This window comes from Flavivirga aquimarina, assembly GCF_030540835.1.
Classification (GTDB): Bacteria; Bacteroidota; Bacteroidia; order Flavobacteriales; family Flavobacteriaceae; genus Flavivirga; species Flavivirga aquimarina.
In genome coordinates this window covers 1-44,633 of record NZ_JAUOEK010000161.1, presented here as the reverse complement: position 1 = coordinate 44,633, position 44,633 = coordinate 1, and the positions used below count along the sequence as shown (strand labels likewise).

Below are 44,633 nucleotides of genomic sequence, written 5' to 3'. Positions count from 1 at the left end.
AGAAGTCACTTCGAGTGAAATTCTGGAAGAATTTTGTATCGAGAAGCTTTTTTAGTCGAAAATTTATTGGTTTTCGATACGATTTTTTGCAAGAATCACTCAAACTGACATAAATTTTCTTATCCGAGATTCACGTTATTTTAGGATGAGACACAATAATAAAAAAAGCCAAAATAAATATTTTGGCCCTTTTACTCTATTATAAAAAAACTAAACTAATTAAAAATAATCTTTTTGGTAAGCACCTCATTCATTTCTGTTCTTAAACATACTACATAGGCTCCGGTTGATATATTATTAAATTTAAAACCATTCTGTAAACTTTCTGTTGGTACATTTTCGACTTCTAAAACGGTTTGTCCTCTCATATTAATTAAAGACAGCTTCTTAACTCCGCTATTTAACTTTTTAGCAAATAAGGTGTTTGTTTTATTTTGATAATAAATATAATTTTCGGTAAAAGTTGCTTCTTCTGCACTCAGGGTTTTGGCTTCATCTTGAAAAACAATTTCAAATCTACTATTAAACTTGCCTTGTTCTGAGTTAAAACTGTATACTTCCTTATTTGTTAATTCAAAATAGTCTCCTGTTAAATTATCTCTTAAATAAACTTCTTGATCTTCGTCTAGGTTTTCTATTTCTGTAATTTTAATTTCAAACGAATTATCTCCTGACGATTTAAAGTTTAGAGGTATTGTTTTATCTATAGTAATAGGTCCATAAGCCTGTATATTCATATTCTTGCCTTCTAAACTTAAATTAAAATCGTTGTTATTAGATTCATCACATTCTGCATCATACCCATAATCATATCCATCTGTAGTTGTTTCACTAAACCCTAAGAGTAACTCTCTTCTTGTTTTTGGTCCAGATGTCGAATTAAATTCCAAACGAATTTTCTGCATGTCATTATTATCACTGTTATCTCCACTTTCTTTTCCGCTAGTACTGTTTTTAGATTTTGTATTACTGGATTTAAGAAATGAAGCTCCATTATTATATGTACCGTCTGCGTCTGACTCTTTAATGAATATACGCTGACCATTATTAAACTCAACCGTTCCATCTGCAATAATTTCTGTAATAAACCCTTGCCCTACTGGAAGATATCTTGAAGGCGTTATTGTTCCGTCTTGAGATCCATTATGAGCTCCTTCAATACCTACAAATTGATAGGCTCTTGTAGACCCTAGCTTATTTACTTGTGCATAGCCTCCTTTATATTCATTAAGGTAGTGTGAATCTCCAGCCCATTGTTGCCATAATTGTAATGTACCATCTATAACACCTACATTATCATCAATAAATTTATGAATATCTAAAGCGGATGGATATGGGTTTCCTAACAAATACTCTGTTTTTGATTCTGAGGCGACTGATCCCGGTCCTCCTGTATCTGTTACATTTACTAATATAGTTCCATTATTTGGTTTGCCCTCGAAAATATATTGTTGCTCTGTACCTGCATTGCCTGTTCCTTTCTGTGTATAGCCTACACCTACTTCCAGTCCTGTATTTGGTGACAGAGATGCCCAATCCCAATATGTTACACCATTTTTAAAAGTGTATAGCCAATAGGTACTAATTTTCCCTACTTCGTCATAAGCAGAAGTGAATGATAAATTAATTCCAGACTCATCTTTTATCATATCTAAGCTAAAGGGCGTATTATTGGTGTTGTTTGTTGAGGCATTATTATCTGTTAAATTGGAAATACCTGTAGCACCAACTGGTGATGACCAGTAGTTATATCTATATACATTTGAGGTACCTTCTTGACGCCTTAAAAGTTTTCCTGTTGCAGAAGTAACTAAATCACTATTCTCGGTCTGAATTAATTGACAATCGTCTTCCAAATCTAAAGTCCCGTTTAATTCTAAATACCATGAGTTTTCAACAACATTTTCGCTGTGAACCGTTAGCATACTTCCTGACTCAATTACTAAACCAGCTGTATTAATTGTATGACAAGCAGATACATCACTAGCTATTTTAACTATACTCCAATCTTTATTGGTAGCAATAGTTTCAATATCCCAAACATCACCGTGTTGCCATGTTGATTGTGTCGTCCAATCTCCATTATTTGAAGATGTATAAGGCATTGGCGCTGTTTGATCTTGTATGGTTGTAATATAATTTATATACAATTCTTTATCGTAACTTGAATAATCGGACGTTGTTCCTGTTACAATGTTAGTCATTGGATAATAAGCGATTAAATTAGCCCAAGGCACTACATTACTTGTAGCTGTATCATCTATATCTTTCCCTACAATAGCCCCTATGGTATTCCCCGAATTATTTTCAATTTCCTGATACACCATCTTTTTAATTTGCTCGGTTGTAAGGGCTATATCAAAAACTCTTACTTCATCAATATCTCCTTTAAAATACTCCTTGCTAGTAGTTTCATTAGAAAATCTACCAACTTCAAAATTCCCGTTAGAATCCTCAGTATTCTCAATGACTGCTCCGGTACTTCCAACATTTGTTGAACTCATCAATTCACCATCTATATATAACGTCATAACTCCTGTTGCACTTGAATAAGTCCCTGTTATATGATGCCATTCGTCATAATTAATGGCTGAGCAACTTGTGGTAGCTGCAGAGTTTCCTGATGTTGTAACAGTAAACATAGGTGTGTTGCCGTTTTGCAACCATATTTTACATCCTGTGTCTTCTCCTACTACAGTCATATTTGTAGTATTTCCAGAATCGGATTTTACCCATGCCATTAAAGTTACATGGTTTAACCCATCAATAAACGAAGCTCTGGATAAGTAATCATCTACGCCATCAAAATCTATAGATGCTATTGTTGGTGGATTTATATCAAATAAATCTCTATAATCTAGATCTCCGCCTGAAAATAAATCACTATCTGCATCTGGTAAAATGGTTAAGTCTGTAGGGTCTTCTATATCTTCATTTACATCAAAAAACGTATCCATAACACCATTTGTTTCAAAAGCATTATTTAAACCATCAGCATCTACATCGGCTGCGGTAAACGTATCTGCCATACCATTTTCTTGGATATCAGTATACCCATCATTATCTGAATCTTCGTCTAAATAATCTTTTAGACCATCTCGATCTGTGTCTTCTATAGAAGTAAGATCTGTACCTCCCATAGCAGATTCATAAACATCGTCTAAACCATTAGCATTAGCATCCGTAATACTTCCTCCTGTTGCATTACTAGGCGCTATATAACCAATTGTAGGTTGTGCTTCCACATTGTCTGGTATACCATCATTATCACTATCAATATCTACTGTGTCTAAAACTAAGTCATCATCAGAATCACATTTAGAGCTTACTCCAAAGTTTGTTAATCTGGTTCCTGTGCTTGTATGAGTTCCAGTAGCTCCATATAATAAATCAACATGAGAAAACATATCAAATTCCATATATAAATAGAAATCCGGATCATCTCCATGGGTACCTCCATCGTCTGGTTCGTTTACCCAATCTGTATTCGGAGCAACAAGCGTCGGATCTAATCTATACAAAGTATAACCCGCAGGATCCGGCCCATTAGCAAACCCTGCCTGCTCTAAATTTGTTGTCGCACTTAAAGAAGCAGTCACTGTTGATGTTACTGTACTAGGGTTAAACCCTGCTATTTCTGTAAAATCTCTTGATGATCTGGTATCAATATCTCTTGATTCTAAAATAATATTATAAAGTGTCGCAGGTATTCCAATAGGGTTTCCTGATGTTGCACTTCCTGCTTCTACTAAATCAAAGGAATAGGTGACATAATCATCTTGACTTGAATCAAAACCACTAACTCTTAATTCATTATTACAGTCTACTGTATAAGAACCATTAATAGTTATAATGGTTAAAACGATGTCGTAATATTGGTTCTGAAATAGAATAGCATTAGAGTACACCACTTTTTCACCCGCTTTTACATCACTCAAATTTGTAGCAGTTAGTAATGATGCATTGTTAAACTGAATAGCTGCAGAACACTCGTAGGTATCCATAATACCATCGTTATCATCGTCTATATCTATTGAATCTGGTATTCCATCTCCATCTGTATCTTGTGCAAAAGAAAAGTTGAATATAAACAAAGCCATAAACAGGCTAAAAAGTAGTTTTGCTTTCATAATTAATAGATTTGGGGTAATCGAAATTATCTTATATTCAGATAGTTATATATTTTTTTCGTTAAAAACTCAAATTTTTCTATCAAATACAATAAAATCGATGAAATGCATGCCATTTTGCTCACTTTCATTAATATATTGTATTGTTATTTGTATTAAAAATACGACTAATCTTGAGGGAAGAATATGTTAATTAGCAAAATCATTGATCTAAAATCAACAATCTTATAATACGTACTAAATACGCTACAATATTATTATAAAAAATCGATAAAAACTAATAAAAATCAGATTAAATACGTTTTTTTACGATAAAACGTATGTTTTATTCTCTGTAAGCTGCTTAAATTGCAAAAAAATTAGATAAGAATACCAACCAAATCTTCAATTTTAGAGATTAATTGAATTTTAATTTGGTTATTTTTTAATGATATTTTATTGTATTTGGACACAAAAATGGTTGAAAACCCAAGCTTTTCAGCTTCTAAAATCCGTTGTTCCACACGTTGTACTGGACGGATTTCTCCCGATAAACCAACCTCTGCAGCAAAACAAAAGTCTTTTTGTAATGCTGTATCCTCGTTAGAGGATAATATAGCAGCTACAACAGCCAAATCAATAGCAGGGTCATCGACTGTAATACCTCCTGTAATATTTAAAAAGACATCTTTTGCTCCTAACCTGAATCCTGCACGTTTTTCTAAAACTGCCAATAGCATATTAAGGCGCTTTGCGTTAAAACCAGTAGCACTTCGCTGAGGCGTACCATAAACTGCCGTACTAACTAGAGCTTGTACTTCTATCATTAACGAGCGCATACCTTCTAAAGTAGCAGCTATGGCATTCCCTGATAATTCTTCATCTTTTTTAGAAATTAAAATCTCTGATGGATTAGTAACCTCTCGAAGCCCGGAACCTTGCATTTCGTAAATACCTAATTCATTGGTAGAACCAAAACGGTTTTTATGCGCCCTTAAGATTCTAAACACATGGTTGCGGTCTCCTTCAAACTGCAATACGGTATCTACCATGTGTTCTAAAATTTTAGGACCTGCAATATTTCCATCTTTTGTAATATGACCGATTAGCAAAACTGGAGTGGCTGTTTCTTTAGCAAATTTTATAAGCTCGGTGGTACATTCTTTTATCTGCGAAATACTTCCCGATGAAGACTCAATATAATCACTATGTAGTGTTTGAATGGAATCAATGATAACAATATCTGGCTCTAAGGCTTCAATTTGCTTGAATATATTTTGTGTTTTTGTTTCTGTTAAAATATAACAGTTATTATTATTTGGATTAACGCGTTCCGCTCGCATTTTTATTTGTTTCTGACTCTCTTCACCAGAAACATATAAGGTTTTATAAGGTAATTTTAATGAAATTTGAAGTAGGAGTGTACTCTTTCCAATGCCTGGCTCTCCTCCCAATAAAGTTAAAGATCCTGGCACGATACCACCTCCTAGTACGCGGTTAAACTCCCCATCATAGGTATCAAGTCTTGGTTCTTTAGAAACATCTATGTCTTTTATTCGTAATGGAACAGATGCTTTCTTCGCAGTAGATGTTGGGGTTTTCCAATCATTCTTTTCAGGTTTTTGAATAACTTCTTCAACAATGGTATTCCACTCTTTACAAGCATTACATTGTCCCTGCCATTTCGCATATTGTGTTCCACAGTTTTGACAAAAAAAAGTCGTTTTTACTTTTGCCATTTAATCTTTTTGGAATTTATAATTTGAGATTCGGAATTTCATTATTAATACCCAAAATCTTCTTTAATTAAATCCACTTTCTCAATTAGTAAGTCTTTTGTAATACCAGCTATTTCTTTTAGTGTATAAGCTGTTTGATAGGTGCGCATTGCTTTTTTTGGTTCACCCATTTCTTCATAAAACCGAGCTAAATAATAACCTCCTAAAAGTGTTTTCGGATATTCGTCTCTAGCAATTTTACCTAATTCTTCATAATATTCAAACTGTTCGGTTTTTTCAATAGCTGCCGAAATAGCTTTAAAATCGTTAATCAGAATTTTCTTTTCAAGTCCAAATAAATCATTAATCGCTTGGTATTTTTCAACTAAATATGTTACTGGAGAATACTCTAATTCAAGTATTATCTCTTTGTATTCTTTTTTACTAATAGGCTGAAATACTTTAAAAATATTCTCAATAGCATTTGGCAATCCGTGCAAAGGAGCCGAGTAATGAGATGGTTTTTCAAAGCTTTCGAAATTATAAGATAAGTTTTCGTTGTCTATAGCAGCAATATCTTTGTTTAAAGCATCTGTCATTTTTTTTATAGAGCTTGGGTCATTTTTAGTATTTGCTAAATAATAGAATATTTTAGATTCTAACTTACTTAACTGCTCTGGAAGATAATCTATCATATTTGGAGCTAATTCCGGACTAACAGCAATATATCCTTGAAACACCGGCTTAGGCTTTAATAAAAAATAATTAATAAAATTGGCTGTTTCTCCATGACCTACAGCTACTTTAAAATTGGCTGTTCTATATGTTTTTTCTATATAAGGAATAAGTTCCATTCCTATAAATTCAAAGAAGCTAGCGCCCGTTTCTATTGGTAAAGAGTTTTGTTCGGAATACATACAATCATCAAATCGTTTATCAATCTGATTAACTCCTACTATAATAGATTCCGGCATGTCTTCCCAATAGGAATAATAATCTACATTTCCAGCTACTGCTTCGAATAGATAATCGCCATCAAATACAACGAATAACGGATAATTTTTATCTACATTATTATTATAGCCCCTTGGTAACTGTATCTTAAGCTCTCTGGATTCTCCTAGTTTTGAAGATTCAATTGTTTCGTATTTAACTTGGGCATTGGTAAAATGAACGGATAAGATAAACAGTAAAATATAAGGTATTTGTTTCATTTTTAATAAATGATTTGAAATTTGATATTGGCAAGGTAATAAATAATGAGAGAGATTAAAAGCAAAGTTTTTATAAGCTATACAGAAATTTCAAACTTACGGGTTTGATCTTTTTCTGTTATAAATAGGTAAATAAATTAATGATACGCCTCCAAAAATAATAATCATTAGTGTTTGAGATGCCCACATAATCCAGCCAAAAGCGATACTTGGATCTTCTGCAATTCCAAAAATTGAAAAAGCGGCATATATAGCCAAGGGATAAGAACCTATACCACCATTTGTAGCTGCAATACTAAAACTTGCTGAAATAAAGCCTATTAAAATAGCACCTATAGATATCCCGTGTAATTCTTCTATAGATAATGATGTTATATAAAACATAAGTACGTACATCCCCCAAATAAAAAGTGTATGAAAAATAAATGCCCACTTTTTTTTCATTTTAAAAATGCTTAAAGCACCTTCTATTAAACCATTAACAAAGGTTCTTATTTTTAAGGCTATTTTAGAGTTACTTTTCTTTATATATCTTGAAAACAAAACAACTAAAAAACTAACTAAAATAAGAGCTATAATAATTTTTATAGGGTCGAATTTTTCAATTAAAAAGCTATAAATAAAATCGAATTGCAGAAAAAGTGTTATCGCAATAATTCCAAACATAACTATTAAATCCGCAATACGTTCTGCAACTATAGTCCCAAACCCTTTTTCAAAAGGTACACCTTCGTAATTTGTAAGTATAGAAGCTCTGGCAACTTCACCTGCTCTTGGAATCGTATAGTTTATTAAATACGTAGCAAATACGGCCATAACACTATTACCAAACTTAATTTTGTACCCCATTGGTTCTAGCATAAACAACCAACGGTATGCTCTGGATAAATGACTCAAAAAACCCAAGAACATTCCTAAAATAATCCATAAATAATCTGATTCTTTTAGATATACTAATAACTCATCTACTGAAACTTTAGACAGCGAATACCAGACCAAAAAAACTCCCAATAATAATGGGAGTGTAATCTTTAGTATTCTTGTTATCTTTTGATTCAAAACCTCTATTTTAACAAGTTAGTTGCTTCATCTGGAAAGACTAACGAAGGCTTAAAGACTTTAGCTTCTTCTATATCCATAAAAGCATAAGTAATTAATATTAACGTATCGCCAACAGAAACTTTTCTGGCAGCTGCACCATTAAGCGTAATTTCTCCACTGTTACGTGGACCGGGAATACAATATGTTTCTAAACGTTCACCATTATCATTATTAACAATTTGAACTTTTTCTCCTTGTATAATATTAGCGGCTTCCATTAAGTCTTCATCAATAGTGATACTACCTATATAATTGAGTTCTGCACCTGTGCATTTTACTCTATGAATTTTAGATTTTACTACTTGAATTTGCATGCAACAAAGATAATTAATTTAATGCGATATTATCTATAAGTCTAATATCATCTGCATATACAGCTATAAAAGCTCGATATGATTTTTTTTTCCGATAACTATCGGGAGATTTACGTTTAACTGCTTTTAAAGTATTAACATCTGCAATAATAAAATATTCCAATTCTAATAAATCATGTTTTGCAAATTGTTTTTCAACCCATTCTAACACTTTATTAGCACTTTTTGTGCCAAAATGTTTTTTGGCAGCTGTTAAAGTTTTATAAATAAAAGGAGCCGCTTTTTTATACGCTGGCTTTAGTCGAGTATTACGCGAACTCATTGCTAAACCGCTTGCTTCTCGATATATTTTACAGCCAACAACATTAACTGGAATATGGTTTTTTTCAACCATTTTTTTTATAATCTGTAATTGTTGAAAATCTTTTTCTCCAAAATATGCATTATGTGGTTTTACAATCTCGAAAAAACGCTTAACAATAGTACCAACTCCGTCAAAATGTCCATCACGAAATTTACCCTCCATTTCAAATTCTAATCCATCAAAATCAAAACTTTGGGAAACCGTTTTACCTTCATAAATATCATCAACAGTTGGTGCATAAACAATAATCCGGTCTTTACTCACAGTTTTTAACAATTCCAGATCTTTCTTAAGTGTCCTAGGGTACTTTTTCAAGTCTTCACTATTATCAAATTGGGTAGGGTTTACAAAAATACTAACCACCACTTTATCATTATTATCCAGAGCTTTTTTAACCAATTGCAAATGCCCTTCATGCAAAGCTCCCATTGTAGGAACCAAGCCTAATGTTAGCTGTTTTGCTTTAAAAGCATTAATAATTGACGTAATTTGCTGTTTTTCTGAGTAAAATTCCACTTTTTAATAAAAAATTAACGCGTGCAAACTTAAGATTTTACAACCAATTAGCATAAAATTTTGTACTTTTGCGTGTTTTTTATTTTGAATTTTCAAAAGCAGCATGATTAAAAAACAAGCTTTACTAAATTTCTCTTTAAAAAGAAATCGTTATTAACTAGCTATATTCGACCATAAAAAGTCAACAAAAACAAACATATGAAAGATAAGAGGATATTATATGTATCATCTGAAGTAGTGCCTTATTTACCTGAAACCGAAATTTCTTCCATGTCCTTTGAAGCACCTAGATTGGTGAATCAGCAAGGTGGACAAATAAGGATATTTATGCCTCGATACGGTAATATAAATGAGCGCAGGCATCAACTACACGAAGTGATAAGATTGTCTGGTATAAATCTGGTGATAAACGATTTAGATATGCCTCTTATTATTAAGGTAGCATCTATTCCAAAGGAACGCATACAGGTTTACTTTATTGATAATGATGAATACTTTAAAAGAAAGGCTACATTGACTGATGAAGGAGGTAAGCTATTTTCTGATAATGATGAACGTGCTATTTTCTTTGCAAAAGGCGTTATTGAAACCGTTAAGAAATTAAATTGGTCTCCAGACATTATACATGTTCATGGTTGGTTGGCATCATTATTGCCCTTATACTTAAAAGAATATTACAAAGACGAACCTTTATTTAACGAAAGCAAAATTGTTACTTCGGTTTATAATCAAAGTTTTAACAATACTTTAAATAAAGACATGCTTAATAAAATTAAATTTGACAACATAAATGAAGATGCTGTTAGTGTACTTGAAGAACCAACATATAATAACTTAATGAAAGTTGCTATTGATTATTCTGATGCACTAATTGTAGGATCGGAAAGTATCCCCGATGATTTAAAATCCTATTTAGAAGCATCTGACAAGCCTGTTTTAGAATACAAAAACAAAGATGAATTTGGTGAAGCTTATACAACATTTTTTAATACCAGCGTTTTAAGTTAACTCAATATATTCATTTAACATATATATGAAAAATACATTAAAAGCCCTTAAATTTTCTACTGCCTTTCTACTAATCCTTTCATCTTTTATTGCATGCGATAAAGATTTTAGTATTATAGAAAGTCAAGTTTTAGGAAAAGGAAATACTAACTTCACAATAGACAGTTTAAATATCCCTATAACTGCATATAATAAAAAACTTAATTCTTTAAAGATCAATAATTTAATCTCCGCTAATGATTTAAACTCTGCTTTACTTGGGGTTTTTGATGATCCGGAATTTGGAAGAACCACTGCCAGTATAATAGCTCAAATAACGCCATCTTCTTTTGATCCTAATTTTGGTGTTAATCCGGTTATAGATTCGGTTATTTTAACAATCCCTTATTTTAGTAGGCCTACTGGTTTAGATGGTGACGATGTTACATACACTATTGAAGACTCTTTATATGGAGATCCATCTAACGAAGTTACGCTAACTATATATCGCAATAATTATTTCTTAAGAAGTCTTAATCCAAATTCAACTAGCAGTGCTCAAAATTATTTTTCGTATGCCAATGGAGATATAAACACAACTGATAATTTTGCACTTATTGAAAACAATGTAATAAATTTTGATAATCATAAAAGTGACATACTAAAAGATACTACATTCACACCAATTCCTGATGTTGTTAAAACAACTGTTGGAGAAGGTGATGAAGCAGTGACCACAGACTCTGAACCTGCTTTTAGAGCACATCTTTATAAAGATTTTTGGGCCTCTACAATTATAGACCAAGAAGGAACATCTGTGTTAAGCAATCCTAGTAATTTTAATGATTATTTTAGAGGCTTATATTTCAAAGCAGGAACTGTAGATGATAAAGGAAATATGGTTTTATTAAATCTTGCTTCTTCTAATGCCAACATTGTTATGTACTACACAAGTGGAGAAGATGATACTAGAATACAATCTACTTACTCCTTTAGTTTTAGCGGAAACATACTTAATACCTTTATTAATGATTATATTACATTAGAGAATGGAGATTCTGATTTAGGAGATGAAACGATTTATTTAAAAGGGACTGAAGGTTCTATGGGTGTTGTTGATTTATTTAGCAACGATGACGACGCTCTGGAGGATTTCAAAAGAGATTTTAGGGCTACCGATGAAAGTGGTGAATATATAACAGATGATACAACCGGGGAATTTGTGCTTAAAAAGCTCATTAATGAAGCGCAATTGATTATCTATGAAGATGAATCATTAACATACTCTGGTGATGAAGATTATCATAAATATGATAGAATTTATGCTTATGATATTAAAAATAATACGCCTATCATTGATTATTTTATTGACCTTACCGAAAATGAAAGTGAACCCTACAATTCTTTTTTTATTCACTTGGGCCAACGTGATTCCGATCAAAAAAAATACAAAATACGTCTTACAGAACATTTAAATAATATATTGCTAAGAGATTCTATGAATACTAAAATAGGATTGACATTATCAACTAATGTTAATATTACTACTCAGGCAGAAATATTAGAAAGTGAAGACGATGTTACTGCTATTCCAGAAACAGCTATATTAACACCTAGAGGAACTATTTTACATGGAAGCAATGAAAATGTTGTTCCAAGCAAAAAAAGAATGGAATTACAAGTGTTTTTTACAAAACCCGAAAACAACTAATAAAATCTTTTCCATAGAAGAATTTACTAAAACAAGAATTTCATCGTATAAATTACTGCCTTTATGTAATTTATAATAATTATTATAAATTTATTTTACATATTTGCTCCAAACTAAAATTAACTAATAAATTTTTTACTTATGTGCGGAATAGTAGGATACTTAGGCCCCAGAGAAGCTTATCCAATTATCATAGAAGGTCTTAAACGCTTAGAATATAGAGGATACGATAGTGCCGGAATAGCATTATTTGATGGTAACGACCTTAAAGTTTCTAAAACCAAGGGAAAAGTAGCAGATTTAGAAGCACGCTCTGAAAAAGAAATTACTAAACATGGAAGTGTTGGTATTGGACATACGCGTTGGGCAACACATGGGGTGCCAAACGATGTAAATTCGCATCCGCATATATCAAACTCTGGAGAATTAGTAATCATTCATAATGGAATTATAGAAAATTATGAATCTCTTAAAAAAGAGCTAATTTCGAGAGGTTACACATTTCAGTCAGACACAGATACAGAAGTACTGGTAAACTTAATTGAGGATGTAAAAAAACAGGAAAAGGTAAAGCTTGGTAAAGCTGTACAAATTGCACTAAATCAAGTAATAGGAGCATATGCCATTGCTGTTTTCGATAAAAATAAGCCTGAAGAAATTGTTATTGCCCGTTTAGGAAGTCCATTAGCTATTGGTATTGGTGAAGACGAATTTTTTATTGCAAGTGATGCCTCTCCTTTTTTAGAATATACTAAAGATGCCATTTATTTAGAAGATGAAGAGATGGCTATTATCAGGTTTCATAAAGGCATAAAAATTAGAAAAATCAAAGATGACTCTTTAGTTGATCCTTACATTCAAAAGCTTCAACTAAACTTAGAGGAAATAGAAAAAAGTGGTTACGATCATTTTATGCTAAAAGAGATTCATGAACAACCTAAAGCAATTACAGATACTTACAGAGGCAGACTTCTTAGACATGAAGCCATTATAAAAATGGCTGGGGTTGAAGACAACATGAAGAAGTTCTTAAATGCAGATCGTATTATCATTGTAGCATGTGGAACTTCGTGGCATGCTGGGTTAGTAGCAGAATATATTTTTGAAGATTTGGCCAGAGTGCCCGTAGAAGTTGAATATGCTTCTGAGTTTAGATATCGTAACCCAATTATTACGGAAAAAGATGTGCTTATAGCCATTTCACAATCCGGAGAAACAGCAGATACATTAGCAGCTATTAAATTGGCAAAATCTAAAGGCGCTTTTGTGTTTGGTGTGTGTAATGTTGTTGGTTCATCTATTGCCAGAGAAACAGATGCAGGAGCTTATACGCATGCTGGCCCGGAAATTGGAGTTGCTTCAACAAAAGCTTTTACAACTCAAATTACAGTTTTAACCTTAATGGCATTGCGATTAGCAAGAGCCAAAGGAGCTATTAGTAGTTCAGATTTCCGAAATCACCTATTAGAATTAGAAATGATTCCTAAAAAAGTTGAAGAATCTTTGAAATCTGAAGCACACATTAAAATGATTGCAGATGCTTATAAAGATTCTCACAATTGTTTATATTTAGGTAGAGGCTTTAACTTCCCTGTGGCATTAGAGGGTGCCTTAAAACTAAAAGAGATTTCATATATACATGCAGAAGGTTATCCAGCTGCAGAAATGAAACACGGTCCTATAGCTTTAATTGATGAAAATATGCCTGTAATAGTCATAGCTACTAAAAAAGGGCACTACGAAAAAGTAGTTAGTAATATTCAGGAAATAAAATCCCGTAAAGGAAAAATTATAGGTATAGTAACCCAAGGAGATGTTCAGGTAAAAGAATTAGCAGATCACGTTATTGAAATTCCTGAAACCTTGGAATCGCTTTCTCCATTATTAACTACTATACCACTTCAATTATTATCTTATCACATTGCTGTGATGTTAGGTAAAAATGTAGATCAGCCAAGAAACTTGGCAAAATCTGTCACTGTAGAGTAATCACTCGCCCTTCTTAACATAAGTTTATATAATCATTATACCTTCTATAGGTATAATGATTATATTCAAAAAATACCTTTTTTCTTTACATAAAAATCATTTTTATGCATGATTTTTTGCTGATAAATATTATGCGCGCATAATTTTTTTCTGTTTTTATGCTCAAGTAACGTTTAATATTTTTATATTGTTAAAAAAAACATAATCTAATTCTTACTAAATGAAGCCAATTTTATCAATTTTACTGTTGTTCTTTTGTGGGTTAACTTATTCACAAACGACTATTTCAGGTTCTGTTGTTGACGAAAACAACCAACCTATTCCTGGAGCAAATGTTATTATTGTTGGCACTTCGACAGGTGTCGCAACTGACTTTGATGGTAATTTCTCTCTTACTGTTAATCAAAATCCGCCGTTTAGCGTTCAAGCAAGCAGTATCGGATTTGAAAGTGTTACTGAAGAAGTAACGTCAAATATTCAAACTTTAAATTTTATTCTTAACGAGGGAACTTCATTAGATGAAGTGGTGATTTCTGCTTCAAGAACCCCGGAACGAATTTTTGAATCACCAGTAACTGTGGAACGGTTTGGGTTAAAAGCAATAAAAAATACAGCCTCTTCAGATTTCTACGATGGGTTAGAAAACTTAAAAGGTGTTGATATTAACACGAATAGTTTAACCTTTAAATCTATTAATACCAGAGGTTTTGCAACATTTGCAAATACACGTTTTATGCAATTAGTAGATGGTATGGACAATGCCGCACCCGCTCTTAATTTTCCTTTAGGGAACTTATTAGGGATGATAGAAACAGATGTACAGAGTATAGAGCTTCTACCAGGAGCAGCCTCTGCTCTTTATGGTGCTAATGCATTTAATGGTATATTATTTATGCAAAGTAAAAGTCCCTTTGATCATACTGGGATTAGTGCTTACTATAAACAAGGTATTACATCTCAAGAAGCTGCAGGGGATAATGATTATAGAGATTATGGTATTCGTGTTGCCCACAAATTCAGCGAAAAATTTGCAGCAAAAATTAATTTCAGTTATTTACAAGGAACCGATTGGGTCGCTAACGATACAAGAGGGAAAGATCGAAATACTACTTTTGTAGAAAGTAATAGCACCAGAGAAAATGACATCGATTATGATGGTGTTAATGTATATGGTGATATTGCTACAATTAATATCAAAACTGTTGCTGATAGGCTAGCAGAACTAGGACGGTTACCTAACCCCGCTTTAGCTAACCTAGTACCCTCTGTAAATGTGAGTAGAACAGGATACCATGAAGCAGATTTAACAGATTATGATGCTAAAAGTATAAAAACTGATTGGGGGTTATACTATAGACCATGGGCAACCGATTTTGAAATTCAATATGTAGGTAAAATAGGTTCCGGATCTACTGTGTATCAAGGTTCCAATAGATACTCAATAAAGAATTTCTTTTTACAACAACATAAGTTAGAAATAAAAAACGATAACTTTTTCTTAAGAGGTTATGTCACGGCAGATAACGCAGGAGACTCTTACGATATGGTGTTTACAGGTGTAAATATAAACAGGCAATGGAAAGCAGACGATGTTTGGTTTGGCGAATATACTGGTGCTTTTATAGAAGGTACATTGGCTGGATTAAATGCTAATGAAGCACATGCTAATGCAAGGCAAGTAGCAGATACAGGAAGATATGAACCTGGAACACCTGAATTTCAAAGTGCCTTCAATACAGTAATAAATGATCCAGATGTATTAACTGGGAGTAAATTTAGAGATGAGTCTAAAATCTACCATTCCGATGCTAATTATAACTTCAGCCATTTGACAGATTTTGCCGAAATTCAAGTTGGTGGCTCCTATAGAAAATATGTATTAAACTCATTTGGTTCCATTTATACAGATAAATTAGAAGAAATTCCATATTCAGAAGTTGGTCTGTATACACAAATTCAAAAGAAATTCTTAGAAGATGAACGCTTAAAACTAACAGCGTCTATCCGTTACGACAAATCAGAACTTTTCGATGCCTTTTTCTCCCCAAGGTTATCTGTTGGTTATAATTTAGGGGAAGATAATAACCATAATTTAAGAGCCTCTTTTCAAACAGGTTTTAGAAATCCAGACACGCAAGCCTTATACATTGGTTTTAATGTAGGAAGCATTATTTTATTAGGTAGTGCACCAGATAACCCCGAAAGAGATTTAAGAACAGTTAGTGGCGACGAAATTTCAACCACTGGACAAAGTATTATTGGTAATAGCTTTAATTATGATGGTACTGGAGCTTATAATAACTCCTTTACAAGAACTTCGGTTGCGGCATTTGCTGCTTCACAAAATCCTGCAGATCTAAGAATAGCGAATCCTGGTATTGTAAAACCAGAACAGGTTAGTTCGTATGAAGTAGGTTATCGAGGAAAACTAGACAAGGTTATTATTGATTTTAGTGCTTACCTAAATCAATATCAAGATTTTATCACCACTGTAGATGTTGTTAACCCATATTATGGAGATGTTGAATTATCTCAAACTGCTCCTGGCGGAACTCCTTTAGCTATAGTTGCAATAGCTAACAGCGACTTTCAAGCTTATAGAGCCTATACAAATACAACAGCAGATGTTAATTCTTATGGTGCTGCATTAGGCGTAACTACTAAGATATTTGGAAACTATGATTTAGGTATGAATTATACCTATGCCAAATTAGATTTTGATCGTGATGCTAATCCAGATTTTCAAACAAACTTTAACACACCAGAGCACAAAGTAAAAGCGTCTTTTGGAAATACTAATTTATTTAAAAACTTCGGTTTTAATGTCGCCTGGAGATGGAGTGATGATTATGTTTGGGAAGCTTCTTTTGCAACAGCAGAAGTTCCTGCTTACCATGTTTTAGACGCACAAATAAATTTACGTGTCCCTTCTTTAAAATCAACATTTAAAGCAGGTGCTTCTAATCTTTTAGGAGATGAGTATTTTACAGCAGTGGGAACAGGACTAATAGGTTCTCAATTTTACCTTTCATGGACAATTAATAACTTATAAAAAGATCATTATGAAATATAGATATATATACCTTTTTGTCCTTGCTTTAGGATTTTTTGCTTGCGACGAAGACGATAACATATTACCAGAAGAAGTCATTTTACCAGAATTAACAGCTGGTTCTGCAGATTTTTCAAATTACGTAGCTGTAGGTGCTTCATTTACAGCTGGTTTTACAGATGGTGGTTTATTTAAAGCCTCACAGGAAAATTCATTCCCTAACATTTTATCAAAAGAATTTGCAAAAGTAGGGGGTGGTACTTTTACACAACCTTTAATGAGTGACAATACAGGAGGTATTTTAGTTGGTGGTAACGTAGTACGAGGTTATAGGTTCGTTTTTAATAGCGACATTCCCGGACCTCAATCGTTAGATGCTTTTTTAACAAGTTTGGGAGCATCAGTTCCTCCTATTACAACTGAAGCTGGCATAAGTGTTGGTAGTGATTTTAATAACTTTGGTATTCCCGGTGCAAAAAGTTGGCATCTTGTAGCACCTGGTTATGCTGGATTAAATCCATACTATGAGCGTATAGCATCTGATCCAACAGCAACTGTTTTGGCCGATGCCATAGCACAGAACCCTACATTTTTTACTTTATCTGAAATTGGAGGGAATGATGTATTAGGTTATGCAACATCTGGTGGAGATGGTTCTAATCTAATTACAGATAGCGCCACTTTTAATGATGCACTTAATGCACTTATTACTGGGTTAACTTCTGGAGGAGCTAAAGGTGTTGTAACTAATGTACCGTTTATTACGGATTTACCACATTTTACTACAGTACCTCATAATCCTATTCCTTTAGATGCAACAACAGCGACGTTTTTAAACAGTGCCGCGGCTTACGGCGCTTATAATTCTGGTATCCAAGGAGCATTTGCTTTTCTAGTTGCAAATACACCTTTAACTCAAGAATTAGCGGATATTGAAATTGCAAAAAGAACAATAACCTTTGAAGCTTCTGCAAATAATGCTGTTGTAATTATGGATGAAAGCTTAACAGACTTAACAGGAATAAATGAAGATTTGGTAAGTATGAGACAAGCAACTGCTGAAGATTTATTTGTATTACCTGCATCAGCATTTATAGGAACAGAGGCCATTCCTGGAAACGCACAGACTGTTAATGGCGTCGCTGTTCCATTAGCAGACAAGTGGGTATTAACTCCAGAAGAACAAGAAAACATTAAAGAAGCAATAGACGCCTATAATGCAGCTATAGAAGCTATAGCAAACACCAATGATGATATTGCACTGGTAGATCTCAATGCTATTCTTAGTGAAACTGCTAACACAGGTATCAATTTTGATGGTTTTAATCTTAATGCAGATTTGGTTACAGGTGGAGCCATCGGACTGGATGGTATACATCTAACAGCAAGAGGCTATGCTCTCATGGCTAATAAATTTTTAGAGGCTATTGATGCTGCATTCGGTTCAAACTTTATTGCATCTGGAAATATTGTTAGAGCAAATGATTATCCAACAAATTATTCGCCAACATTACAATAAGAAACCATTATAATTTAGTTATAAAGCACCTTCAAATTGGAGGTGCTTTTTTCATTATAAAAAAGCTTGAAAAACAACTTTATTTTTAAATTAAAAAATATATCTTTGCACGCGAAAACTAAGAGTGTTTTCATACAATTAAATCGCATAATATTAAACACATAAGTAATGTCTAAAGTTACAGGTAAAGTTGCACAAATAGTAGGTCCGGTAATCGATGTTGAATTCGGTGCTGGTTCTGAACTTCCAAAAATTTACGATTCATTAGAAATTAAAAGACCTGATGGTTCTATATTAGTACTAGAAGTACAGTCTCACATTGGTGAAGATACAGTTCGTACGATTGCTATGGATTCTTCTGATGGTCTAAGTAGAGGAACTGAAGTTACTGCTACAGGTGCTCCTATACAAATGCCGATTGGTGACGATGTTTACGGACGTTTATTTAATGTAATTGGAGATGCTATTGATGGTCTTGGAGATTTACCTAAAGCTAATGAAGCTGGGTTACCAATTCACAGACAAGCGCCTAAATTTGAAGATTTATCAACGTCTACTGAAGTTTTATTTACAGGTATTAAAGTAATCGATTTAATTGAGCCTTATGCAAAAGGTGGTAAAATTGGTTTATTTGGTGGTGCTGGTGTAGGTAAAACAGTATTGATTCAGGAGTTGATTAACAATATTGCAAAAGGACACGGTGGTCTTTCAGTATTTGCAGGTGTTGGAGAAAGAACTCGTGAAGGGAATGACCTTTTAAGAGAAATGTTAGAATCTGGAATTATTCGTTACGGTGATGATTTTATGCACTCTATGGAAGAAGGTGGTTGGGATTTATCTAAAGTAGATAAATCTAAAATGAAAGAATCTAAAGCTACTTTCGTATTCGGACAAATGAATGAGCCTCCTGGAGCACGTGCACGTGTTGCCTTATCTGGTTTAACGATTGCTGAGTATTTCCGTGATGGTGCTGGAGAAGGACAAGGAAAAGATGTATTATTTTTCGTAGATAACATTTTCCGTTTTACACAAGCTGGTTCTGAGGTATCTGCATTACTTGGTCGTATGCCATCTGCAGTAGGTTACCAACCGACATTAGCAACAGAGATGGGTGCGATGCAAGAGCGTATTACATCAACTAAAAGAGGTTCTATTACATCTGTACAAGCGGTTTACGTACCTGCAGATGATTTAACGGATCCTGCTCCTGCGACAACCTTTGCTCACTTAGATGCAACAACGGTATTATCTCGTAAAATTGCAGAGTTAGGTATTTATCCTGCGGTAGACCCATTAGATTCTACATCTAGAATTCTAACAGCAGACATCTTAGGAGATGAGCATTATAACTGTGCGCAGAGAGTAAAAGAGCTTTTACAACGTTATAAAGAATTACAAGATATTATTGCTATTCTTGGTATGGAAGAATTATCTGAAGAAGATAAATTGGCTGTAGGTAGAGCTAGACGTGTACAACGTTTCTTATCACAACCTTTCCACGTAGCAGAGCAGTTTACAGGTATACCAGGTGTATTAGTTGATATTAAAGAAACTATTAAAGGGTTTAACATGATTATGGATGGTGAATTAGATCACTTACCAGAAGCCGCGTTTAACCTTAAAGGAACTATCGAAGAAGCTATCGAAGCTGGAGATAAAATGCTTGCTGAGGCGTAGCCGAAGCAAGTGCTGAATTTATTTCAGCATCTTTAAAATTGAATTTTCAATAAAATTTAAAAACCCTGAAACAAGTTCAGGGTACTAAAACAAGTTTTAGTATGTATTTAGAAATTGTATCACCTGAAGCAACCTTATTTAGTGGAGAAGTAACTAGTATTGCTGTTCCCGGAGTTAATGGAGACTTTGAAATGTTAAATAATCACGCTCCTATTGTATCTTTATTAAAAGAAGGTATTGTGAAAATTTCAGGGAATATTGAATTAGATGAAGATGTTCAGGACAAATTTACTAAAGGCGAAAAAGACACGACTTTATTAAAAATAAATTCCGGAACTATAGAAATGAAAGATAATAAAATTATAGTCTTAGCAGATTAATAAATTTTAAACTAAACAAAAGTTAAAAGCTCAAATTTAAGTATTTGGGCTTTTTTTGTGCTCTGTTCCATATAAACTATATAGCCTACCTAAAGGGGGTATCAGTAAAGTATTTAAGACAAGTTTATAAAAGTAAAGGGGTGGGACGGCTACATTAAAAGTGTGAAGCACATCTCTTATTTTTTATATCCATTTCCAGATAATCAACTCCCAATCTTCACCAGCCTCTGTATGTACATCTAAAGTGTTAAACCCTACGGCCAGATGCGCTTGTAAAGAACGAATATTTTTAGAATTAACTTCTGTAACTACAGCGTCAAAATCCGATTTTAATTCATCTTTAAAGAAATGGTACAACTTTTTAAAAATGCCTTGTTTTCTATATGCTTTGTCTATACAAGTCTGCCCCATAATTAAATAATGAAGCTCCGATAAATTTTTAGATGCAATGATGCCATCCATATAGTCAAACATAGGTATAAGTGTAGGCACATCATTTCTAAAAGCATTAAGCATACATAGAGCATAACCAATCACTTTTTCTTCATGCTTAACAATGATATGTGGACACGCACTATTCATACGTTTTAAAACATCAAACGTATGTTTTACAGAAACAAATCCTTCTGTTTTCATAGCCTCACTAGCTAACGATAGCTTTATGTTAGCATGTTGTAAGTTTAAAATTTGACGTAATTCTTCATCTGTTTCAGCACGTTTATAAACAATTTGTGACATTATAAACCTATACTTTTTTAATCACACTGGTTACAATACCCCAAATAATAAAGTCATTCTCATTAGTAATTTTAATTATCGGATAATTAGGGTTTTCTGGCTGTAACCATACCTCGTCCTTATCTACTTTTAAACGTTTTACCGTGAATTCACCATCTAAAAAACAAACAGCTATTTTGTTATGCGTAGGTTCTAAACTTCTGTCTATAACCAATAAATCATTATCATCTAACCCGGCTCCAATCATAGATTGGCCACTTACTCTAGCAAAAAAAGTAGCTTCCTTATTTTTTATAAGCTCTTTATCTAAAGACAAACGTTGTTCTTTAAAATCGTCTGCAGGCGAAGGAAACCCTGCCGAAATTCCTGTATCGAAAAAAGGGGCTCCTGAATCATTGGTGACTTTTGGAGTAAAGAATGTTAAGTGCTGTGATTTGTGTCCTATCATGTTACTTTAATAATGTCATTAATATTCGTTGTATACCTTGGGGATAATCGTTCTTGGCGCATCTTCCAGGTACGTTTTAAATCTTGATTTCCCAGCTTTATTTTATAATTTTCATATTTAGCATTTAATTTGTCTATCGTACCCATTAACGGTTTATGCTTTGGGTTTTCTCTTTCAAATAAATGTAATTGATAGTTATTTGTTGGGACCAATCCCATAACAATAACACCAGCTCGTTTATATTTTATACCTTCTTTAAAAATTGAAACTACGCTTTCTACAGCACAATTACTAATAATTAGAGATGAATTGGTTGGATACGGCAAATTTACGGCCTTACTTACTCTATGTTGTTCCATACCTTTTTTATGTCTGTCACTTCTCAACATAACATAAATAATATGACAACTAGAACCTTGTTTACGCAACTTTTCGGCACAACTAGTTGCAAAAGTTGAAATTCGTTCTTTAATATTCTCAATATCAGAGAAGGTATACTCAAAACTTCTGGTTGTTGCAATCGCTCTTTTTGTTTGAAACTCATCTAATTCTAATTTAGAGATTCCTTCCAAATCTTTTTTTAGCTTCCATTCAGTTATCGAAAAATTTTTGCGTACCCATGCGTCCGGCAATTCAACAAAATCCAATGCGGTTTTACATCCTTTTGCTTTCAATCGTTTTTGCAATCCACGACCTATACCCCAAACAGCTTCTAATTTTATCCATTTTAAAGCTTTAATTCTTTTTTCTTCAGAATCTATTACATAAACCCCGTTAGTCTCATTTGGAAATTTACGAGCTATTTTATTTGCAACTTTACTCAAAGCTTTGGTTGGTGCAATTCCCACGCAGGTAGGAATACCGGTCCATTTTAAAATACGTTGTCTTATTTGATTTCCATAATCATTAAAATCATACCCATTAAAACCTTTAAATTGCACAAACGCTTCGTCTATACTATACACTTCTACGTCTGGAGTAAATTGTTCTAATATCGTCATGACCCGGTTACTCATATCCCCATATAATGGGTAATTTGAAGATAACACATGGATATTATTCTCTTTACAGAAACCCTCCCATTTAAAAATAGGAGCCCCCATAGGAAGGTTTAATGCTTTTGCTTCATCGCTCCGCGAGATAACACAGCCATCATTGTTACTTAAAATAGCAATGGGTTTGCTGCGTAAATTAGGATTAAAAACACGTTCGCAAGACGCATAAAAGTTATTACAATCTACTAAGGCATACATAATAGTAAAGATACAGGATTTCAATGTTTTTTAAAATACTATAATACATAGTAAACATTACGTCTTTTCTTATATTTGGTTTATGAATAAACACATGATTGTATCTGAAAAACAACGCCCTCTATGGCAACGTATAGTTGCCTCTTTATTTTTTACAGCTGCAATAGGTTTTTTAGCATATACATTATATACAGCCCATTGGAATGATGACAATTTAATAAATATTGGGCACGATATAAAGGGTGTTATTTATTTGATTGGGTTTGGCATTGCATTTTCCTTTCATCAAAGTGTTTATATAGATATCAAAAAATCGAAATTTAGACAAACTTATGAAATAGGGCCTATCAAATTAGGACAATGGAAAACTATAAATAATTATGAATATGTATCTATATTTCATCAGCCTCTCGAAGATGGAGATAAAATATTTGAAGTTAATTTATGGTATGATAGAAATAAACATTGGGAACTCTATGAAAAATACGATTATAAAGCAGCCTTTTTAATTGGCTATGAGCTTTCAGAACTTTTACAAATTGACATATTAGATGCAACTGTTCCAAATAACTATAAATGGATTGATAAAAAGACTTCTAAAGAAACAGGTAAAATGGTATATTTAGATTAACTAAAAAAACTTATTATTCTCTATAATAGAATTCCCAACACGTTTATAAGTTACTTTCTTTCCATTGGCACAAAAATGATACATGCCATTAGCTTTTTTTTCTTTTGCAGATAATAATAAAACCTCTGACACTTCACAGTTATAATCTTTTGCAACTTTCTTTTTTATATGCTTTATTGTTGCTCTTCCTTTTTTTAATTGTGCCTGAATTTTTCTGTCTAATTTAGGTTCCGTAAAATCTTTCGATATATTACAACTATTATTTCCTTTTAATTTCTGAAGGCTTATTTCTGTGGAGTCTATTAAAGGTCTTTTCTTATCTATATACTCCCAAGAATAATCAGATTTTAGTAAAATACGCCTGCCATCATCTGTATTTAATATAAAATTGTCTTGTGCAAAACAAGCACATGAGATAAACAACAAGAAAATAATAAGATATGGTTTCATAATTGATTAAGAATATAGTTTCTGTACTGTTTCAAAAATACACCTTTAATAGGAAAAGAAGAAACATTTAACCTTCTACATATTCCAAAATATCAGCAGGTTGACAATCTAAAGCTTTACAAATGGCTTCCAACGTTGAAAAACGTACTGCTTTTGCCTTACCTGATTTTAAAATGGAAAGGTTAGCAGTAGTTATACCAATGATATCTGCCAAGTCTTTACTTTTCATTTTGCGCTTGGCCAACATCATATCAAGATTTACAATTATTGGCATGGTTATATGGTTAGGTCGTTTTCTTCTTTAATTTGACACGCCTTCCTTTGAATTTCTTCAAAAACTAAAATACCAAAACCAATAATCAAAACCATAAAATGATAAAAAAATGGTAAAAGCATGCTTTCAATAAAATTTTCTGAAAAAGAATAATTATAAAATATAGAAGTCGAAAAGCTAACGATTGCAATAAGAACAAAATGTTTTCCTACGGTCTTTAAAAGCTTAATGATTTTTGAAGTAAAGAGTAGATTCTTTTTAAAATAACCTACAACTCTTAGCAATTGGATAAGCGAATAAACAAAAAGGGTATCTATTATTATTGTCACTATAAAGTAAATGTAAAACCCTAATTCTATATTATCTTCAAAAAAAGAACTTCTAAACAATTCTTTAGGTATTGTATGCCCCCCAGTAAATGTTATAAACATATAAAAAAGCAATGCTAGAATATATAGATTAACAAATAAGGCTAGTATAAATTGAAATATATTAAGTTTAATTATCATAATTATATTGTTAAATCACTTTCTTGCTTTAATAAAGTTCCGTTTTTAATTATTTTAGAAATAATTAATATCCCAAAACCCATTAAAAAAAGCAACCCATTAACCATCAAGTATCCTATTTGAAACTCTGTCTGATATGAAGCTGAAATTTCTAATATAGCCCTAATCAAATCTAAAGCTGCTACAAAACACAAAAGTAAGCCACCTATTTTAAAACTTCGAGAGGCTTGTATGTTAAAATATCCGCTTTTAATTATTTTAAAAAGCGCTACACAAACATATATTATCCCAATAAGGGTAACAAAAGATATCATATTCTGAATTAACCAAATTGATTTTCCAAAAAATGAATTTCCAGAATCTAAAATAGATTGATAAATCGTTCTCCAAGATCTAAAATGAATTACCTGTGAAGACAAATGAATTATATTAAATACAACATAGCAAATAGCGAAACCTAATAATACCTTAATCTTAATCATATTAATTATTGTTTAACGATAACAAATATATAAAAATTATTGATAAACAATAATTTTTTATCAAAAAAAGATATTTTAAGAACCTAACAGGTCTTCGTATCTTTACCCTATGTTTCCTAAAAAACTATATAAAAAATTAGAAGAACGTAAAGCTAATAATGCCTTACGGCAATTAGAGGTTCCAAATAGTCAAGTAGATTTTTCATCCAACGATTATCTCGGATTTTCAAAATCTGAAACTATTTTTAATAATACTCATGAGTTTTTAATTGGACATAACATAACCAATAATGGAGCAACAGGTTCTCGACTTCTTTCAGGAAACCATCCGCTTTTCAACATTGTAGAAGCCTTGCTATCTAATTTTCATAACAGTGACTCTGCTTTAATCTTTAATTCTGGTTACGATGCAAACTTAGGATTCTTCTCTACTGTTCCGCAACGCGGAGATATTATTTTATATGACGAATATAGTCATGCATCTATTCGTGATGGTATACAACTTTCTAATGCAAAAGCTTATAAGTTTAAACATAATGATTTGCAGGACTTAGAGTGTCTCCTCGAGCGCCCGCCTGCCGGACGGCCAGGCAGTCGAGAGGCCTTACACGAAATTAATATTTTTATAGTCACAGAATCCGTTTTCTCAATGGATGGCGATTCACCAGACTTAAAAAAGATGGTACAATTATGTAAAAAACACCATGCTTTTTTAATTATAGACGAAGCACATGCGGTTGGCGTTTTTGGGAAAAACGGTATAGGATTAGCCCAGCATTTAAAATTAGAAAAGGATGTTTTTGCTCGAATTATTACTTTTGGAAAAGCTATAGGAGCACATGGTGCTGCGATTTTAGGAAGTGACTCTTTAAAGCAATATTTAGTCAATTTTTCTCGAAGTTTTATTTACACTACAGCTTTACCCCCTCATGCATTAGCTAATATTCATGCTGCTTATCATGAATTGGTTTTAACCAAGAATAAAGAACAACTCTATAAAAATATTGCTCATTTTAAAAATGAGATTATTAAAAATAAGCTTCAAACATATTTTATTGAAAGTGATTCTGCTATACATTGTTGTATTATTCCTGGGAATGATACTGTAAAACAAATTGCCCAAAAGTTTCAAGAACAAGACTTCAATATAAAACCCATATTATCTCCCACAGTTCCAAAAGGACAAGAACGATTGCGTTTTTGCTTACATGCATTCAATTCAAAAGAAGACATATCAAACGTATTAAAGTTACTTGCTACTTTTGTGACGGAGTCATGTTGAACTAGTTTCAACATCTCATAAAAACTTTTGAAAACTATAGTATGAGTGATACATTTAAAACCATAGCTAAATTTCAATATTCATCTGAGGCACAAATTATTAAAGGTCGCTTGGAAGCTGAAGGTATTCAGGTGTTTTTATCAGATAACGTTACTATAGATACTGATCCTTTGGTAAGTAATGCTATTGGTGGTGTAAAGCTAAAAGTACTATCACGTCAAGCATTAAAAGCACAACATATTCTTAATTCTATTGAGAAATATTCTATTAATGATGAAGGAAATACCATTAACTGTCCAAATTGTGACAGTGAAAAAATAGAATTATTTTCTACAATAAAAGATGTTAAATCATTATTCTGGTTTATTTTTGGGTTTTTATTCTCTTCACTTCCTTTTTATACTAAACACAAGTATAAATGTGAAGATTGTAAAACAGAATTCGATTTAAAATGAAGACATATTTCATTACAGGAATATCTACCGATGTAGGTAAGACCATAGCTTCTGCCATAGTAACCGAAGCTTTACAAGCAGACTATTGGAAACCGGTTCAGGCAGGTGAACTGGAACATGACGACAAATATACTGTCGGAAAACTTATTACCAATAGCAAGTCAAAAATCCACCCAAACAGCTATGCTTTAGAAACTCCTATGAGCCCTCACGCTGCGGCAGCTATTGATGGTGTTTCAATTGATATAAAACAAATCAATGAGCCAAAAACAAAAAATCATTTGGTTATTGAAGGGGCTGGTGGCTTATTAGTCCCTTTAAATGATACCCAAACCGTTTTAGATATTATTAACCCAAATTATAAGGTTATTGTTGTTTCCAGACATTATTTAGGAAGCATCAATCATACGCTATTAACTATAAATACTTTAAAAGATAAGGGCTTTGATGTCTCTCTTATTTATAGTGGAGATGAACATAAAACTACAGAGGATATTATTAAAAAAATGACAAAGGCTCCCGTTATTGGACGTATAAATGAAGAGCCATATTTTGATAAGAATGTTGTAAAAGAATATGCTGAATTGTTTAGAGACAGGTTGTAAGTAACGTCACACTGAACTTGCTTGTGCTGAACTTGTTTCAGTATTTCAGTGTCACATAATAAATATGAAATCAAGCTATGTATACATATTAACGAATAAATACAGAACTACATTTTATATTGGAGTTACGGCAGATCTATCAAAACGATTAGAAGAACATTATGATGAAACTGCTTCAAAGTTCACTAAAAAATACAACACAAAAGATTTGATCTATTTTGAAGAATTTTCAGACATTGAACAAGCGATTGCTAGAGAAAAACAATTAAAAAATTGGCATAGAGAATGGAAACTCAATTTGATCAAGGAATTGAATCCAACTTTAAAGACTCTAGATTATTAACTTAATGCGATGCTGAAACAAGTTCAGCATGACGACGGAACTATGAAATTACAAGAACGCGATAAAAAACACCTTTGGCATCCTTTAACGCAACATAAATTGCACCCAGAAACTATAGCAATTACTAAGGCTAAAGGATGTATTTTACATGATGAAGATGGCAACGAATATATAGATGCTATTGCTTCATGGTACACATGTATGTATGGGCATTGTAACGAATATATTACAAATCGTGTTGCAGCCCAAATGCAGCAATTAGACCAAATTGTTTTTAGTGGTTTTACTCACGAACCTGCTATAAAACTATCGGAAGCACTTATTAAAATCCTACCCGATAATCAGAATAAAATTTTCTTTAGTGATAATGGTTCCACGTCTGTCGAAATTGGTATAAAAATGGCGTTGCAATTTCATTTTAATAAGGGCGAAAAACGAAATGTCTTAATTGCTTTCGAAGATGGGTTTCATGGGGATACTTTTGGATCTATGAGTGTATCTGGATTATCAGTTTACAATGGCCCCTTTGAAGACTTCTTTCTGGAAGTGAAACGAATTCCAACACCAAATGGAAAAAACAATGATGCTATTTTAAACACTTTAAATACCATTGTAAAAACCAATAAAGTGGCTGGTCTCGTTTACGAACCTTTAGTGCAAGGCGCAGCAGCTATGAAAATGTATGATTCTGAAGGTTTAAACGCTATTTTAAGGTTTTGTAAAAACCATCATATTATTACAGTTGCCGACGAAGTTATGACAGGTTTTGGTAAAACGGGAAAATATTTTGCATCAGATTATATAGATACAAAACCAGATATTATATGCTTAAGTAAAGCATTAACAGGGGGGCTAGTGCCTATGGGACTTACCACCTGTTCTGAAGATATTTACGAAGCTTTTTATAGTGACGATATTCGTAAAGGCCTATTTCATGGACATACCTATTCGGCAAACCCATTGGCCTGTACAGCAGCTTTAGCGAGTATAGAATTATTACAATCGGGTACTATTCAACAAAATATAAAAACAATTATTGCTTCTCATAAAGTGTTTAACGAACATATAAAAGCCCATCCAAAAGTAAAATCTACACGACAAATCGGCATTATTTTTGCCTTGGATTTAAACGTAGAAATGAAACGCTATGGCAATTTACGGGACAAACTTTTTAAACACTTTTTAGACCATGGTGTTTTTCTTCGCCCTTTAGGAAATACAATTTACATTCAGGCACCTTATGTAATTACTAAAGAGCAATTAGAAAAAGTTTATCGAGTTATTGAAGATGTTTTAGAAATTATATAAATATGGTCCTTTACCACGAAAATATTAGTAATGCGCTATTTTACAATTTCATGTATTCCAAAAAAAGACAGAAAATTCTGTAATTAAATTATCTTTTTTCTATATTTGTACCTCCTATTTAATAATTAATGGTATTCATTCAATTTTACATCCATAAAATGCTTGTTTGTAATTAATTGAAGTATTTAACTATAACCATTATAATTATGAATAGAAGTAACTACTATTTTATTTCCATTGCTCTTATTAGTCTAATAGGGTTTTTATCCTGTCAAAAGGATAGTTTCCCTGAGCCAGAAACAACTCCCTTAGTGTATTCGTTTAACATTCCGAATAAGATACATTTTAAGCTTTCACAACAATCTGAAAATAGTAGTTCCAAAATTCCTTATTCTAATAGTTTAAATATAAAAAATATTGGAAACGATATTATTTCTGCTAACTATGCCATTTTTGCATTTAAAAATAATAGCAAAAACTATAACAATCTTGCATTTATCAAGGAGGATAGTATTTCAAACTTAGTTAAAAACGATACGACTTCAAGTATTTCATTACATCAATCCAATACATTATTTTCAAAAGAAAATACCATTATCTCTGTTTTAAATTTTAATGAGGAAAACAAAGATCACCCTTTTAATGGTTTGTTTCGCGGAGAACTCAATGTCTTTAATGTCACAGAAACAGATACCACCTTTTTAAGAAGTATTACTTGTACAGGAGTTGTTGATTATCTGGGTGAATTTAATTTATTCACACAAGATGAAGACGAAGAAAACATCGTCTATATAAAAGGAAATTTTAACTCTGATTATTATATCTCCGGAAAGATTATAAATAATGAAGGCGCTTCACTTTCACAACTTGTAAATATAGAAACTCAGCTTCTAAAATTAATTGATAAAAATACCATAGAAGGCAGCATCAAATTCACTGAAAATAGTGAAGAACGTATTCTTAAAGTTTCACTAACTCGATAAAATTAAAAACATGAAATTAAAATTCACTATACTTCTATTTTTTATATCACTAGGAATATATGCACAAAAAGAAGTGCAGCCTTATACATATACAGTTTTCGATAAAAATGATGAAAACCCTCAAACTATATTAATTTATGCATCTGCTAAATCAGTGAATAGTGTAAAATTCACATTAAAAAACAGTATGAATGAGGTCTTAAAAATTAAAGAAGGACAAGATGCTGTATTTGAAGTTTTTCCATTTACAGAAATTATTTTTAGAGAAAAATTTGCTAAAAATATTAGTAGTGTTGTTAATGCTATTGAAGACAATGATGAGGAAAAAGAAGAACTATCAAACTTCAATATCCTTGCAGAGGATATAAAAGATAATACAAATCCCCAAACAAGAGGTAAGGCTATAAAAAATTTTAGAAATGTATACCAGTTTTTTAATGCCTTAATTATTACAGCTTTTCAATATGATACAGAACCTGTTGCTGGTGTTTTAAAGTATAAAGATACTGTTGAAGTAACTAAAAAAATAATTGAAGGATTAGATACAGATGTTTACTTTAATAGACAAACTAAACTAATAAGAGAAATAGTTTTTAACTCAGAAAAAAACGGAAAAAATAGAAAAACTAATATCTCTCAAAAAGGATATAAATATAATTATCTCGAATCCAATGGATTTATTGAGTTTCTGGGAAATGAAAATACAACAGATGTTAATACAATTATTTTCTCTAAAGGTTCACTTTTATGGGCTCTTTATGAATTTAATCAAAATACCAGAAAAAGAAAAGGTCATAGTGCAAAGTCAATTTTCAAGCATTACACCCGAAAGCAGCTACAGGAATGGTATAACATTTACGCGCTCTCACATTTTGTAAATACAGATTTTGTTACTTCGTATTTTGACTTAATAAAAAGCAAAGACTCATTTAACTCAAGAATTAAGTTTTTAAATGATACCATTAAAAAAGAAGCGGCTTATAAGAAAAAAATTGAAGATAGTATTAAAAGTAAAATCAAAGACATCAAATATTTTAACCAAAGAATCTATGAGGGTAGTGAATATTTAAAAGATATAATAGATGCAGATGAAGTAAAATATGGTAAACGACGGATAAGATATTTTGTCGAACAAAAAAGAGAATTAATATCAATTCAAAAAGAAAAATCAGATAGCTTAAAAATTATTAATGGTCGAATCTTAAAATTCAAAACAGAATTAGATGAAATTAAAAATAATCCAAAAGAAATTCAAAACGAAATTAACTTCTTAATAGCAAATCATAAAGATGAAATAGTAAAAGTTCCTATTTGGAATTTTGAGATAGAAAATATAGAAATTGACTTTAATGACGGATTTATTGAACACATAACTTGTACAGGGAAAATAATTACACCTAATATTGACGAAATAGCTATCTTAAATGCAATAACCAAGAAAAAACAAAAAGAATATTCTGGAGCCAATCTTAAAAAAATTATCGTTGATTTTTATAAAGAACCCTATGTGATTGAAATACTTGAAAAAGTACTCGCTAAAGAATTCAAATTTGAAAATGAATACCCCATTGGTTTCAGCTCTAAAACTGATTTTGCCGATTTAGATAATTATTCTCTTTATGCCTTTGAAGGTTCGGAAAAAGTATTTTCTTTACCATTAACTAATGTGATAAGTTTATATGTACAACGCCATCAGAATGACCGCTTAGATTTTAGTCCAAAAGATCAAGTGATCAGATTACCATTAGATGACTTAAACGAAAATAATGAGATTGAACTCAAAAAAGAAAAATCTTCAAAAATATTAAATGCTAAAATTTTTACTGATTTCAACGGCTTGAAAGAAAGTGAACCTAATGGGTTAGTACAAGTTGAAGTGGAAAAACAAATCCCTTTATGGACCAAACGGATGAATTTAGGTTTAGGTCGTAGTTCTAATATTGGTTTTGCTAATTATGTTGATTTTAATCTAACTTGGGCAAAACTTAATGAGGAAGACAGAGAATTACAAGTTAGTTATGCTGAGAGTTTTACAAATAATGAACTACAAGTGGATAAATTTGTGACCTATTTAGACCTTATAAAATTTGAAAACGTATCAGTGGGTGTCGATTTAAATGCGGCATCTTTTGATTTCCCTTTAATTAAAACCAGAATAGAATTAAATGCTGGAGTTCACTATGGAAAAATTAAAGTTGTAGATACCTTAACTAATACAGATGGTTCTCCTCGAACATCGCTTTTAGATAAGGATGTAAATATGATACGTCTATATCCTGACGCTATTTTAAGAATTAGGCCTGAAGAACGTTTTGGTGGTTATTTACGATTTAGACCCTTTAAAACTATAGTACCAAATAACGAAACTTTTTTTTCTATCAGTTCTATCAAAGATTTTGAAAAAGATAGATCACTTACTAAAAGTTGGTTACATCGCTATGAGCTAGGGTTATTCTATACGCCATCTATTGATAGTGACAATAAGTTTTTCTTTAGATACCGCTATACAAATACTTCACAGTGGGAAACAAATGGTTATAGCGAAGTACAATTAGGTTATTTAATTTATTTAAAATTTTAATCTTAATAAAAAAAACAATGTCTCATTAATGTAAGAACATGTATTTTTGCAGAAAATAAAATTCTTGCAAAAATTAATCTCAATAACCGCTATTTCATCTATTTCTCCATTGGGAAAATCTTTAGATGATATCTGGAAAAGTTACCTAAATAATCAGCACTGTATTACAGAAAAAACATTTGGAAATAAACATGCTTTAATTGCTGAAATTCCTAAAGATGCTAAAAAAGAGATTACATTATTACGTAAATCGGACGCTAAATATAAATCTCTTGATGAGACTGTTTTATTTGCTATATATGCTTCCCGACAAGCTATAAAACAAGCTAACTGGAATGGTTCGGATAATTTCGGGATTAATATTGGATCGTCTCGCGGTGCTACGCAGCTTTTTGAAACTTATCATAAAGAGTTTCTTGAAAAGAATAAAGCCAAAACATTAAGTTCTCCTACAACGACACTAGGTAATATTTCATCTTGGGTAGCTCACGATTTACAAACACAAGGCCCTGAAATTAGTCATTCCATAACTTGCTCTACGGCGTTACATGCCATGCTTAATGGTATTGCTTGGATTAATTCTGGCATGTGTAATAAATTTTTAGTTGGAGGTAGTGAAGCACCTCTTACTCCTTTTACTATTGCACAAATGCAAGCTTTAAAAATATATTCTAAAGAAACTGGCGATTTTCCTTGTCGAGCATTAGATCTTAATAAAACTAAAAACACCATGATTTTGGGTGAAGGGGCTTCTATAGCTTGTTTAGAAACGGGCAAAAAGGATAATGCTTTAGCTATTATTAAAGGGTTTGGCTATGCTACCGAAATTTTAGAACATAATATTTCTATTTCTAGTGACGCGCAATGCTTTCAAAAATCAATGCAAATGGCATTAGGTGACTTAAACCCTAATGAGGTTGATGTTATTGTAATGCATGCACCCGGTACTATAAAAGGCGATTTAAGTGAATACAATGCCATTGAAAAAATATTCTGTAACAAAACACCATCTTTAACTACTAACAAATGGAAAGTAGGCCATACCTTTGGAACATCTGGGGCTCTTAGTATTGAATTTGCAGTTTTAATGCTTCAACATCAAAAATTTATCGGCATCCCTTATTTAGAAAACCAAGAAACACCTAAAAAAATAAAAAACATTCTTGTAAATGCTGTTGGTTTTGGCGGAAATGCGGTTTCTATTTTACTTTCAAAATAAATTTAAGATTACTTAAAATAATCATACATTTAAGTCATCAATATTTAATCAATAAATTATGACAGAATGGTTTTCAAGTTTAGACTTATTAGCTAAAATATATTGGCTTATTGCTGTTATTGGATCGTTTGTTTTCACAATGGTTATCATTTTATCTTTTGTTGGAGGAGATGCTGGAGACATTGAAGATTTAGACGCAGAAATTGATTCCGATTCGGGAATAGGCTTTCAATTTATAACCTTTAAGAATCTCGTTGGTTTTTTTACAATTATGGGGTGGAGTGGTATTGCCTGTATGGATGCCGGTTTACCTACCCCTTTAACCATTGTAATTTCGTTTTTCTGCGGACTATTAATGATGGTAATAATGGCTTCAATGTTCTTTTTTATGCAAAAATTAAGTGATAGCGGTACCTTAAAATACAAAAACGCCATAGGTGCCATTGGAGAAGTATATCTTACTATTGCTGCAAATCGCTCTAAAATGGGAAAAGTTACAGTTCGAGTTCAAGGAACGCTACGTGAATTAGATGCTCTTACCGATTCCCTTACTGAACTGAAATCTGGAACCATTATAAAAGTAGTGGATGTAACCAACAATGGTATTTTAATAGTAGATCAAACGAGAAAACCAATAGAACCCATAAAACAACATACTTATGAAATTACTGACGATTCTGCAAGACTCTAGTTTTGGATTACCAATGACTCTTATTTTTGGAGTCTTATTTATATTCCTATTTCTAATTATATTAATAAGGCGTTATAAACGTTGTCCTTCTGATAGGATATTAGTTGTATATGGAAAAGTAGGAGGCGGTCAATCTGCCAAATGTATTCACGGTGGTGCTGCCTTTATTTTACCTGTGATTCAAGATTATGAATTTCTGGACTTAACTCCTATTTCCATAGAGGTTAACTTAGTAAATGCCCTTTCAAAACAAAATATTCGTGTAAATGTCCCTTCTAGATTTACTATTGGAGTTTCTACCGAGCCAGGGATTATGCAAAATGCAGCAGAACGTTTACTGGGATTAGGTCAAAACGAAATTCAGGATTTAGCTCAAGAAATTATTTTTGGTCAGTTACGTTTAGTCGTAGCCTCCATGGATATTGAAGAAATTAATTCAGATAGGGATAAGTTTTTAGCAAATATTTCGCAATCTGTAGAATCTGAATTAAAGAAAGTCGGCTTAAAATTAATCAACGTAAATATCACTGATATTGTTGACGAGTCCGGTTACATAGAAGCATTAGGTAAAGAAGCTGCAGCTCACGCTATTAATGCAGCTCGTAAATCGGTAGCAGAAAAAACCAGAGATGGATCTATTGGTGAAGCTAATGCTGTTCAAGATGAAAGAACTCAGGTTGCTGCTGCAAATGCTCAAGCTGTAGAAGGTGAAAACACAGCAAAAATTGCGGTTGCAAATTCAGATTCATTGCGCCGTCAACGCGAAGCCGAAGCTGAACGTGTGGCTATAGCTTCAGAAAAAGTGCAGTCTGCAAAAGCACTTGAAGAGTCCTACGCAGCTGAGAAAGAAGCGGAAACTGCCAGAGCAGAACGAGAGCGTTCATCACAAATGGCAGACGTTATTGTACCTGCCGAAATTGACAAAAAGAAAGTTGAAATTGATGCAGAGGCAGAAGCTGAACGCATTAGAAGACGTGCCAAAGGTGAAGCCGACGCCATTCTTTTTAAAGCACAAGCTGAAGCAGAAGGGTTATATGAAGTCTTAACAAAACAAGCTGCCGGTTTAGATCAAATTGTAAAAGCTGCTGGTAATAATTCTAAAGATGCAGTATTATTATTAATTGCAGATAAATTACCAGAATTAGTTAAAACACAAGCTGAGGCCATTAAAAATATAAAAATTGACAAAGTTACTGTATGGGAAAATGGTAGTGGTGAAGACGGAAAATCTTCTACAGCAAATTTCCTTTCTGGTATGTATAAATCGGTTCCTCCTTTGCAAGATATGTTTAACATGGCAGGTATGGAATTACCTGAATACTTAAAAGGTAAGGATAAAAAAAATGAAGAAACCACTAATATAGATACTAAAAATACCGAGGACACGGAATAATAATCTTCATTAATAATACATTTTAAAACCTGTTAAAAAATTTTAGCAGGTTTTTATTTTGCTTTAGTTTTTAGTTCTTCAATCAAATTTTTTACATGTTTGTTTTTTAATAGTCCTCCACTAATAATATTACAAATTTGTATGTGTGGTTCGGCGTTAGTTTCTATTATAACTGGGCCATCTGGTGTAATGGCAACATCCCAACCTATTAATCCATCTGGAATAACTTTAACACCACTTTTTACACTTTCGCAAGCTTCTTTATAATATGGAATTTTAAAACCTGCAAAAACAAAACCACTATCTGGATGCCTAGTTATTTCTCCTCCTCCAAATTGAGGTAAATAATGCCCTTTTGACTGTAGTATTCCATCATTTAAATCGACTCCAACAAAAAAACCACCAGAAGAAGCATTATCTACTACGCTATCGCCTACACCAAACCGAATAGATACACTAATTATTTCTACTTCTTTTTGAGGGGTTAACAAAGTAATTATTCGTATCGTATTAATTGACTTGCTATGTATTTGATTTATTGAATCATGTTGCTTTATAACCTCAGTATGAACAAAATTCCCATTAATAAGAATTTTACTTTTAACTTTTAACTCTTTAATAAAATTGTCTTTTGTTATTTTAAAACATCCATGACCTCCATAATCGGAATGAGGCCTGAGAAACACCCCGTCGACGTTCTGATTATTAAATATTTTCTCGAAAAAATGAATTAGCTCCTTTTCGGTAGAAATATGTATTAAGGTATCATTGTGGAAAAAACTTGATTTATAATTATAGGCTATCAGTTTTGGGGTTTTTATTAAGTCATTTTTATTTAGTAAAGCAAAATATAATTTGTTATTAATAACACTTACATAATCTTGGTTATGTAATGATTTATCATATTGTAACTTTCTTTGTTCTTTAAGGCTTAAATGATCCAAGTAATCAATAGCATCTTTTCTATATAAATACTTGAAATAATAGAAAGGAATCTCCCTTTTCTTTACTAAAAGTACAAGTATTTCCTTAACCATTTTAGGAATACTTTTTTTATTAGGGTGTTTTAAAAAAACTTTTATTCTATTCACATTACATCAACTTTTAACTTTAAAATGCTTTGTTAAAGTAAGCACTAGGTCGCTACTGTTTTGTGCTTAACAAAATTTTAAAAATACAACAGGTATTGGGAAAATGCAATTTTCATACTACTGTTCAAAATAAAAGACTAATCTTGTAACGCCACCAATTGCTTTTCTAAGTCATCTAATTGTGATGGGTTTTTTGCCTTATTTTCTACAATATTTCCTGCTTCATCGACCAAAAAATATCTTGGAATATAATTCACTCCCATTTCTCTAATTTTCTGTGACAATGTTTCATTTGCTCTTACATGGGTGCCTTTTAAGTCATAAAATTTAACCATATCTAACCATTGCTGATGGGTTTTTTCACGGTCAATAGAAATATAAAGTGGTTTATAACCATATTTGCTTAATACAGCTTTTAATTCTTTAATATGCTTAAATTCCTTTTTACAAGGTCCGCACGTAGTTGCCCAAAAATCTACATATAATTTTTCACCTTTTAAAGGTTTAAGAACCTCTTCAAAAGTAGTTATATCTGCATAGTTTTCTACAAAATCAATACCTTCGTTAAAAGGTTTTTTTATGGTTTCATGAAAAGTAATAACCTCATCTACCAAAGGGTTTAAATACTTTGTATAACCACTATTTGGAAACCCGCCTTTAAAATCATTGAAAATAGTTACCAATTCTTTTTCATAATCTTTTTGGATTAAGTTTTCAAACAAAAAACTAGCTTTATAAAATTCTAATCTTTCTTTTGGCAATATACTATCGGCTTGATGAAATGAATACTCAATTCTTTTCTTATCTTTCATAGATGATTGAAGCTTTTCAATATCAAAATCAAAAGATTTAGCATCCTTATAATACAAATAATTTTCAGCGAAAGCATAACCCCATTCAGTATTTTGAAAATCGGAACGATTAAGTAAATCATTGTCAAAACAAGATTTCCACATTATTTCAACCTCTTCGGTGAAAACTCCCTCGTTTCTTTGATTTATTATAAATTTAACAAACCCAACAGTTCCTTTTAAGGCTGTATAATAATAACCTCTGTCTAATTTTACCAAATCGAAAAAACCTTTAGAAATACTATCTTTTTTATAAAGTGTTTCAAATTTTAAAATATCTGCCTGCTTTAAAGAGTCTATTTTAGAAACCACATTTGAAACTATTGAATCTTTAAAAAACTTCCTTGCTCCTCCTTGAATATGACCGGGGTTTTCTAATGCATTAAGCTGTTCTTGAGCTGCCTTATTAAAGCCATCTATATGAACCATTTTGCTTTTATCTTTTTGAGTTAAATCAAAATTTACAATATATTCTTTATCAGGTTCTACTACTAATTTTGCACGTGTTATTTGTTGAAAACCGTCTTCCTTATTAATTAAAATTTGAATAAAACCTGCTTTTTCCAGAGTATGATTAACTTTAAAATTTCCTAAGGAATCTAGAGTGATTTTTTCCTTAAATGGAATATATGCCGTTTCATTTACTGAAACTGTATGAAAAATGGTATAAGGTATATTTCCTTTTACATTACCTTTAATAATTGCTTCTAAGGTTTTTTTTTACAGCCTACAGCTAAAATGATGAGTAATAAAAACTTGAGTTTTAAGATTTTCATATTAAGGTTGTTTTTTGAAAATTAAAAGTAATAACTATTAACTAAAATCATAGACAACAATTAGAATTTCACTATATATAATGAGAATTTATTCGTTTAAAAAGGTTAAACTTCTAAACGCTTAAAAAATAACGCTCTATAATTAGCAATAAATTTTTAAGAAAAAGATGTTACCATTTCATCGTTTCATACTATAAAAGTCAATTTTAAAGTTAAATTTATAAATTATATCTTCCACTTTATTAGGTATAATAATTACTTTTGTTAAAAATACAACCTCAATATGAGTACAACCAAGCACAACTGGACCAAAGAAGAAATTCTAAATATTTATAACAAACCTTTAATGGAGTTGCTATACGAAGCAGCGACTATTCACCGCATACACCACGACCCAAATGTAGTGCAGGTTTCTACATTGGTTTCTATAAAAACCGGTGGTTGTTCAGAAGACTGTGGTTATTGCCCACAAGCTGCTCGATATCATACCAATATTGAAGGAAACGACTTAATGTCTGTACAGCAAGTAAAAGCTCAGGCTTTGCGTGCTAAGTCTGGGGGAAGTTCTCGTGTTTGTATGGGTGCTGCATGGCGTAATGTAAAAGATGGAGAAGAATTCGATCAAGTTTTAGAAATGGTACGTACCATTAATAAATTAGATATGGAAGTATGTTGTACTCTAGGTATGATTACCGAAAACCAAGCGCAACGTTTAGCAGAAGCCGGTTTGTATGCCTATAACCACAATTTAGATTCGTCTGAAGAATATTACAAAGAAGTGATTTCTACACGTGGTTTCGAAGATCGTTTGGACACTATCGATAATGTGCGTAAAACCAATGTGACTGTTTGCTCTGGTGGTATTATTGGTATGGGCGAAAGCTTGGAAGATAGAGCTGGTATGCTTGTTGCTTTATCAACTTTGAATCCACAACCGGAATCAACGCCTATAAATGCTTTAGTTGCAGTAGAAGGGACTCCTCTTGAAGATCAAAAACCCATTTCTATATGGGACATGGTTCGTATGGTAGCTACCACCAGAATTGTGATGCCAGAAACTCAAGTACGTTTAAGTGCTGGACGCACACAAATGGCACGTGAAGGTCAGGCCATGTGCTTTTTTGCTGGTGCCAACTCCATTTTTGCAGGTGATAAATTATTAACCACACCAAACCCTGATGTAAATGAAGATATGGAAATGTTTAAACTACTTGGTTTAAATCCACAAAAACCATTTACTAAGAAGGTACAACCGCAAACTGTTGAAGCTGCTGATTCAAAGTTTGAAGCTTTAGGTGAAAAACCAAAATGGAGCAGACCTAAACACACGATTGAACGTAATGAAACTGCTAAAGAGAGGGCTAAAGTGATTAAATAGTTCCTGTCCCCTTTCCTTATTAACATTAGCGAAAAGCCGTCTCTTGTGGTAACGTCAAAATAGGATTTCTATTTTCGTAACGTTTTCTTAACTTTGGGTACTAAACTAACTATTTAAGTATTGGCACTTAATCTGCAAGATATCGCTCGTATAAAAACCATTACTAAAACGGATTTTTTAAAATCCTATTTTAATCCGCAAAAGCCTGTAGTCATTGAAGACATTATAAGAAATTGGCCTGCCTACACCAAGTGGAATTTAGATTATATGAAGGCCATTGCCGGCGATATTACCATTCCTCTTTACGATGATAGACCTGTAGATTTCAGAGACGGGTTTAACGAGCCTCACGCAAAAATGAAAATGAGCGATTACGTGGATTTACTGAAAAAAGAACCCACAAAATATCGTATTTTTCTTTGGAATGCTATAAAAGAAATACCTCAGCTACGAAACGATTTTATGTTTCCGGATTTTGGTTTACGTCTCATGAAAGGGATTCCTATGTTATTTTTTGGAGGACGTGGTTCACATACTTTTATGCATTATGATATAGATTTAGCCAACATTTTTCATTTTCATTTTGAAGGTACCAAACAGGTTATTTTATTTGACCAGAAACAGAGCGATTACTTGTATAAAATCCCACATTCTTTAATTACCAGAGAAGATATAGATTTTTCTAATCCGGATTTTAAAAAATGGCCTATACTTAAAAAAGCAAAAGGTTACAAGACAGAATTAAAACATGGTGAGGTTTTATATATACCCGAAGGTTATTGGCATTATATGCGCTATAATACTCCGGGGTTTTCTATGAGTTTGAGAGCTATCGCCAGAAACCCAAAAAACTTTGGTCGAGCTTTATATAATATATTGATTATGCGTCATTATGATCATATCATGAGACGTTTAAAAGGGCGAAAATGGATTGATTGGAAAAATGAGCAAGCCATAGTGAGAACACATAAAAATAACGGAATTACGGTATAATCTCGTTTGCCTTTTCGTACACTAAATGAGATTCCCATCCTTTATATAACAGATAATTTATTAATTTCTTTCTTTTTTTAAACTTGTCTGTTTCTTTAATCGAATTTGCTTTTTTTTCGGCTAAACCATTGAAAACCTCGATATACTCCTCATTTCCTATTTCTCTAAGTGCTTGATTTATATTAACTTTGACCACGTCTTTTTTCTTAAGTTCGTAAGTTAAACGACGTCGCCCCCAATTCTTAATTTTAAACTTACCGCTTACAAATGTTTTGGCAAAACGTTCTTCATTAAGAAAGTTATGTTCTAAAAGGTGAACTATGATCACATCGATAGCCTCAGGTATCATGTGCATACCTTCTAACTTTTTTCTAACTTCTTGATGGCAACGTTCTTGATATGCGCAATAATGCTCCAGTTTTCTGGTAGCCTCTTGTACTGTATATGTTTTTTTTGATACCTGCATGGTTTTCAAAAATAATAATAGATTATTAACAATAAGAATAAAAATTTATAAAAACCAAATCTACTGTACTAAGCATAGTCGAAGTATAGATTTTAAAACCTAACATGATGAAAAAAATTACTTTTAGCATACTACTCTTTACTGCTTTTAATTTTAGTTATGGGCAGACCAAAATTGCGGAATTAACATTTGAATCCCCCGATGGTTACTCTACAAGTATAACAGAATTCACAGACATTGCTATTAGTTCTGGTGAAGATTACTTTATTAGAACCGACGGTTCAAATATAACAGGTGAAAGTTTCTCAAACATACAAGGAACTTATTATTTTACTGCTCAAGACTTAGATGGAGAAGGAGCTTCTTCACAACAGAGTCTTTTAATCAATAATATTAACATAAGTGGTTATTCCAGCTTAGAGTTTAGAGTACATATTGCTGAAGATGATATTGGGGCAAGCCAACATTGGGATGATTCAGATTTTTTACACTTTAATTACGACTTAGATAATAGCGGAATTTTTTCTGATTTATTGTGGGTTGAAGGAACTGGAGGTACTAACACAGAACCTCAAATAGATACCAATTTTGATGGAACTGGTGATGGTGCAACAATAAGTGATACATTTACGCAATTTACACAAAGTATAGTTGGTACAGGTTCTTTGTTAGATATTCAAATTGTTTTTGATTTTAATGCTATAGGTGAAGATATAGCAATTGATAATATCGAAATTTGGGGTATACTTGATCCATGCGGAACTGCTGTTACTTGGGATGGTTTTGCTTGGAGTAACGTTAGTGGCCCAGATATTACAACACCAGCTATTCTAAATGGTGATTACACGACACTTGGAAGCATAGGAAGTTTTTCAGCATGCAGCTTAACTCTAAATAATGCAGATTTACTTATTGCCGATAACACCTATATAGAAGTTCAAAATGATATAACAATTGACGCAAGTAGTTCAATAGGCGTAGAACCATACGGGGCTATTGTTCAAAAAAATGATTTGAGCTCAGTTACTAATAGTGGTGGTTCTATCACAGTTTCCAAAAGGACAGCCCCAATGAATGCTTGGTATGAATACACTTATTGGAGTTCTCCTGTTTCAGGGCAAACAGTTAGTGGTGCTTTAACTAGTTCACCTACCAATAGACGTTTTATATTTAATGGTCAAAATTTCTTAGACGCTACTGCAGAAACTAATAATGATGATACAGCTATAGGAGGTCAAGATAATATTGATGATAATGGGGACGATTGGCAGTTGGTAAGTGGTGCTACCATAATGCAGGCCGGAGTAGGTTATGCAGCTACTCTTACAGGTTTTGCTTATGATACTGCACCAGGAGTATCTAATAAACAGTTCAGGCATACATTTACCGGTGATTTTAATAACGGAATTGTAACTGTTCCTATTTACAGAAACGATTCAGAGTTGTTAGACTATAATTGGAATTTTGTAGGCAACCCATATCCTTCTGCTATTGATGCTGACTTGTTTTTAGCTGCTAATAGTAATGTTGCTACAGATATTGTAACGCCCAAATCTATTAACGGAGCCATATTCTTATGGTCTCAAAACACCCCGCCTTCAAGTACAACCAACGGTAACCAAACCTTTAATTTTTCAAATAACGACTTTGCCATTATTAATGCCGTTGGAGAATCTGCTGGGGGAGATGGCGTTACTCCATCCAGATTTATTCCTTCTGGTCAGGGCTTTTTTATATCGATGTCTAACTCTGCTTCGGCTTCTTTAGTTTCCGGAGATATTTACACCACAAATGTTACATTTAGTAATTCTATGCGTGTAAATGGAGCGACCGATAACAGTCAGTTTTTCAAAAACACCAATACAAAAAGTAAAACAAATACGATTGTTGCTAACAAATTATGGATGAATCTCACATCTGATAATGGCATTTTTAATCAAATACTTGTTGGTTATGTAAACGGTGCTACTAATGATGATGATGGCGTTTCGTATGACACAACTAAATTCGCTGCTAAAGGCACTGCGTTGTATTCAATCATTGAAGGTTCTAGCAAAAAATTCGCCATTCAAGGAAAAGCAGCTAATAGTCTGGATAGTGATGAAATTATAAAACTTGGTTTTAAAACATCTATTGAAGTTGCTACATTATATAAATTATCTGTAGCTCAATTACAAGGTGACTTTTTAACTAATAATACTATCTACCTAAAAGATAATTTACTTAACAAGTTACATGATTTATCTGCCAGTGATTATACTTTCACATCAGAAGTTGGTGAGTTTAATGACCGCTTTGAAATTGTATTTAATGCAGCTGCATTATCTACAAACGATGTTTCTATAGAAGAAAATCAATTCAGTATTATTGATTTGGATAATGATAAAGTTCAGTTTAACACAAATAATAGCTTAAATATTAAAACTATTCGTGTTTATGATCTTATTGGTCGTCAATTATACTATTTAAAAGGAGCATCTAGTTCTGAGACCTATAGGTTATCAAACTTAAATAACTCAATATATATTGCTAAAGTTGAATTGTCTAACGGCTTAGTTATTACAAAAAAGGCCATTAAATAATAATCTGAATTTCGATTAGAAAGATTCTCACGCTGTTTGTCTTCGACTACGCTCAGACTAGGCACATTCATAAATAAGAAAACCCTTGTAAATATGAGGGTTTTGTTGTAAATTAAGGAAACCAAAAACCCCGAAATCAGCTATGACGAGCCAAAAACGGGGTTTTCTTTTTTCCTTGACTATGAAATTACAAAGATTTT

Annotated in this window: 37 protein-coding genes; 21 read left to right on the top strand and 16 right to left on the bottom strand. The window is 32.4% G+C overall.

The window, feature by feature from the left end:
* Window positions 1–215: 215 nt before the first annotated feature.
* The 6 genes from Q4Q35_RS17335 to panC form a co-directional block, all read right to left on the bottom strand.
* A complete protein-coding gene (locus tag Q4Q35_RS17335) occupies window positions 216–4,130 on the bottom strand; it encodes a DUF8693 domain-containing protein (protein ID WP_303279281.1) in 3,915 nt (1,304 codons plus the stop codon).
* Window positions 4,131–4,489: 359 nt separating this feature from the next.
* The gene (gene radA, locus Q4Q35_RS17330; protein ID WP_303279280.1) at window positions 4,490–5,848 is read right to left on the bottom strand and encodes a DNA repair protein RadA; all 1,359 of its coding nucleotides are present in this window, start codon (window positions 5,846–5,848) and stop codon (window positions 4,490–4,492) included.
* 44 nt (window positions 5,849–5,892) lie between these two features.
* A complete protein-coding gene (locus Q4Q35_RS17325; protein WP_303279279.1) occupies window positions 5,893–7,041 on the bottom strand; it encodes an alpha/beta hydrolase in 1,149 nt (382 codons plus the stop codon).
* 96 nt (window positions 7,042–7,137) lie between these two features.
* On the bottom strand, window positions 7,138–8,100 hold the full coding sequence (locus Q4Q35_RS17320) for a lysylphosphatidylglycerol synthase transmembrane domain-containing protein (RefSeq protein ID WP_303279278.1): 963 nt from the start codon (window positions 8,098–8,100) through the stop codon (window positions 7,138–7,140).
* A 5-nt stretch (window positions 8,101–8,105) separates the two neighbouring features.
* Window positions 8,106–8,456 (bottom strand): aspartate 1-decarboxylase, encoded by a 351-nt coding sequence (gene panD, locus Q4Q35_RS17315; RefSeq protein WP_300247592.1) that lies wholly within the window; start codon window positions 8,454–8,456, stop codon window positions 8,106–8,108.
* A 13-nt stretch (window positions 8,457–8,469) separates the two neighbouring features.
* A complete protein-coding gene (panC, locus tag Q4Q35_RS17310) occupies window positions 8,470–9,336 on the bottom strand; it encodes a pantoate--beta-alanine ligase (protein ID WP_303279277.1) in 867 nt (288 codons plus the stop codon).
* Window positions 9,337–9,534: 198 nt separating this feature from the next.
* Between panC and Q4Q35_RS17305 the strand changes: the two genes are divergently transcribed.
* The 7 genes from Q4Q35_RS17305 (at window position 9,535) to Q4Q35_RS17275 (ending at window position 20,651) form a co-directional block, all read left to right on the top strand.
* Window positions 9,535–10,344 (top strand): glycogen/starch synthase, encoded by an 810-nt coding sequence (locus Q4Q35_RS17305; RefSeq protein ID WP_303279276.1) that lies wholly within the window; start codon window positions 9,535–9,537, stop codon window positions 10,342–10,344.
* Window positions 10,345–10,369: 25 nt separating this feature from the next.
* Window positions 10,370–12,034, top strand: a complete 1,665-nt coding sequence (gene bamH, locus Q4Q35_RS17300; protein ID WP_303279275.1) for a BamH family beta-barrel-assembly machinery protein — start codon at window positions 10,370–10,372, stop codon at window positions 12,032–12,034.
* A gap of 141 nt (window positions 12,035–12,175) precedes the next feature.
* The gene (glmS, locus tag Q4Q35_RS17295; RefSeq protein ID WP_303279274.1) at window positions 12,176–14,023 is read left to right on the top strand and encodes a glutamine--fructose-6-phosphate transaminase (isomerizing); all 1,848 of its coding nucleotides are present in this window, start codon (window positions 12,176–12,178) and stop codon (window positions 14,021–14,023) included.
* 220 nt (window positions 14,024–14,243) lie between these two features.
* Window positions 14,244–17,075 carry a TonB-dependent receptor gene (locus Q4Q35_RS17290; protein ID WP_303279273.1) on the top strand — a complete coding sequence of 944 codons (2,832 nt, stop codon included), beginning with the start codon at window positions 14,244–14,246 and terminating at the stop codon, window positions 17,073–17,075.
* A 10-nt stretch (window positions 17,076–17,085) separates the two neighbouring features.
* Window positions 17,086–18,594 (top strand): SGNH/GDSL hydrolase family protein, encoded by a 1,509-nt coding sequence (locus tag Q4Q35_RS17285; protein WP_303279272.1) that lies wholly within the window; start codon window positions 17,086–17,088, stop codon window positions 18,592–18,594.
* Window positions 18,595–18,762: 168 nt separating this feature from the next.
* Window positions 18,763–20,271, top strand: coding sequence for a F0F1 ATP synthase subunit beta (atpD, locus tag Q4Q35_RS17280; RefSeq protein ID WP_303279271.1), 1,509 nt, complete (start codon window positions 18,763–18,765; stop codon window positions 20,269–20,271).
* A gap of 101 nt (window positions 20,272–20,372) precedes the next feature.
* Window positions 20,373–20,651 carry a F0F1 ATP synthase subunit delta/epsilon gene (locus tag Q4Q35_RS17275; protein ID WP_303279270.1) on the top strand — a complete coding sequence of 93 codons (279 nt, stop codon included), beginning with the start codon at window positions 20,373–20,375 and terminating at the stop codon, window positions 20,649–20,651.
* A gap of 183 nt (window positions 20,652–20,834) precedes the next feature.
* Here Q4Q35_RS17275 and Q4Q35_RS17270 read toward each other — a convergent pair whose 3' ends face one another.
* Genes Q4Q35_RS17270 through Q4Q35_RS17260 form a run of 3 tightly spaced genes read right to left on the bottom strand, consistent with a single transcriptional unit; the run spans window position 20,835 to window position 23,090 of the window.
* Entirely contained in the window at window positions 20,835–21,389 is a 555-nt protein-coding gene (locus Q4Q35_RS17270) for a GNAT family N-acetyltransferase (protein ID WP_303279269.1), read from the bottom strand.
* Between the two features lie 7 nt (window positions 21,390–21,396).
* Window positions 21,397–21,837, bottom strand: a complete 441-nt coding sequence (locus tag Q4Q35_RS17265; RefSeq protein WP_303279268.1) for a LexA family protein — start codon at window positions 21,835–21,837, stop codon at window positions 21,397–21,399.
* The gene (locus Q4Q35_RS17260; RefSeq protein WP_303279283.1) at window positions 21,834–23,090 is read right to left on the bottom strand and encodes a Y-family DNA polymerase; all 1,257 of its coding nucleotides are present in this window, start codon (window positions 23,088–23,090) and stop codon (window positions 21,834–21,836) included. Before Q4Q35_RS17260 ends, Q4Q35_RS17265 begins: the two co-directional genes overlap by 4 nt.
* A gap of 82 nt (window positions 23,091–23,172) precedes the next feature.
* Here Q4Q35_RS17260 and Q4Q35_RS17255 point away from each other — a divergent pair, with 82 nt between their 5' ends.
* Window positions 23,173–23,721, top strand: a complete 549-nt coding sequence (locus Q4Q35_RS17255; RefSeq protein ID WP_303279267.1) for a hypothetical protein — start codon at window positions 23,173–23,175, stop codon at window positions 23,719–23,721.
* On the opposite strand, the gene Q4Q35_RS17250 is transcribed toward Q4Q35_RS17255, so the two are convergent.
* From Q4Q35_RS17250 to Q4Q35_RS17235, 4 genes are all read right to left on the bottom strand, one after another.
* Window positions 23,722–24,171, bottom strand: a complete 450-nt coding sequence (locus Q4Q35_RS17250; protein WP_303279266.1) for a DUF3157 domain-containing protein — start codon at window positions 24,169–24,171, stop codon at window positions 23,722–23,724.
* A gap of 67 nt (window positions 24,172–24,238) precedes the next feature.
* Complete coding sequence (locus Q4Q35_RS17245) at window positions 24,239–24,445, bottom strand: helix-turn-helix domain-containing protein (protein WP_303279265.1); 207 nt, start codon at window positions 24,443–24,445, stop codon at window positions 24,239–24,241.
* Between the two features lie 2 nt (window positions 24,446–24,447).
* Window positions 24,448–24,954: a DUF2975 domain-containing protein gene (locus tag Q4Q35_RS17240; RefSeq protein ID WP_303279264.1), complete on the bottom strand. Its 507-nt coding sequence runs from the start codon at window positions 24,952–24,954 to the stop codon at window positions 24,448–24,450.
* Between the two features lie 2 nt (window positions 24,955–24,956).
* Window positions 24,957–25,436 carry a DUF2975 domain-containing protein gene (locus Q4Q35_RS17235; protein WP_303279263.1) on the bottom strand — a complete coding sequence of 160 codons (480 nt, stop codon included), beginning with the start codon at window positions 25,434–25,436 and terminating at the stop codon, window positions 24,957–24,959.
* A 109-nt stretch (window positions 25,437–25,545) separates the two neighbouring features.
* On the opposite strand from Q4Q35_RS17235, the gene Q4Q35_RS17230 reads away from it, so the two are divergent.
* The 10 genes from Q4Q35_RS17230 (at window position 25,546) to Q4Q35_RS17185 (ending at window position 36,296) form a co-directional block, all read left to right on the top strand.
* Window positions 25,546–26,718: an aminotransferase class I/II-fold pyridoxal phosphate-dependent enzyme gene (locus Q4Q35_RS17230; RefSeq protein ID WP_303279262.1), complete on the top strand. Its 1,173-nt coding sequence runs from the start codon at window positions 25,546–25,548 to the stop codon at window positions 26,716–26,718.
* Window positions 26,719–26,759: 41 nt separating this feature from the next.
* On the top strand, window positions 26,760–27,173 hold the full coding sequence (locus Q4Q35_RS17225; protein ID WP_303279261.1) for a putative signal transducing protein: 414 nt from the start codon (window positions 26,760–26,762) through the stop codon (window positions 27,171–27,173).
* Entirely contained in the window at window positions 27,170–27,778 is a 609-nt protein-coding gene (gene bioD, locus Q4Q35_RS17220) for a dethiobiotin synthase (RefSeq protein WP_303279260.1), read from the top strand. The genes Q4Q35_RS17225 and bioD overlap by 4 nt, the downstream gene beginning before the upstream one ends.
* A 64-nt stretch (window positions 27,779–27,842) precedes the next feature.
* A complete protein-coding gene (locus Q4Q35_RS17215) occupies window positions 27,843–28,121 on the top strand; it encodes a GIY-YIG nuclease family protein (RefSeq protein WP_303279259.1) in 279 nt (92 codons plus the stop codon).
* A 42-nt stretch (window positions 28,122–28,163) separates the two neighbouring features.
* Window positions 28,164–29,429, top strand: coding sequence for an adenosylmethionine--8-amino-7-oxononanoate transaminase (gene bioA, locus Q4Q35_RS17210; RefSeq protein WP_303279282.1), 1,266 nt, complete (start codon window positions 28,164–28,166; stop codon window positions 29,427–29,429).
* A gap of 206 nt (window positions 29,430–29,635) precedes the next feature.
* Complete coding sequence (locus tag Q4Q35_RS17205; RefSeq protein ID WP_303279258.1) at window positions 29,636–30,412, top strand: hypothetical protein; 777 nt, start codon at window positions 29,636–29,638, stop codon at window positions 30,410–30,412.
* 10 nt (window positions 30,413–30,422) lie between these two features.
* Window positions 30,423–32,993, top strand: a complete 2,571-nt coding sequence (locus tag Q4Q35_RS17200) for a hypothetical protein (RefSeq protein ID WP_303279257.1) — start codon at window positions 30,423–30,425, stop codon at window positions 32,991–32,993.
* Between the two features lie 64 nt (window positions 32,994–33,057).
* Window positions 33,058–34,212 (top strand): beta-ketoacyl synthase N-terminal-like domain-containing protein, encoded by a 1,155-nt coding sequence (locus tag Q4Q35_RS17195; protein ID WP_303279256.1) that lies wholly within the window; start codon window positions 33,058–33,060, stop codon window positions 34,210–34,212.
* Window positions 34,213–34,270: 58 nt separating this feature from the next.
* Complete coding sequence (locus tag Q4Q35_RS17190; protein ID WP_303279255.1) at window positions 34,271–34,903, top strand: hypothetical protein; 633 nt, start codon at window positions 34,271–34,273, stop codon at window positions 34,901–34,903.
* Complete coding sequence (locus Q4Q35_RS17185) at window positions 34,872–36,296, top strand: flotillin family protein (protein WP_303279254.1); 1,425 nt, start codon at window positions 34,872–34,874, stop codon at window positions 36,294–36,296. The genes Q4Q35_RS17190 and Q4Q35_RS17185 overlap by 32 nt, the downstream gene beginning before the upstream one ends.
* A 53-nt stretch (window positions 36,297–36,349) precedes the next feature.
* Here the strand turns inward: Q4Q35_RS17185 and Q4Q35_RS17180 are convergent, their stop codons facing one another.
* Both Q4Q35_RS17180 and Q4Q35_RS17175 read right to left on the bottom strand, forming a co-directional pair.
* Window positions 36,350–37,387 carry a sugar-transfer associated ATP-grasp domain-containing protein gene (locus Q4Q35_RS17180; RefSeq protein ID WP_303279253.1) on the bottom strand — a complete coding sequence of 346 codons (1,038 nt, stop codon included), beginning with the start codon at window positions 37,385–37,387 and terminating at the stop codon, window positions 36,350–36,352.
* Window positions 37,388–37,524: 137 nt separating this feature from the next.
* Window positions 37,525–38,667 (bottom strand): TlpA family protein disulfide reductase, encoded by a 1,143-nt coding sequence (locus Q4Q35_RS17175; protein ID WP_303279252.1) that lies wholly within the window; start codon window positions 38,665–38,667, stop codon window positions 37,525–37,527.
* Window positions 38,668–39,297: 630 nt separating this feature from the next.
* Between Q4Q35_RS17175 and bioB the strand changes: the two genes are divergently transcribed.
* The gene (gene bioB, locus Q4Q35_RS17170; protein WP_303279251.1) at window positions 39,298–40,392 is read left to right on the top strand and encodes a biotin synthase BioB; all 1,095 of its coding nucleotides are present in this window, start codon (window positions 39,298–39,300) and stop codon (window positions 40,390–40,392) included.
* A gap of 120 nt (window positions 40,393–40,512) precedes the next feature.
* Entirely contained in the window at window positions 40,513–41,385 is an 873-nt protein-coding gene (locus Q4Q35_RS17165; RefSeq protein ID WP_303279250.1) for a cupin-like domain-containing protein, read from the top strand.
* On the opposite strand, the gene Q4Q35_RS17160 is transcribed toward Q4Q35_RS17165, so the two are convergent.
* On the bottom strand, window positions 41,375–41,851 hold the full coding sequence (locus Q4Q35_RS17160) for a regulatory protein RecX (protein ID WP_303279249.1): 477 nt from the start codon (window positions 41,849–41,851) through the stop codon (window positions 41,375–41,377). The two genes, Q4Q35_RS17165 and Q4Q35_RS17160, sit on opposite strands and share 11 nt — an antisense overlap.
* 104 nt (window positions 41,852–41,955) lie before the next feature.
* On the opposite strand from Q4Q35_RS17160, the gene Q4Q35_RS17155 reads away from it, so the two are divergent.
* A complete protein-coding gene (locus Q4Q35_RS17155; protein WP_303279248.1) occupies window positions 41,956–44,433 on the top strand; it encodes a T9SS type A sorting domain-containing protein in 2,478 nt (825 codons plus the stop codon).
* The last annotated feature ends 200 nt before the right edge of the window (window positions 44,434–44,633 follow it).

Excerpts from the sequence above, each read along its gene's own strand:
- Q4Q35_RS17215 (WP_303279259.1), top strand. The coding sequence starts at position 27,843 with ATGAAATCAAGCTATGTATACATATTAACGAATAAATACAGAACTACA.
- Q4Q35_RS17225 (WP_303279261.1), top strand. The coding sequence starts at position 26,760 with ATGAGTGATACATTTAAAACCATAGCTAAATTTCAATATTCATCTGAG.
- Q4Q35_RS17235 (WP_303279263.1), bottom strand. The coding sequence starts at position 25,436 with ATGATTAAGATTAAGGTATTATTAGGTTTCGCTATTTGCTATGTTGTA.
- Q4Q35_RS17325 (WP_303279279.1), bottom strand. The coding sequence starts at position 7,041 with ATGAAACAAATACCTTATATTTTACTGTTTATCTTATCCGTTCATTTT.
- Q4Q35_RS17305 (WP_303279276.1), top strand. The coding sequence starts at position 9,535 with ATGAAAGATAAGAGGATATTATATGTATCATCTGAAGTAGTGCCTTAT.
- glmS (WP_303279274.1), top strand. The coding sequence starts at position 12,176 with ATGTGCGGAATAGTAGGATACTTAGGCCCCAGAGAAGCTTATCCAATT.
- Q4Q35_RS17200 (WP_303279257.1), top strand. The coding sequence starts at position 30,423 with ATGAAATTAAAATTCACTATACTTCTATTTTTTATATCACTAGGAATA.
- bioA (WP_303279282.1), top strand. The coding sequence starts at position 28,164 with ATGAAATTACAAGAACGCGATAAAAAACACCTTTGGCATCCTTTAACG.
- bioB (WP_303279251.1), top strand. The coding sequence starts at position 39,298 with ATGAGTACAACCAAGCACAACTGGACCAAAGAAGAAATTCTAAATATT.
- Q4Q35_RS17270 (WP_303279269.1), bottom strand. The coding sequence starts at position 21,389 with ATGTCACAAATTGTTTATAAACGTGCTGAAACAGATGAAGAATTACGT.
- bioD (WP_303279260.1), top strand. The coding sequence starts at position 27,170 with ATGAAGACATATTTCATTACAGGAATATCTACCGATGTAGGTAAGACC.
- Q4Q35_RS17290 (WP_303279273.1), top strand. The coding sequence starts at position 14,244 with ATGAAGCCAATTTTATCAATTTTACTGTTGTTCTTTTGTGGGTTAACT.
- Q4Q35_RS17160 (WP_303279249.1), bottom strand. The coding sequence starts at position 41,851 with ATGCAGGTATCAAAAAAAACATATACAGTACAAGAGGCTACCAGAAAA.
- Q4Q35_RS17255 (WP_303279267.1), top strand. The coding sequence starts at position 23,173 with ATGAATAAACACATGATTGTATCTGAAAAACAACGCCCTCTATGGCAA.
- Q4Q35_RS17245 (WP_303279265.1), bottom strand. The coding sequence starts at position 24,445 with ATGCCAATAATTGTAAATCTTGATATGATGTTGGCCAAGCGCAAAATG.
- Q4Q35_RS17230 (WP_303279262.1), top strand. The coding sequence starts at position 25,546 with ATGTTTCCTAAAAAACTATATAAAAAATTAGAAGAACGTAAAGCTAAT.
- radA (WP_303279280.1), bottom strand. The coding sequence starts at position 5,848 with ATGGCAAAAGTAAAAACGACTTTTTTTTGTCAAAACTGTGGAACACAA.
- Q4Q35_RS17285 (WP_303279272.1), top strand. The coding sequence starts at position 17,086 with ATGAAATATAGATATATATACCTTTTTGTCCTTGCTTTAGGATTTTTT.
- Q4Q35_RS17275 (WP_303279270.1), top strand. The coding sequence starts at position 20,373 with ATGTATTTAGAAATTGTATCACCTGAAGCAACCTTATTTAGTGGAGAA.
- Q4Q35_RS17250 (WP_303279266.1), bottom strand. The coding sequence starts at position 24,171 with ATGAAACCATATCTTATTATTTTCTTGTTGTTTATCTCATGTGCTTGT.
- Q4Q35_RS17190 (WP_303279255.1), top strand. The coding sequence starts at position 34,271 with ATGACAGAATGGTTTTCAAGTTTAGACTTATTAGCTAAAATATATTGG.
- Q4Q35_RS17260 (WP_303279283.1), bottom strand. The coding sequence starts at position 23,090 with ATGTATGCCTTAGTAGATTGTAATAACTTTTATGCGTCTTGCGAACGT.
- Q4Q35_RS17205 (WP_303279258.1), top strand. The coding sequence starts at position 29,636 with ATGAATAGAAGTAACTACTATTTTATTTCCATTGCTCTTATTAGTCTA.
- atpD (WP_303279271.1), top strand. The coding sequence starts at position 18,763 with ATGTCTAAAGTTACAGGTAAAGTTGCACAAATAGTAGGTCCGGTAATC.
- Q4Q35_RS17240 (WP_303279264.1), bottom strand. The coding sequence starts at position 24,954 with ATGATAATTAAACTTAATATATTTCAATTTATACTAGCCTTATTTGTT.
- Q4Q35_RS17185 (WP_303279254.1), top strand. The coding sequence starts at position 34,872 with ATGAAATTACTGACGATTCTGCAAGACTCTAGTTTTGGATTACCAATG.
- Q4Q35_RS17335 (WP_303279281.1), bottom strand. The coding sequence starts at position 4,130 with ATGAAAGCAAAACTACTTTTTAGCCTGTTTATGGCTTTGTTTATATTC.
- Q4Q35_RS17175 (WP_303279252.1), bottom strand. The coding sequence starts at position 38,667 with ATGGTTCATATAGATGGCTTTAATAAGGCAGCTCAAGAACAGCTTAAT.
- Q4Q35_RS17265 (WP_303279268.1), bottom strand. The coding sequence starts at position 21,837 with ATGATAGGACACAAATCACAGCACTTAACATTCTTTACTCCAAAAGTC.
- panD (WP_300247592.1), bottom strand. The coding sequence starts at position 8,456 with ATGCAAATTCAAGTAGTAAAATCTAAAATTCATAGAGTAAAATGCACA.
- bamH (WP_303279275.1), top strand. The coding sequence starts at position 10,370 with ATGAAAAATACATTAAAAGCCCTTAAATTTTCTACTGCCTTTCTACTA.
- Q4Q35_RS17155 (WP_303279248.1), top strand. The coding sequence starts at position 41,956 with ATGATGAAAAAAATTACTTTTAGCATACTACTCTTTACTGCTTTTAAT.